The organism is Streptomyces sp. NPDC002580, assembly GCF_042889485.1.
Classification (GTDB): domain Bacteria; phylum Actinomycetota; class Actinomycetes; order Streptomycetales; family Streptomycetaceae; genus Streptomyces.
In genome coordinates this window covers 145,827-198,267 of the sequence record NZ_JBIAQZ010000003.1, presented here as the reverse complement: position 1 = coordinate 198,267, position 52,441 = coordinate 145,827, and the positions used below count along the sequence as shown (strand labels likewise).

At 70.1% G+C, this 52,441-nt stretch carries 47 protein-coding genes, 1 tRNA gene and 1 riboswitch (1 of these 49 running past the window's edge); of the genes, 24 read left to right on the top strand and 24 right to left on the bottom strand.

Annotated elements, in window-relative coordinates:
- Positions 1 to 131: 131 nt before the first annotated feature.
- Positions 132 to 698, bottom strand: coding sequence for a dihydrofolate reductase family protein (locus ACFYW7_RS11835; RefSeq protein WP_389500761.1), 567 nt, complete (start codon positions 696 to 698; stop codon positions 132 to 134).
- Between the two features lie 337 nt (positions 699 to 1,035).
- Between ACFYW7_RS11835 and ACFYW7_RS11830 the strand changes: the two genes are divergently transcribed.
- Entirely contained in the window at positions 1,036 to 2,421 is a 1,386-nt protein-coding gene (locus ACFYW7_RS11830) for a serine hydrolase domain-containing protein (RefSeq protein WP_389500759.1), read from the top strand.
- A gap of 153 nt (positions 2,422 to 2,574) precedes the next feature.
- On the opposite strand, the gene ACFYW7_RS11825 is transcribed toward ACFYW7_RS11830, so the two are convergent.
- Positions 2,575 to 3,027 carry a GNAT family N-acetyltransferase gene (locus ACFYW7_RS11825; protein WP_389500756.1) on the bottom strand — a complete coding sequence of 151 codons (453 nt, stop codon included), beginning with the start codon at positions 3,025 to 3,027 and terminating at the stop codon, positions 2,575 to 2,577.
- 9 nt (positions 3,028 to 3,036) lie between these two features.
- The gene (locus tag ACFYW7_RS11820) at positions 3,037 to 3,525 is read right to left on the bottom strand and encodes a MarR family winged helix-turn-helix transcriptional regulator (protein ID WP_389500752.1); all 489 of its coding nucleotides are present in this window, start codon (positions 3,523 to 3,525) and stop codon (positions 3,037 to 3,039) included.
- A gap of 140 nt (positions 3,526 to 3,665) precedes the next feature.
- Here ACFYW7_RS11820 and ACFYW7_RS11815 point away from each other — a divergent pair, with 140 nt between their 5' ends.
- Complete coding sequence (locus ACFYW7_RS11815; protein ID WP_389500749.1) at positions 3,666 to 4,874, top strand: MFS transporter; 1,209 nt, start codon at positions 3,666 to 3,668, stop codon at positions 4,872 to 4,874.
- 102 nt (positions 4,875 to 4,976) lie between these two features.
- The gene (locus ACFYW7_RS11810; protein ID WP_389500747.1) at positions 4,977 to 5,399 is read left to right on the top strand and encodes a heme-binding protein; all 423 of its coding nucleotides are present in this window, start codon (positions 4,977 to 4,979) and stop codon (positions 5,397 to 5,399) included.
- Positions 5,400 to 5,503: 104 nt separating this feature from the next.
- On the opposite strand, the gene ACFYW7_RS11805 is transcribed toward ACFYW7_RS11810, so the two are convergent.
- A complete protein-coding gene (locus ACFYW7_RS11805; RefSeq protein WP_389500745.1) occupies positions 5,504 to 6,370 on the bottom strand; it encodes a GNAT family N-acetyltransferase in 867 nt (288 codons plus the stop codon).
- A gap of 156 nt (positions 6,371 to 6,526) precedes the next feature.
- Here ACFYW7_RS11805 and ACFYW7_RS11800 point away from each other — a divergent pair, with 156 nt between their 5' ends.
- Both ACFYW7_RS11800 and ACFYW7_RS11795 read left to right on the top strand, forming a co-directional pair.
- A complete protein-coding gene (locus ACFYW7_RS11800; protein ID WP_389500743.1) occupies positions 6,527 to 7,159 on the top strand; it encodes an HAD family hydrolase in 633 nt (210 codons plus the stop codon).
- 408 nt (positions 7,160 to 7,567) lie between these two features.
- Positions 7,568 to 9,331 (top strand): globin domain-containing protein, encoded by a 1,764-nt coding sequence (locus ACFYW7_RS11795; protein WP_389500741.1) that lies wholly within the window; start codon positions 7,568 to 7,570, stop codon positions 9,329 to 9,331.
- Between the two features lie 22 nt (positions 9,332 to 9,353).
- On the opposite strand, the gene ACFYW7_RS11790 is transcribed toward ACFYW7_RS11795, so the two are convergent.
- The 5 genes from ACFYW7_RS11790 to ACFYW7_RS11770 all read right to left on the bottom strand — a co-directional run bounded on the left by ACFYW7_RS11790 (position 9,354) and on the right by ACFYW7_RS11770 (position 13,222).
- Positions 9,354 to 9,836: an NUDIX domain-containing protein gene (locus ACFYW7_RS11790; RefSeq protein WP_389500739.1), complete on the bottom strand. Its 483-nt coding sequence runs from the start codon at positions 9,834 to 9,836 to the stop codon at positions 9,354 to 9,356.
- A 184-nt stretch (positions 9,837 to 10,020) separates the two neighbouring features.
- Positions 10,021 to 10,926, bottom strand: coding sequence for a LysR family transcriptional regulator (locus tag ACFYW7_RS11785; protein ID WP_389500737.1), 906 nt, complete (start codon positions 10,924 to 10,926; stop codon positions 10,021 to 10,023).
- 215 nt (positions 10,927 to 11,141) lie between these two features.
- The gene (locus tag ACFYW7_RS11780) at positions 11,142 to 12,341 is read right to left on the bottom strand and encodes a cystathionine gamma-lyase (RefSeq protein WP_389500734.1); all 1,200 of its coding nucleotides are present in this window, start codon (positions 12,339 to 12,341) and stop codon (positions 11,142 to 11,144) included.
- The gene (locus ACFYW7_RS11775; protein ID WP_389500731.1) at positions 12,338 to 12,829 is read right to left on the bottom strand and encodes a low molecular weight protein-tyrosine-phosphatase; all 492 of its coding nucleotides are present in this window, start codon (positions 12,827 to 12,829) and stop codon (positions 12,338 to 12,340) included. Before ACFYW7_RS11775 ends, ACFYW7_RS11780 begins: the two co-directional genes overlap by 4 nt.
- Before the next feature lie 9 nt (positions 12,830 to 12,838).
- Positions 12,839 to 13,222 carry a phage holin family protein gene (locus tag ACFYW7_RS11770; protein ID WP_389500729.1) on the bottom strand — a complete coding sequence of 128 codons (384 nt, stop codon included), beginning with the start codon at positions 13,220 to 13,222 and terminating at the stop codon, positions 12,839 to 12,841.
- An 82-nt stretch (positions 13,223 to 13,304) separates the two neighbouring features.
- On the opposite strand from ACFYW7_RS11770, the gene ACFYW7_RS11765 reads away from it, so the two are divergent.
- From ACFYW7_RS11765 to ACFYW7_RS11750, 4 genes are all read left to right on the top strand, one after another.
- Entirely contained in the window at positions 13,305 to 13,622 is a 318-nt protein-coding gene (locus ACFYW7_RS11765; protein WP_389501628.1) for a cupin domain-containing protein, read from the top strand.
- Positions 13,623 to 13,786: 164 nt separating this feature from the next.
- Positions 13,787 to 13,999 (top strand): DUF5326 family protein, encoded by a 213-nt coding sequence (locus tag ACFYW7_RS11760; protein ID WP_389500727.1) that lies wholly within the window; start codon positions 13,787 to 13,789, stop codon positions 13,997 to 13,999.
- Between the two features lie 534 nt (positions 14,000 to 14,533).
- Positions 14,534 to 15,292 (top strand): IclR family transcriptional regulator, encoded by a 759-nt coding sequence (locus ACFYW7_RS11755; RefSeq protein ID WP_389501625.1) that lies wholly within the window; start codon positions 14,534 to 14,536, stop codon positions 15,290 to 15,292.
- A 100-nt stretch (positions 15,293 to 15,392) separates the two neighbouring features.
- Positions 15,393 to 15,830 (top strand): SsgA family sporulation/cell division regulator, encoded by a 438-nt coding sequence (locus tag ACFYW7_RS11750; protein ID WP_389500725.1) that lies wholly within the window; start codon positions 15,393 to 15,395, stop codon positions 15,828 to 15,830.
- Between the two features lie 81 nt (positions 15,831 to 15,911).
- Here the strand turns inward: ACFYW7_RS11750 and ACFYW7_RS11745 are convergent, their stop codons facing one another.
- Entirely contained in the window at positions 15,912 to 17,360 is a 1,449-nt protein-coding gene (locus tag ACFYW7_RS11745; protein WP_389500723.1) for a YibE/F family protein, read from the bottom strand.
- A 71-nt stretch (positions 17,361 to 17,431) separates the two neighbouring features.
- Positions 17,432 to 17,588, top strand: a riboswitch (TPP riboswitch).
- Here ACFYW7_RS11745 and thiC point away from each other — a divergent pair.
- Positions 17,581 to 19,401 carry a phosphomethylpyrimidine synthase ThiC gene (gene thiC, locus ACFYW7_RS11740; RefSeq protein ID WP_389500721.1) on the top strand — a complete coding sequence of 607 codons (1,821 nt, stop codon included), beginning with the start codon at positions 17,581 to 17,583 and terminating at the stop codon, positions 19,399 to 19,401. (Overlaps the previous riboswitch by 8 nt.)
- Before the next feature lie 90 nt (positions 19,402 to 19,491).
- On the opposite strand, the gene ACFYW7_RS11735 is transcribed toward thiC, so the two are convergent.
- Both ACFYW7_RS11735 and ACFYW7_RS11730 read right to left on the bottom strand, forming a co-directional pair.
- Entirely contained in the window at positions 19,492 to 19,887 is a 396-nt protein-coding gene (locus ACFYW7_RS11735) for a VOC family protein (protein WP_389500719.1), read from the bottom strand.
- On the bottom strand, positions 19,884 to 20,246 hold the full coding sequence (locus ACFYW7_RS11730; RefSeq protein ID WP_389500717.1) for a DUF1801 domain-containing protein: 363 nt from the start codon (positions 20,244 to 20,246) through the stop codon (positions 19,884 to 19,886). The genes ACFYW7_RS11735 and ACFYW7_RS11730 overlap by 4 nt, the downstream gene beginning before the upstream one ends.
- Positions 20,247 to 20,449: 203 nt before the next feature.
- Here ACFYW7_RS11730 and ACFYW7_RS11725 point away from each other — a divergent pair, with 203 nt between their 5' ends.
- Both ACFYW7_RS11725 and ACFYW7_RS11720 read left to right on the top strand, forming a co-directional pair.
- Positions 20,450 to 21,340 (top strand): LysR family transcriptional regulator, encoded by an 891-nt coding sequence (locus ACFYW7_RS11725; protein ID WP_389500715.1) that lies wholly within the window; start codon positions 20,450 to 20,452, stop codon positions 21,338 to 21,340.
- Positions 21,341 to 21,597: 257 nt separating this feature from the next.
- Positions 21,598 to 23,142 (top strand): VWA domain-containing protein, encoded by a 1,545-nt coding sequence (locus tag ACFYW7_RS11720; RefSeq protein ID WP_389500713.1) that lies wholly within the window; start codon positions 21,598 to 21,600, stop codon positions 23,140 to 23,142.
- Positions 23,143 to 23,421: 279 nt separating this feature from the next.
- Here ACFYW7_RS11720 and ACFYW7_RS11715 read toward each other — a convergent pair whose 3' ends face one another.
- From ACFYW7_RS11715 to ACFYW7_RS11705, 3 genes are all read right to left on the bottom strand, one after another.
- The gene (locus ACFYW7_RS11715) at positions 23,422 to 24,285 is read right to left on the bottom strand and encodes a hypothetical protein (protein WP_389500711.1); all 864 of its coding nucleotides are present in this window, start codon (positions 24,283 to 24,285) and stop codon (positions 23,422 to 23,424) included.
- 180 nt (positions 24,286 to 24,465) lie between these two features.
- A complete protein-coding gene (locus ACFYW7_RS11710) occupies positions 24,466 to 25,608 on the bottom strand; it encodes a metallophosphoesterase (RefSeq protein ID WP_389500709.1) in 1,143 nt (380 codons plus the stop codon).
- A gap of 201 nt (positions 25,609 to 25,809) precedes the next feature.
- The gene (locus tag ACFYW7_RS11705) at positions 25,810 to 26,922 is read right to left on the bottom strand and encodes a LacI family DNA-binding transcriptional regulator (RefSeq protein ID WP_389500707.1); all 1,113 of its coding nucleotides are present in this window, start codon (positions 26,920 to 26,922) and stop codon (positions 25,810 to 25,812) included.
- Positions 26,923 to 27,391: 469 nt separating this feature from the next.
- Between ACFYW7_RS11705 and hisC the strand changes: the two genes are divergently transcribed.
- The 6 genes from hisC to ACFYW7_RS11675 all read left to right on the top strand — a co-directional run bounded on the left by hisC (position 27,392) and on the right by ACFYW7_RS11675 (position 38,067).
- A complete protein-coding gene (gene hisC, locus ACFYW7_RS11700) occupies positions 27,392 to 28,468 on the top strand; it encodes a histidinol-phosphate transaminase (protein WP_389500705.1) in 1,077 nt (358 codons plus the stop codon).
- A 307-nt stretch (positions 28,469 to 28,775) separates the two neighbouring features.
- On the top strand, positions 28,776 to 30,284 hold the full coding sequence (locus ACFYW7_RS11695) for a cytochrome ubiquinol oxidase subunit I (RefSeq protein ID WP_389500703.1): 1,509 nt from the start codon (positions 28,776 to 28,778) through the stop codon (positions 30,282 to 30,284).
- A 20-nt stretch (positions 30,285 to 30,304) separates the two neighbouring features.
- Entirely contained in the window at positions 30,305 to 31,312 is a 1,008-nt protein-coding gene (cydB, locus tag ACFYW7_RS11690; protein WP_389500701.1) for a cytochrome d ubiquinol oxidase subunit II, read from the top strand.
- Between the two features lie 60 nt (positions 31,313 to 31,372).
- Positions 31,373 to 34,906: a thiol reductant ABC exporter subunit CydD gene (cydD, locus tag ACFYW7_RS11685; protein ID WP_389500699.1), complete on the top strand. Its 3,534-nt coding sequence runs from the start codon at positions 31,373 to 31,375 to the stop codon at positions 34,904 to 34,906.
- Positions 34,907 to 35,050: 144 nt separating this feature from the next.
- Positions 35,051 to 36,769 carry a GAF domain-containing protein gene (locus tag ACFYW7_RS11680; protein WP_389500697.1) on the top strand — a complete coding sequence of 573 codons (1,719 nt, stop codon included), beginning with the start codon at positions 35,051 to 35,053 and terminating at the stop codon, positions 36,767 to 36,769.
- A gap of 254 nt (positions 36,770 to 37,023) precedes the next feature.
- Entirely contained in the window at positions 37,024 to 38,067 is a 1,044-nt protein-coding gene (locus tag ACFYW7_RS11675) for a M23 family metallopeptidase (RefSeq protein ID WP_389500695.1), read from the top strand.
- 232 nt (positions 38,068 to 38,299) lie between these two features.
- On the opposite strand, the gene ACFYW7_RS11670 is transcribed toward ACFYW7_RS11675, so the two are convergent.
- The 6 genes from ACFYW7_RS11670 to ACFYW7_RS11645 all read right to left on the bottom strand — a co-directional run bounded on the left by ACFYW7_RS11670 (position 38,300) and on the right by ACFYW7_RS11645 (position 44,761).
- Entirely contained in the window at positions 38,300 to 39,187 is an 888-nt protein-coding gene (locus ACFYW7_RS11670; protein ID WP_389500693.1) for a Cof-type HAD-IIB family hydrolase, read from the bottom strand.
- Between the two features lie 95 nt (positions 39,188 to 39,282).
- Complete coding sequence (locus ACFYW7_RS11665; protein WP_389500691.1) at positions 39,283 to 40,185, bottom strand: LLM class flavin-dependent oxidoreductase; 903 nt, start codon at positions 40,183 to 40,185, stop codon at positions 39,283 to 39,285.
- A 72-nt stretch (positions 40,186 to 40,257) separates the two neighbouring features.
- Positions 40,258 to 40,806, bottom strand: a complete 549-nt coding sequence (locus tag ACFYW7_RS11660; protein WP_389500689.1) for an RNA 2'-phosphotransferase — start codon at positions 40,804 to 40,806, stop codon at positions 40,258 to 40,260.
- 266 nt (positions 40,807 to 41,072) lie between these two features.
- Positions 41,073 to 42,017 carry a MerR family transcriptional regulator gene (locus tag ACFYW7_RS11655; protein ID WP_389500687.1) on the bottom strand — a complete coding sequence of 315 codons (945 nt, stop codon included), beginning with the start codon at positions 42,015 to 42,017 and terminating at the stop codon, positions 41,073 to 41,075.
- A gap of 24 nt (positions 42,018 to 42,041) precedes the next feature.
- Positions 42,042 to 42,947 carry a metal-dependent hydrolase gene (locus tag ACFYW7_RS11650; RefSeq protein ID WP_389501623.1) on the bottom strand — a complete coding sequence of 302 codons (906 nt, stop codon included), beginning with the start codon at positions 42,945 to 42,947 and terminating at the stop codon, positions 42,042 to 42,044.
- Positions 42,948 to 42,991: 44 nt separating this feature from the next.
- Positions 42,992 to 44,761 carry an SDR family oxidoreductase gene (locus ACFYW7_RS11645; RefSeq protein ID WP_389500685.1) on the bottom strand — a complete coding sequence of 590 codons (1,770 nt, stop codon included), beginning with the start codon at positions 44,759 to 44,761 and terminating at the stop codon, positions 42,992 to 42,994.
- 402 nt (positions 44,762 to 45,163) lie between these two features.
- Between ACFYW7_RS11645 and ACFYW7_RS11640 the strand changes: the two genes are divergently transcribed.
- From ACFYW7_RS11640 to ACFYW7_RS11615, 6 genes are all read left to right on the top strand, one after another.
- The gene (locus ACFYW7_RS11640) at positions 45,164 to 46,180 is read left to right on the top strand and encodes an ABC transporter ATP-binding protein (RefSeq protein WP_389501621.1); all 1,017 of its coding nucleotides are present in this window, start codon (positions 45,164 to 45,166) and stop codon (positions 46,178 to 46,180) included.
- Positions 46,170 to 47,075 carry an ABC transporter permease subunit gene (locus tag ACFYW7_RS11635; protein WP_389500683.1) on the top strand — a complete coding sequence of 302 codons (906 nt, stop codon included), beginning with the start codon at positions 46,170 to 46,172 and terminating at the stop codon, positions 47,073 to 47,075. Before ACFYW7_RS11640 ends, ACFYW7_RS11635 begins: the two co-directional genes overlap by 11 nt.
- Positions 47,072 to 47,983 carry an ABC transporter ATP-binding protein gene (locus ACFYW7_RS11630; protein ID WP_389500680.1) on the top strand — a complete coding sequence of 304 codons (912 nt, stop codon included), beginning with the start codon at positions 47,072 to 47,074 and terminating at the stop codon, positions 47,981 to 47,983. The genes ACFYW7_RS11635 and ACFYW7_RS11630 overlap by 4 nt, the downstream gene beginning before the upstream one ends.
- A gap of 10 nt (positions 47,984 to 47,993) precedes the next feature.
- On the top strand, positions 47,994 to 48,713 hold the full coding sequence (locus ACFYW7_RS11625; RefSeq protein ID WP_389500678.1) for an ABC transporter permease: 720 nt from the start codon (positions 47,994 to 47,996) through the stop codon (positions 48,711 to 48,713).
- Between the two features lie 130 nt (positions 48,714 to 48,843).
- Positions 48,844 to 49,119: a hypothetical protein gene (locus ACFYW7_RS11620; RefSeq protein WP_389500676.1), complete on the top strand. Its 276-nt coding sequence runs from the start codon at positions 48,844 to 48,846 to the stop codon at positions 49,117 to 49,119.
- A 262-nt stretch (positions 49,120 to 49,381) separates the two neighbouring features.
- Positions 49,382 to 49,468: transfer RNA gene (locus tag ACFYW7_RS11615), tRNA-Ser, on the top strand.
- 76 nt (positions 49,469 to 49,544) lie between these two features.
- On the opposite strand, the gene ACFYW7_RS11610 is transcribed toward ACFYW7_RS11615, so the two are convergent.
- The 3 genes from ACFYW7_RS11610 to pheA all read right to left on the bottom strand — a co-directional run.
- Positions 49,545 to 50,399, bottom strand: coding sequence for an HAD family hydrolase (locus tag ACFYW7_RS11610; RefSeq protein ID WP_389500674.1), 855 nt, complete (start codon positions 50,397 to 50,399; stop codon positions 49,545 to 49,547).
- The gene (gene serS / locus ACFYW7_RS11605) at positions 50,396 to 51,673 is read right to left on the bottom strand and encodes a serine--tRNA ligase (protein WP_389500672.1); all 1,278 of its coding nucleotides are present in this window, start codon (positions 51,671 to 51,673) and stop codon (positions 50,396 to 50,398) included. Before serS ends, ACFYW7_RS11610 begins: the two co-directional genes overlap by 4 nt.
- A gap of 569 nt (positions 51,674 to 52,242) precedes the next feature.
- Positions 52,243 to 52,441, bottom strand: partial view of a prephenate dehydratase gene (pheA, locus tag ACFYW7_RS11600; RefSeq protein WP_389500669.1) — the final stretch only. The gene runs 749 nt beyond the window's last position; the window shows 199 of its 948 coding nt (coding positions 750–948); the start codon falls outside the window, past its right edge — the gene reads right to left on this strand; it ends in the stop codon at positions 52,243 to 52,245.

The following is a 52,441-nucleotide window of genomic DNA, read 5'->3' as shown; positions in this document are numbered from 1 at the left end:
CGTCTTTTTTTGGATTCTCACCGCGGCGTTTCCCGCCCCCCCCCCCCCCCCCCCCCCGGGGGGGGGGGGGCGGCGGGCCCCCCCGCTTCGTTGCCGAATCCTACGAACGGCCAGTGGGTGGGTGCCGCTGCTCAGTGCCTCGTCTCGTACCTGGTCAGGACCACGCCGCCGGGGAACGTCCGCGTCTCCACCAGCTTCAGGTTCACCCAGCTGTCCAGCGCCGTGAAGAACGGCGTGCCGCCGCCCACCAGGACCGGACAGGTGACGATCGCGTACTCGTCGATCAGCCCGGCGCGCATGGCCGTCCCGGCGAGCGTCGCGCCGCCGATGTTCATCGGGCCGCCGTCCTCGGCCTTGAGCCGGGTGATCTCGGCGATCGCGTCGCCGGTGACCAGCCGGGTGTTCCAGTCGACCTTGTCGATCGTCGAGGAGAACACCACCTTCGGCGTGTCCCGCCAGTTCCGCGCGAACTCGATCCGCGCCGGGGTGGCGTCGGGCTGCTGGTCGCCGGTCGGCCAGTAGGAACTCATCGCCTCCCACAGCTTGCGCCCGTACAGCGACAGGGCACTCTTCCGCTCGTGGTCGAGCCACCACTGGAACAGCTCGTCGCTCGGCACTCCGCTCCAGCCGATGTCGTCGCCGGCCGCGGCGATGTAGCCGTCCAGGGTCAGGTTCATGCTGTAGATCAGTTTCCGCATGGTCCAGCCTTCCGTCCGTGGGGGCCCGGCGTATGGACCAGCGCGGCGCGGAAAACTCATCGGTGCGCGATCTGGGCTCGCCGGTGGTCCTCGTGCTCGGGGCTCAGCGTGGGGGACTCGGCCGGCTCGGGCAAGTCGCCTGCTCTCGGCCTCGCCCGCGCGAGGAAATGCCACGGATTCGAGACCGATCGTGGGTGACAAGGCCGTGAGACGGCCAAGAACGCCCCGGTCACGCAAGATCTACATCTCTCGAGCGGCGAGATCCTCCAGCCGCCCCGCGGGGCGGCTTCGGTCTATTCCGTTCGACGTTCGCGGGCCGGACCGGTGGACTGGTGTCATGACGACACCCCATGATGACCTGCTTCCCGGTACGCGCCGAGCTCTGCTGCACCGCATCGCCGTCGCGCAGAGCGAGGGGCGGACGCCGTCGCTCGTCGCGACGGTGGTCCGAGGCGGAAGGGCGGTCTGGAACGGAGCACGCACCTCGGTGGAGGGCCACGGCCCCGACGAGAACGTGCAGTACCGCATCGGCTCCATCACCAAGACCTTCACCGCCGTTCTCGTCCTGCGACTGCGTGACGAGGGGGTCCTGGACCTCGGTGACCCGCTGGAGAAGCATGTGCCGGGCACCGGCGCGGGGGAGGTCACCATCTCCCAACTGCTCGCACACACCGGCGGGTTGGCCGCCGAGTCGCCCGCGCCCTGGTGGGAGCGCACACCCGGTTCGCTGCGTCCCGAACTGGCGGACGTGCTGGGCGCGCAGCCCTTCCGGCATCCGGTCGGCCGGCGGCACCACTATTCGAATCCTGGCTACACACTGCTCGGGGCGCTGGTCGAGGAACTGCGGGGTGCTCCCTGGGAGGAAGTGCTGCGCCGCGAGGTTCTGGAACCGCTCGGACTGCACCGGACGAGTGGCCGCCCGCAGGCACCGCACGCGGGGGGATGGGCGGTCCATCCCTGGGCCGACGCGATGATGCCCGAGCCTGTGGAAGACCTCGGCCGGATGGCTCCGGCCGGACAACTTTGGTCAACCACCGGAGACTTGGCGCGCTTCGCCGTCTTCCTCGCCCAGGGTGACGAGCGGGTGCTGAGCGCGGAGTCCGTGAGAGAGATGCGTGCGCCTGCCGCGCCGCCCGAGCCCGCGGAGCAGGCCGCGGGGTCCGCCTACGGGCTCGGTCTGCAGATCGTGCGCCGTGACGGCCGAACCCTCGTAGGACACTCGGGTTCGCTGCCGGGCTTCCTCGCCGGGCTGGTGATCAGCGTGGAGGACGACGTGTCGGCCGTCGTGCTGTCCAACTGCACTTCCGGACCACCGGTGTTCACCGTGGCCGCCGATCTGCTGCGCATCGTGGCGGAAGCGGAGCCGCGGGTCCCCGAACCATGGCGCCCACTGGCCGAAGTCGAACACGACGTGCTGGAGTTGGCAGGGCAGTGGTACTGGGGGACTCAAGCCTTCGGCCTGCGGTTGCCGGCCGACGGAGGGCTTGTGCTGGGCCCGCTCTCGGGCGCCGGCCGGGGTGCTCGCTTCCGGGCGAACGGCGACGGGACATGGACGGGACTCGACGGCTATTACGCGGGCGAGCTTCTGCGGCCCGTACGGCGGCCCGACGGATCCGTGAGCCACCTGGACCTCGGGTCGTTCGTGTTCACGCGTCAGCCGTACGAGGAGGGAGCCTCCGTGCCGGGTGGAGTGGCCCCTGAAGGCTGGCGAGGAGTTCAGTAGGCGATGAGCGGCTGGAGGCGGTGTGTTTCACGTGGAACACACCGCCTCCAGCCGTACGGCGAAGCGCCGCACGGGGAACGGTGTCCCTTGGAAGCTGTTGAAGTGTGTCGTGCGCCGAGGGAGGCGACGACAGGTGGCTCGGTTCGGCCCGCGTCAGAGCGGAAGCTTGAAGCCGATGTGTGAGGACTTGAAGCCGAGCCGTTCGTAGAAGCGATGGGCGTCGGTGCGGGAGGCGTCAGAGGTCAGCTGGACCAGCTGGCAGTCCTGACGGCGGGATTCCTGGATCGCCCACTCGATGAGCTCCGTCCCGAGTCCACTGCCGCGTTCGTCGGTGTGGACGCGCACGGCCTCGATGACGGAGCGGGTCGCGCCCTTGCGGGACAGTCCGGGGATGACCGTGAGCTGCAGGGTGCCGACGACGGTCTCCTCGCGGACCGCGACGACCAGGTGCTGGTTCGGGTCGCGCCTCAGACGTTCCAGGGCGCTGAGGTACGGGGCCAGGTCGTCAGGAGATTCCCGTTGGGCGCCCAGTGGGTCGTCGGCGAGCATCGCGACAATGGCCGGCACGTCGTCGGCGACCGCGGCTCGTATCTCAAGATCTGCCATGAGCCCACCCTACGAGGGCACGCCCGCGGGGGGCATGGGATGCGCGGGGGCGCTCGCCGACTCCACGACCCGGACCAGGGGAGCCAGTTGAGGATTCTGGGCCGCGGCGTCGAGGGCCTCGCGCAGAGCGGCGTCATTCGTGGGCCGCGCCTCGGCGAGGAGTTTCAGTCCGGCCTCGCTGACATTCGTGTAGATCCCGCGACGGTCGGTCGGGCAGAGGTAGCGGGCGAGCAGCCCCCGGTCCTCGAGGCGGGTGACCAGCCGAGTGGTGGCGCTCTGGCTGAGCACGACCGCGTCCGCCACCTGCTTCATCTGGAGATGACCGCCTTCGCCGTCGTGCTGTCGGCTGAGGACGTCGAGCAGGGAGTACTCGCGCACGCTGAGTTCGTGCCCGGCCTGCAGGGCCCGCTCGATATGGGCCTCGATCCTCCCGTGCAGCAAGGAGAGGGCGCACCAGCCCTGAGAGAGGGCGGTGAGAGCGGGGTCCGTGGCTGTCATGACGTTTCCTCCGTCCCGGAGCGGCAGAAGCCAGGATAGAGCACGGGCGCAATAGACCGCTGTTGCATGTAACCCGCGTCTGCAACTATTGTTGGCGCAGGCAAAGCGCCCGTGCAATTTTCTGGAAGGTGTACCCCACCATGCCTCTCGCGCTTCTGGCCCTCGCGATCGGGGCCTTCGGAATCGGAACGACCGAGTTCGTGATCATGGGCATCCTGCCCGAGGTCGCCGGAGACTTCGGTGTCTCCATCCCCACCGCCGGACTGCTGGTGACCGGCTACGCCCTGGGCGTGGTGGTCGGTGCGCCGATCATGACCGCGCTCGGCACGAAGGTGTCCCGCAAACGGATGCTCATGGTGCTGATGGGGCTGTTCGTCCTCGGCAACCTGATCTCCGCTGTGGCTCCGGTGTTCTGGCTGATGTTCGTGGGCCGGGTGGTCGCCTCTCTGGCGCACGGTGCCTTCTTCGGCATCGGATCGGTCGCCGCCGCCGAACTGGTCGCACCGGACAAGAAGGCCGGCGCCATCGCGATGATGTTCAGCGGGCTCACGATCGCCAATGTCGTCGGCGTCCCGCTGGGCACGCTGATCGGACAGTCCGCCGGATGGCGGGTCACGTTCGCGGGGGTCGCCGCACTCGGTGTCATCGGGCTCCTCGGCATCGCCAGGCTGGTGCCGGAAATGCCGAAGCCCGAGGGTGTGCACCTGCGGCACGAGCTGGCCGCCTTCAGGAACGTCCAGGTCCTGCTCGCCATGGCGATGACGGTGCTCGGATTCGGCGGTGTCTTCGCCGCCATCACCTACATCGCGCCGATGATGACGCACGTCGCGGGCTTCGCCGACGGATCCGTCACCTGGCTGCTGGTCCTCTTCGGACTCGGCATGGTCGGCGGGAACCTGGTCGGCGGCAAGTTCGCCGACCGCGCGCTGATGCCGATGTTGTACGTGTCGCTGGGCGGCCTCGCCGTCGTGCTCGCCCTCTTCACGGTCACCGCGCACAACAAGATCCTGGCGGCTGTCACGATCGCCCTGATCGGCGCTCTGGGCTTCGCGACCGTGCCTCCGCTGCAGAAGCGCGTTCTCGACCAGGCACACGGCGCGCCGACCCTGGCCTCGGCCGTGAACATCGGCGCCTTCAACCTCGGCAACGCCCTCTCGGCCTGGCTCGGCGGCCTAGTCATCGCCGCGGGTCTCGGCTACACCGCGCCCAACTGGGTCGGCGCGGTTCTCGCCGCGAGCGCGCTCGTCCTGGCCGTTCTCTCGGCCGTTCTGGAGCGCCGTGCGGCACTCCCCAGCGCCGTGTTCGCCGGTGGCACCCCGGCCGAACAGCGCACAGCCGTCCACCACTGAACGGAACCGGGTCCGCCGCGGAGACAGCCCGTCCCCGCCGCGTCCTGGCCCGCAGCACCTCACCGACTCGGAACACCACATCCCGCAAGGAGAACACCCCTGATGAGCACCACCGTCGCCGTCGCCCCCCTGACCATCGAGGACGCGGAGCACCTCGTCACCGCGGCTCGTCGTGCCGCCGAAGCCGCCGGCGTTCGGATCAGCGCCACCGTCCTCGACGCGGGCGGTCACCTGCTCGCTTTCCGGCGGGACGACCAAGCTGTGCTGATCTCGGGAGAGACCAGCACGCGCAAGGCCTACACGGCACTTCAGCTGAACTCGGCCACTGCCGACCTGGTCGACGCGGTCCAGCCCGGCGGCCTCTTCCACACGCTGCCCACCGCGCTCGACCGTCCTCTGCTGTTCATCGCGGGCGGTGTACCGGTCCACCGTGACGGTCGTCTGATCGGTGCGATCGGAATCGGGGGCGGCATGCCCGACCAGGACCACGGCTTCGCCGTCGCGGCCGCCGAATCGCTCGTCTGACGCTCACCGGTCGCGGCCTCCGCCCGGCGTACGTCAGTCCGGAAGTGTCGCCGGTCCCCGGACTGTCCGGGGACCGGTCCTTCGTCCGAGGCGGGAGCGGAGCCCTAGCCGGCCGCGACCGTCAGTGGTGCGAAACGGCGCGTCCAGTCGCCGGGCAGTTCCGGAATCCCGTACGTCATGACCGTATTGAAGGCGACGGAGGCGAGTCCGCGCTCCTTCAGCCACGACAGCAGCTCCTGGTGCCGCACATCGACATCGGTGCGCAGCGGGCGGTCGGTGTGGGCGGCGAGCGAGGAGACCAGTGCTTTCGCCGTCTCCGTGTCGCGGGCGATCAACGGGCCGACGACATGGTCGTTCATGTTGGGCCAGGCGGCCGCGTAGCCGATGATCCGGCCGTTCTCCTCGGCCACGCGCAGCTGGTCCGCGAAGGAGGGCAACCGCGTGATCACGTGAGTGCGGTCGCTGCCGAAGATCTCTTCATCCAGCCGGAGGATGACGGGGAGGTCCCCCGCGGTCGCCGGGCGGGTGAAGACCGCGGACCCAGGGGCATCAGGGGTGAACACCCCACGGACCATCTCGGCCCTGCCGGTGGCCTCGAACCCCAAGCCCTCGTACAGCGGGCGCCCTGACACGGTCGCGTGCAAGGTCAGCGGGGTGGCGCCCAGCTCCTTGACGACGTGCCGCATCAGGCGACGGCCGATCCCTTTCCGGGAGTGCCGTTCGGCGACGAGAACCATGCCGATCGCACCCAACTCGGCGCGCTCGGGTGGTCCGTATTCGGTCACCACGCACGCGGTGACGAGACCACCGGCGGGATCGTCGATGCCGTATCCGGTTCCCGCCGTGAGCAGCAGCCCCCACTTGTGTTCCTCACGGGGCCACCCCCGGTTCTCGGACAGGTCGGCGCAGGCGAAGAGGTCGCGAGGCGTCAGACGGCGAACGGGCAGATCAGTGGAGAAGGGTGTCGACACACGGGCCAGGCTCTCTGACATGAGTCACTGCCGTCCACCGTTTTCCCGGTCGTGCCACCCGCATCCGGCCATGCCCTGGGCGGCCGAGCCGCGGGCATCTGTTTCACGTGAAACCTCGGCCGCCGCGTGGCCGGCGCTCCAGTAGCCTCGGCTGACATGGCGAGACTGCATCTCTTCGACCTGGACGGGACTTTGCTCCACGGCAGCACCGCGCCCTTGGAGATCTCCCGGCAGCTGGGGCTGGAAGCCGAGACCATGGAGCTCGAAAGGGCCATTTCCGCAGGGGCCATCGGACCTCCGGAGTACGCGGCGCACGTGCGCGCCCTGTGGACGGAACTCACCGAAGCGCATGTGGCGGCGGCATTCGACGGCGCTCCGTGGATGTCGGGAATCGAGGATGTCTGGAGGGAGATCCGGGGGAACGGCGATTACTGCGCCGTCGTCTCTCTGTCACCCTCGTTCTTTGTGGAGCGACTGTTGTCCTGGGGCGCCCACGCGGCGCATGGCTCACGTTTTCCCGCCGTCCCGTTCGTGGAACCGGTGGACCCGGCGGGCGTACTCAACGCAGCGGCCAAGGTGGAGATAGCGGATCGGCTCTGCGATGAGTTCGGGGTGGGGCGAAGCGACTGTGTCGCTTATGGCGACTCCCTCTCGGACAAGGATCTGTTCGGCGTCGTGCCGGTATCCGTCGCGGTCAACGCGGATCGGCATGTGAGCGGCCTCGCCAGTCACGCCTACGTGGGACTGGACCTGCGCGACGCCTACCAATTGGTGCGCGAGGCAAGGTAATCGAGGCGACCGGTACGCCGGTCCCGTGTCTGTTCGGCCCGGTGGAAGTGGCCCCATTGCGCCGAGAACCGCCGGCGATACGACCGACTCCGGTTCAGGTCGTCGTGATGCGCACACGCCTGGGCGAAACGGACGACCGGCAACAGAGGTCAGGAAGCCTAACCGGATCGAAAGATCGAAAACCCGCATTTTCCGTAATGCGGTCGGGTGTCGATCCGGAGTGGGATGCTCGGTCAGAGCACTGCGGCCAATGTCCCGTTCTCTCCTTGCTCATCCGTGAAGGGTGGAAAATCCCGGCTCCGAAGTGGCCGCGTCGGGCCGGCAGGAACCGAACCGGGAAAGAGGGCAAGCCGTCCGCGGGGGAAGCACGCGTCTTCCGGCTGCGGGTGTGCGCAGACCGAGCGAAAGATGTTCGAGGCGAGGCAGACCATGGACGCTCCGACCACCGCGTCGGCCGACAACGGCACCTCAAGCGGCAACGGCGGGAGCGGTTGGTTCACACCGCACAAGGAGACGCCGACCTCCAGCGGTGACCAGGGACCGTCGGGCGGCCGCCGACTGGCCGCGATGCGCCCGGTCGGCCGGTCCACGGTGGCGAGTGAGGAACCGGGCCCGGGCGTCCCTGAGCAAGGGGCGCCCGGGCAGGAACGAATATCCCCGGTCGTAGACGTGACCACGATGCCGCCGGGAACGGCACCGGTCTTCCTCGGGCCGGCCCCCGCGGAGATGCAGGATCACGGGACTCCGCTCCCGCAGCTACGCCCGCACGAGGCCGCACCCGCCGGAATGTGGCCTACCGCGGCCGAGCCGGTACCGCTCCAGGCGCGGTCCCATCCGCCCGTACGGTCCGAGGCGCGCCACCTCGAGCCCGAACCCGCTCACGAAGCCCTCCGAGCGCGGTCCGGCTCCGGAGACCGGCCGGAGTTCGGTTCCTCACGGCCCTTGCGGTCCTCCGCGCCCGAGTACGGGTCCGTGCAGCCTCACCGCGGCTCTCCGGGGTCTGACGGTGGCCCAGGCGCGCCTGTGACGGCAGGGTGGCTCCCGTCCGCGCCCCAGGCGTCCCCCGACGCCGTGCTGATCCGCCGGACCATGGCCGCGGTGGGCGAGATCGCCGACAAGGTCACCTCCTACTTCTACGCACTGCTCTTCGTGCGCCATCCGGAACTGCGCTCGCTGTTCCCCGCCGCGATGGACACCCAGCGGGACCGGCTCCTCAAGGCGTTGCTCACCGCCGCCGAGCACGTCGACAACACCGAGGTCCTCGTCGCGTATCTGCAGAACCTCGGCCGTGGACACCGGAAGTACGGAACCCGGCCCGAGCACTACCCGGCCGTCGGGGAGTGCCTCCTCGGCTCGCTCAGCCGCTACGCCTCCGCGGTCTGGGACGCCGAGACGGAGGCGGCCTGGGTCCGCACGTACACGACGATCTCCCAGGTCATGATCGACGCGGCGGCCGCCGACGAGCTGTGCGCTCCGGCCTGGTGGCACGCCGAGGTGGTGTCCCACGATCTCAGGACGACGGACGTCGCGGTCATCACGGTCCGGCCCGACCAGCCGTACCCGTTCCTCGCGGGGCAGTACACGAGCCTGGAGACACCGTGGTGGCCACGGATCTGGCGGCACTACTCGTTCGCCTCGGCGTCCCGCGCGGACGGGCTGCTGACGTTCCATGTGAAGGCGGTTCCGGCGGGCTGGGTCTCCAACGCGCTGGTGCACCGTGCGCGGCCCGGTGATGTCATCCGGCTCGGGCCGCCGTCCGGCTCGATGACCGTCGATCACACCACGGACAGCGGCCTGCTCTGTCTGGGGGGCGGCACCGGCATCGCCCCCATCAAGGCTCTGGTGGAGGATGTCGCCGAACACGGAGCGCGCCGCCCGGTGGAGGTCTTCTACGGGGCTCGCACCGATCACGACCTCTACGACATCGACACCATGCTGCGTCTCCAGCAGAGCCATCCCTGGCTTGCGGTGCGGCCTGTCGTCGACCGCCGAGCCCATCTCCAGCTGCCGGACGTCGTACGCGAGTACGGGCCCTGGAACGAGTACGACGCCTATCTCTCGGGCCCGCCCGGCATGATCCGCAGCGGTTTCGACACGCTCACGGACCTGGGTATCCCGTCGGACCGCATCCGTCACGACTCGGTGGAGGAACTCGTCGCGGCAGGTGACTGACCGACGGCGACGCTTGTCCGGGTCAGCCCAGGTCGGGTGCGTGCATGGCTCGTACGCCCTCGATGTTGCCGTCGAGGTAGTGCCTCAGCGAGAGCGGGACGAGGTGGACAGAGGCGATCCCGACCCGGGTGAACGGGACACGGACGATCTCGTACTCACCGCAGGGCTCGTCCATCTCAGGCCCATGGCGCAGAGCAGGGTCCATGGACTCCAGCCGGCAGACGAAGAAGTGCTGGACCTTCACGCCGGTCGCACCACCGTCGTCACCGATGTGCTCGACGGTGTCGACGAAGCAGGGCACCACATCGATGATCTTGGCGCCGAGCTCCTCGTGCACCTCGCGATGCAGGGCCTCGACGACAGTCGTGTCCTCGGGTTCGACTCCGCCACCCGGTGTGAGCCAGTAGGGATCGACGCCGGGCTTCGTGCGCTTGATCAAGATCAGGTCGTCACCATCGAGCAGAACGGCACGGGCGGTGCGCTTGACCACGGGTCGGACGGTCATGGGAGAAATGTGGCCCGGTTGGTTCCACGTGAAACATCACGCGACGGCGATTCCGTGTGAGGCGCCCTGGAGCCCTTCCAGGAGAACGGGGGAATCGGGCGACCGTGTTGCCCGAACGGCCGCCCGTGTTCCCTCGGCGGCAGGGGGCGCCGCCCTGTCCCCCGGCTCCGTCCCTGGGCCGGTCTCAGCTCCAGCGGGCGGCCGCCCGAAGCAGCCACTCGTGCGCCCGGGCGATGTGCGGCATCGCGAGTGTCCCGGTCCGGACCACGAGGAAGTACGTGCGCAGCGGGGGCACCGCAGGGTCCATGAGCGCCACGACGTCTCCGCGTTCGATGGCATCGGAGCACAGGTACTTGGGCAGGACGGCGAGGCCCGCGCCCGCGGACGCGCAGGCGAGCACGGCCCGCAGATCCGGTACGACGACCGTGCCGGAGGCGGCCGGGCGGCAGTCGAAGACGGAAGCCCAGTAGCGGGCGACGAGCGGCAACGACTCGTGGACCTCGACGATGGGGAGGTCCTTGAGCGCGTGAGCGCCTCTGCGGCGGAGTTTGCCCGGGCCGACTTCGGCCGCCCAGCGGGGAGCGGCGACCAGGACGTGCTCTTCGTCGCAGAGCGGAGTCGCCGTGAGGAGCGCACCGCGGGGGCGGGCCGTCGTCATGGCCAGATCATGATGTCCGGCGGCGAGTCCTTCCAGCGTCTCCTCGGCGTTGCCGAAGGACGCGCGTAGCGCGAAAGCCTGGCCGTCGTCGCCGGTCAGCTCCGTGAGAGCCGGCAGGGCGCGCTCCGCGGTGAACTCCGGCGGACCCGCGAGGTGCAGCGTACGAAGGGTGGAGTCCTCTTCGAGACCGGTCTCGGCTATCTCCACGAGGGCGTCGAGATGCGGAGCCGCCTTGTGGGCGAGTTCGTCGCCGATGGTCGTGGGGGTCACCCCGCGCGCCTGGCGCAGAAACAGGGGCCGCCCCAATTGCCGTTCCAGTGTGCGGATCTGTGAGGTGACGGCCGGCTGCGAGAGCCCGAGCAACGCGGCGGCGCGAGTGAAGGAACCGGACCGGTGCACCGTCACGAACGTGCGCAGCAAGGCCAAGTCCATGGTGCCCCTCCCCTTTCAGCGCCCTGCGCGAGCCCCAACTATAAATAAGTCGATAGGTCTCTGTCGCTACGGTGATTGGACACTGACACAGAGTCAACTAGCCTTGTTCGCGCGGTTCTTCGCGCGCGGAACCGGGGCGGTCCGAGCCACGAGGGGGGAGGCTCGGACCGTCCGTTGTGCGTAGCGGGGGCGCTGATCCCGCCCCCACCGCCCCTTCACTCCGCGGATGCGTCGAGGGCCCCCAGCACGTCCGCCACCAGGTCCTCCGGGTCTTCCGCGCCGGCGGAGAAGCGGATGAAGCCTTCCGGGACCGCGTCCCCGCCCCACCGGCCGCGCCGCTCGGCCGTGGACCGCACCCCGCCGAAGCTGGTGGCGTCGTCCACCAGGCGCAGGGCGTCGAGGAACCGCTCCGCACGCTCGCGCGTGGGCAGGGTGAAGGACACCACGCATCCGAAGCGACGCATCTGCTGCGACGCGATCTTGTGCGAGGGGTCGTCGGGCAGCCCCGGGTAGCGGAGTCCCGCCACCTCGGGCCGATCCCGCAGGGCCTCGGCGATCGTCCTGGCGTTCGCGGTCTGCCGGTCGGCCCTCAACTGGAGCGTGGCGAGCGAGCGGTGGGCGAGCCAGGCCTCCATCGGACCGGGGATCGCGCCGACGACCTTGCGCCAGCGTCGTACGGGAGCCATCAGCGCGGCGTCCCGCCCGGTGACGTACCCGAGGAGGATGTCGCCGTGTCCGGTGAGCATCTTGGTACCGCTGGCCACGGAGAAGTCGGCGCCCAGCTCGAGCGGGCGCTGTCCGAGCGGGGTGGCCAGGGTGTTGTCGACGGCCACGAGCGTGCCCTGCGCGTGCGCGGCGGCGACGAGGCGTCGCAGATCGCAGACGTCGAGACCCGGGTTGGACGGCGTCTCGATCCACAGCAGCTTCGCGCCGTCGAGCACCTCCAGCTGGGCATCGCCCGCGGTGGGTGCCGTACGCACCTCGACGCCGAACGCGGTCAGCTGCTCACGCACGAGCGGAAGCACCTGATAGCCGTCGTCGGGCAGGACGACGACGTCGCCGGCGCGCACCTGGGAGAACAGCACCGCGGAGACGGCGGCCATGCCCGAGGGGAAGGAGAGCGTCTCGGCGGAGTCCTGCCCCGGCGCCTCCAACTCGCCGATGGCGCGCTCCAGGAGCGTCCAGGTCGGGTTCTCGTCGCGGCCGTAGGTGTACGGGCCGGTGGGTTCACCCGGCAGATGGAAGTGGGCGGCGAAGACCGGTCCGGGAAGAGTGGGCTCGTACTTGACGGGCTCGGGAAGCCCGGCGCGCACCGCGCGCGTGCCGTCCCCCCGCTCGGCCGCGCGCGCGCCCTCGCTCTGTCCCGTCGGGCCCGCGCCCTCATGGCTCGCCGTGCCGAATTCCCGTGACGTCATACCGCTCGTCCCTCCACTTGCTCCCGTACCGCGGCGAGCAGTCCGGGGCTCGCCGCCTCCACCATCTCAAGACATGTGTCGAAGCCGTCCATTTGTCCGTAATACGGATCGGGGACGTCCAGTTCGTCGCCCGCGGCGGGATCGTACGAGCGCAGCAGCCGGACCTTGCCCGCGTCCTCGGCGGTCGTCGCGAGGTGCCGCAGAGCCTTGAGATGGCTGGCGTCGAGGGCGATCACGAGGTCGAGACGGGAGAACCACGAAGCCCGGAACCGCCGGGCCGCGTGGTCGCTCTCGTAGCCGCCCGCCTCCAGTACCGCGACGGTGCGCCGATCGGCGCCGTCGCCCTCGTGCCAGCCGTCCGTACCCGCGCTGTCGACCTCCACCAGCTCGTCGAGCCCCGCTTCCGCCACGTGGGCGCGGAAGACGGACTCGGCCATCGGGGAGCGGCAGATGTTGCCCGTGCAGACGAAGCAGACGCGGTAGGGCATGGAACTCCCTCAGTCGTTGTCGCCGTCGGGCAGGACGACATTGAGCGCCCAGGAGACGACGGAGATGATCAGGCCGCCCAGGACGGCGGTCCAGAAGCCGTCCACGTGGAAGCTCAGGTCGAGCTTGTCCGCGAGCCACGAGGTCAGCAGCAGCATCAAGGCGTTCACCACAAGGGTGATCAGGCCGAGGCTGAGGACGAAGAGCGGGAAGGTCAGTACCTTCACGATCGGCTTGACCAGGAAGTTGACCAGTCCGAAGACCAGTGCGACGACGAGGAGCGTGCCTATCTTCTTGCCCGTGCTGTCGCCCGTCAGGGTGATCTTGTCGAGCAGCCAGACGGCGACGGCCAGGGCCCCCGCGTTGGCGAGCGTCTTGACTACGAAATTCTTCATGTGTCTGATCGTGGCAGAAGAGATCGACTTCAAGACAGGGGCTGTGGACACGGCCTTGGGCGGACGAGAGCGGACGAGGGCGATGAAGGCATTCCGGCTGGACGAACTGGAGGCGGAACGCGCCGCCAACGATGGTGCCTACCTGCAGTTCCTGCGTGAGCGGAACATGTCGGTCGGCCTGTACGCGCTCGACGCGGGCGGGCTCGACCCGCAGAAGCCGCACGCCCAGGACGAGGTGTACTTCGTGGTGAGCGGGCGGGCGTCGATCACGGTGGGTCTGGAGACCACCCAGGTGGCGCGGGGCAGTGTCGTGTACGTACCCGCCGACGTCGCCCACAAGTTCCACCACATCACGGAGGATCTGCGGGTCCTGGTGATGTTCTCTCCGCCCGAGAGCTGACCCCCGTCTCAGGGTTCCCTAGGGGGACGGTCAGGGGAGGACAAGGGATGCGGGGTCACCGCACGGCACCCTGTCCGCCATAGCATCGGATACGAGACATCAGAGAACCCGGAATCAGTGTCCCGGTGTCGGGACCACGGGCGATGAGAGGTAAGGACAGGGCGATGCAGGAGATCTTCAACGGTATGCCGTGGTGGGTGAAGTGGGTCGCGGTGCCGGTCATCGCCCTGGTGGTGTTCGGGGGCCTCATAGCGAGCGTCGTCGGCTTCGTCATCGGTCTGCTCTTCAAGCTGCTCGTCTTCGTCGCGCTGGTCGGTGGGCTCATCTACATCGTCCGGAAGTTCATGTCGAGTTCGTCCTCGCGCAGCGACTGGTGAGGCGCGAGAGGGTGCGCGAGAGGTAACGGCGAAAGGGGAAAGGGAACCCAAGGTTCCCTCGGCCGAGGGAAGTTTTCCGGTGAGGCCGTCTGCCGGCGGCGGGCGACGGTTAAAGTCCGGAATTCGACGCGGGGCCGACCCCCGCGGGCAGCGCACAGCCCCCTCCCGTGTTTCCCCGCACGGGTGGTCCTCCTCGCGCTTCGGGAGTGCCCCTTGGCCACGGTTGACACCGCACCCGCACCATCCGTCGCTCCACCCTTCCGACGCTCGGGCACGCCCGCGTCGGCACGCGTTCCACCGGTCCAGCCACGTTCCTCGCCGGGTGAGCCGCCGCTTCCACGTACCGCGCCGGTTTCGCCCGGGGAACCGACACCGCCGCGCACTCCGACCGCGCAGGCTCCCGCCCGCCGCGGCCTGCCGGCGGCCGGGCTCACCGGACGCGCGGAGCCGTCGGTGGCCCGCGGTCAACGCTCCACGGTCCCCGGAGCCGCACGGCTCGTCCGCGCCTCTCCGGCGGAGCCCGAGGCGGCCTCCCTGGATGCTCACCCCACCACGCTGATCGGCTCGGTGCAGCGCGCGATGCGACTGCTGGAGGCCGTCGCCTCACGGGAGCAGGGCGCACCGGCCAAGCAGCTCGCCCGGGAGGCCGGGCTCGCGCTGCCGACCGCGTACCACCTGCTGCGCACCCTCGTCCACGAGGGCTACCTGCGCCGTGACCGGGGCCTGTTCTTCCTCGGCGAGGCCGCCGAGCGGCTCAGCAGCAGCGGAGCCCGGCAAAAACGTCGCAGCACGGTGAGCGACATGCTCGGGCAGTGGCGCGACGCGATCGGGGCCCCCGTGTACTACGCGATCTACCGTGAGGGCGAGATCGAGGTCATGTGCGTCGCCGACTCCCCGGCGAACCCCGCGGTCGTGGAATGGGCCGACTTCCGTGAGACCGGGCACGCCCATGCGATCGGCCAGTGCCTGCTGTCCCAGCTGGACGAGAAGTCCCGGCGCGAGCACCTCGACCGCTACCCGGTGAAGTCGATCACCCCTTACACGGTGCGTGACAAGGACCGACTTCTGAGACGTCTGGAACGGACGGGGCGGATGGAACCGGTGGTCGAGCGCCAGGAGTACGCGCTCGGTACGGTCTGTGCCGCGATCCCGATCACAGCGGGCAGCACGGCCGCGACGATGGCCTTCTCCCTGCCCTCCCACCAGGTCGACCGACTGCTCCCCGCGGCGCGGAAGTTGCAGACCGAGATCGGCAGGCTGCTAGGGACACTCGCCATCTCTATCAGTATCTGAAAACTCACTCCTTGTGATCTGGTGTGCACGTTGAGCAAGATTTCCAGCAGTGTCAGGGGGATGATTCCTGGCCAGTAGAGGGCAAACGACGGGGTAGGCGATGCGCGAGTCGGTGCAGGCAGAGGTCATGATGAGCTTCCTCGTGTCCGAGGAGCTGTCTTTCCGCATTCCGGTGGAGCTGCGATACGAGACCTGTGATCCGTACGCCGTGCGGTTGACCTTCCACTTGCCCGGAGACGCGCCCGTGACCTGGGCGTTCGGGCGGGAACTGCTGATCGACGGGGTGGGCAGGCCCTGCGGCGACGGCGATGTCCACATCGCTCCGGCCGATCCGGAGACGTTCGGTGAGGTGCTGATCCGGCTTCAGGTCGGTGGAGACCATGCGCTGTTCAGGTCCGGTGCCGCGCCGCTCGTCGCGTTCCTCGACCGTACGGACAAGTTGGTGCCGCTCGGCCAGGAGCGCTCCCTCGCGGGTTTCGACACATCCCTCGACGAAGCGCTCGACCGCATCCTGGCGGAGGAGCAGAGCGCGGGATGAAACCCCGCCGTCCCCGAGCGGAGTAACGCTTCCTCACCGCGGCCTGAGCGCCGGACGGGTTCGGCGCTCCTGGTGGACGGTTCAGCGCTTGCGGCGGCGGCCCTTCCCGCTCCGCGCGGGAGTACCGGCTCCGACCGGCTCGACCGGACCGGCGACGGACCCCTCGCGGTCCGCGGCGACCACGAGGGCGGCCAGCGCGGTCGTCACCGGCACCGCGGCGACCAGGCCGATCGAGCCGACCAGGGTGCGCACGATCTCCTCCGCGACCAGTTCGCTGTTCGCGACGGTGCCCACGCTGCTCTGAGCGATCGAGAACAGCAGAAGCAGGGGCAGCGCGGCGCCGGCGTAGGCCAGGACGAGCGTGTTCACGACCGACGCGATGTGGTCGCGGCCGATACGGATGCCCGCGCGGTACAGGCCGCGCCGGCCCATAGTGGGATTGGCCTCGTGCAGTTCCCAGACCGCGGAGGTCTGGGTGACCGTCACATCGTCCAGCACGCCGAGCGAACCGATGATGACTCCGGCCAGCAGAAGACCGCTCATGTCGATGGACGGGTAGAGACCGTGGATCAGGCCGGTGCTGTCGTCGGTGTTGCCGGTCAGCACGGCCCAGTCGATGAAGACCGAGCCGAGGATGCCGATCAGCACGAGCGAGAGCAGGGTGCCGACCACCGCCACGGAGGTCCGGGCCGACAGGCCGTGACACATGTAGAGCGCGATCAGCATGATCGCGCTGGACCCGACGACGGCGACGATCAACGGGTTCGAGCCCTGCAGGATCGCGGGCAGGATGAAGAAGTTGAGGATCATGAAGCTGATGGCCAGGGCGATCAGCGCCATGACGCCGCGCATCCGGCCGACCACTACGACGACCACGGCGAAGATCCCCGCCAGCAGGGTCAGGGGCAGCTTCCGGTTCGCGTCCGTGACCGAGTACTGGAGGTCCTTGGGGGCGGAGGGCTCGTACGCGACGACGACCTTCTCGCCCTGTTCCAACTGCCGTGTCTGGTCCGGCTGAACGATCTCGGTGAACGTGCGGCCCTCGTCCTTGCCGGTGTCGATCCGGACCGTGGCCTTCTTGCAGTCACTCTTCGCCCGCTGTCGGGCGGAGGAACCCTCGGCGGTGGACGTGTCGCCCGCCGGGGCCTGCCCCGAGGCGTTCACCGACTTGCAGTCCACCTTGTCGATCTTTGTGACCGTCGCCTGCTGGGTCTGCCGGTCGAAGCCGACACCGGTCCGCTCGTGAGCGGGGGTTCCACCGGGCCAGAGCACCACGAGACCCACCGCGACCGCGGCCGCGAAGGGGATCAGTACCGCGGCGATGACCTTGCGCAGACGTTTGGAGACCGGCGCGGCGGGACCGTGACTGTGGCTGTGCCCGTGTCCACCGCCGGGAGCGGGGCTGTGCCCGTGACCGTCGCCCGCGTCCGGCCCGCGCCCCTCGCCGGAGCCATGTCCATGGCCGTCGTCGGAGCCACGCCGACGTGGCGGCTCGGAGGGGGGGAACGAGGGCTGCTGGGTTGTCGTCACCGAGCGATCATCGCAAGGAGGTCAAGGGCCCTCTGTTCACCGCGCCAGCCCGGAGGCTAGCGTAGAGCCACCTTTGCACACGCGGGAGCTCGGAGCACCGGGCTGAGAGGACGCTGACCTCCGTCTTCGCGATGTTTCACATGAAACATCGACGAACGGAATCCGCTGCGTCGACCGCTGAACCTGTTACCGGGTAATGCCGGCGTAGGGAGTAGGTCTCATGACCAACAAAGACATGCGCACGCCTGCCTCCAGTCAGACGGACGGAGCATCGTCACCGCCGCCCGGCGGGGAGACGGGGAGGTCCATCGGCTGGCACAAGGCGTACGTCGGGGGCACGCGCCCCGATCTGCGGGTGCCGGTCCGTCAGGTGCACCTCACCAACGGGCGCTCCGTGACGCTGTACGACACCTCCGGCCCGTACACCGATCCGGCCGTCGACACCGATGTACGCAGGGGCCTGATGCCGCTGCGTGAGAACTGGATCATCGCCCGCGGGGACACCGAGGAGTACGCGGGCCGTCCCGCCCGTCCCGAGGACGACGGGATCAAGCACACGGCCCCGCGCGGGGGACTGCGCAACCTCGACGCGGTGTTTCCCGGAAGGCCCCGCCAGCCGCGCCGGGGGCGCGCCGGGACGGCGGTCACCCAGCTCGCCTACGCGCGGCGTGGTGAGATCACTCCCGAGATGGAGTTCGTCGCGGTCCGGGAGAACGTGGACCCCGAAGTCGTGCGCCAGGAGATCGCCGCGGGCCGCGCGGTACTGCCCGCGAACGTCAATCACCCCGAGATCGAGCCGATGATCATCGGTAAACGGTTCCTGGTGAAGGTCAACGCCAACATCGGCAATTCCGCGGTCACCTCCTCCATCGAGGAGGAGGTCGACAAGATGGCGTGGGCCACCCGCTGGGGCGCCGACACGGTCATGGACCTGTCGACCGGCCGCAACATCCACACCACGCGCGAATGGGTGCTGCGCAACTCCCCGGTTCCCATCGGCACGGTGCCGCTCTACCAGGCGCTGGAGAAGGTCGACGGCCGAGCCGAGGAGCTGACCTGGGAGATCTACAAGGACACGGTCGTCGAGCAGGCCGAGCAGGGCGTGGACTACATGACGGTCCACGCGGGCGTGCGCCTGGCGTACGTGCCGCTCACGGCGAACCGCAAGACCGGCATCGTCTCGCGCGGTGGCTCGATCATGGCGGCCTGGTGCCTCGCGCATCACCAGGAGTCGTTCCTGTACGAGAACTTCGAGGAACTCTGCGAGATCCTCGCCGCGTACGACGTCACCTACTCGCTCGGCGACGGGCTGCGGCCGGGCTCCATCGCCGACGCTAACGACCCCGCACAGTTCGCTGAGTTGAGGACGCTCGGGGAACTCAACAAGGTCGCGAAGCGTTTTCACGTACAGACGATGATCGAAGGCCCGGGACATGTCCCGATGCACAAGATCAAGGAGAACATCGACCTTCAGCAGGAGATCTGTGATGAAGCTCCGTTCTATACGCTCGGTCCGCTGACGACGGACATCGCGCCGGCGTACGACCACATCACCTCCGGCATCGGTGCCGCGATGATCGCCTGGTGGGGCACGGCGATGCTCTGCTACGTCACGCCCAAGGAGCACCTGGGCCTCCCCGATCGTGACGACGTCAAGACCGGCGTCATCACCTACAAGATCGCCGCCCACGCGGCCGACCTCGCGAAGGGGCACCCAGGCGCGCAGGACTGGGACGACGCGCTGTCCGACGCCCGCTTCGAGTTCCGGTGGGAGGACCAGTTCAACCTGGCCCTCGATCCGGACACGGCACGGGAGTTCCACGACGAGACGCTGCCGGCCGAGCCCGCCAAGACGGCCCACTTCTGCTCCATGTGCGGGCCGAAGTTCTGCTCGATGAAGATCAGCCAGAGCATCAACGAGCGGTTCGGCGGTGACGCGGCCGAGGGTGCCTCCGCGGAGGAGATCTCCGAGGGCATGCTGCGGAAGTCCCGGGAGTTCGCGGAGGCGGGCAACCGCGTGTACCTGCCGTTGGCCGACTGAACCACTCCGCAGGGCGCGGTCCGGGTGCTGATCCTCCCGGACCGCCGCCCTCGGTCGGGCCATGGCCGGTCACGCCCCGGCCATGCCCGGTCAGGTACGGATGTCCTGCGGGTACCAGCGCAGTTCCACCGTGTTGCCGTCGGGATCCTGGACGTAGACCGAAGTGGCGGTGCCCCGTGCGCCGAAGCGTTCGACCGGGCCCTCGAGCACGGTGAAGGATCCCGACGCGATGACCTCGTCCCAGTCCAGCGGCTCCACGGTGAGACAGATGTGGTCCACGTTGGACTCTCCCCGGGCACTGCCCACCAGGTCGATGATGGTTTCCTCGGTGACCCTCACCGAGGGGAAGGGCGCCCGGCCGGCCCGCCACTCGGCAAGGCGTACGGGGGCCAGGCCGAGCGGTCCGGTGTAGAAGGCCACGGACCGCTCGACGTCCTCGACGTTGAGGACCAGGTGGTCGAAGGCCTTCACGCGCAGCGCGGTCATTTCGCCTCCAGGGCGACGGCGTGCCGGAGCCACTCGCTGAACAGCGCGGGATCGACGTCTTCGGAACGGCCGAGCTTCACGGAGGCCATCTGCCGGGCTCCGGCGACCAGTCGGCCCGATGGATCGGCCACCTCCTGGCCGCGCCAGAGGCCGAAGGTGACATGGGACGTGTAGGCCTTGAGCAGACAGACCGGGGTCCGACCGGGCCGGTCGCCGAGGCTCCAGGTGGGATGGCCGTGCCAGATCGCGCCGGAGCCGTCGGGGAGTACCGAGTCGATGACGGGCCGGAGCCTCTCGCCGATGTCGTGCGGCGGGCCGTCGAGCCCGTTCAGGTAGGAGGTGATGTCCACGGCGCTCATGTGGGTTCCGTTCGGGAGGTGGAGGGGCGATCGGCACCGAGCGCCGCAGTGCCGGGGCGTTCCGCGCGCTCGCGTGTACGAGGGGTTCGTCGATGTGGTGCCGAGGGGCCGGCCGGTCGCTTCCCACGATCCGCTGCGGGACGGTCGCCATCAAGACAGGATCGGGAGACGACCGTTGAGCCAGATTTAACGCCGGAGGTTTCATGCTGGAGAGACTGGAGATCGAGACGTTCCTGACGCTGGCCGAGGAATTGCATTTCGGCAGGACCGCCGAGCGGTTGCTGGTCACGACCGGGCGGGTCAGCCAGGTGATCAAGAAGCTCGAACGTACGGTGGGCAGTCCGCTGTTCGAACGTAACAGCCGTTCCGTCCGGCTCACCCGGATCGGCCGTGACCTGGCGGACGACCTGATACCGCTGGTCGCCGCGATGGAGACGGCGCTGCGGCGGGCGGTCGACGCGGGTCGCGGAGTCACAGGAGAGCTGCGGGTCGCCTTCCTCGGCGAGTGGACGGCACCGGCACTGCTCAGGGCGGTCGGACTGTTCGGCGAGCGGCACCCCGACTGCCGGGTCGACGTGCGGGAGGTACAGCTGTCCAACTCCCGGGCGAGTCTGGTGGACGGTTCGGTCGACATCCTCCTCGCCTCGTTCCCGTTCGACGGAATGGCCTGCGGGCCCGCGCTGCTGACGGAGAGACGGGTCCTGGCCGTGGCGGCCGGTCATCCGCTGGCCGGCGCGGACCGGGTGTCCGTCGAAGTGCTCGCGGAACACCCCGTGGTGCAGTACCCGGAGGTGACCTCGGTGGGTTTCAAGAAAGACCGCACTCCGGACCGCACGCCTTCGGGCAGGCCCGTTCCCAGGGGCCCGGTCGGCGGGTCGTTCTCCGAGATGCTGACCCTGGTCGCGATGGGCAAGGGCGTCCTCCCGGTCGGGGAGCACTCCCGGCGCTACTACCCCCGTCCCGACGTCGCCTACGTGCCCCTTCACGACGCGCGCCCGATCGAACGGGGACTGGTCTGGAAGGAGGGCAACACCACCGAGCGGGTTCGCGAGTTCGTGCGCGCCGCGACGGACGCGGCCTCGGACTTCCCTTGATGCCGCTGACGTCCTTGAGGCCTTCGAGGTCCTTGAGGATCTGAGCTTCGAGCAGGGTGTTGGATCCGGGAGCGCGGACCAGGCTTCCGGGAAACCAGCCAGGCCCACGGATCCGGCAGCCAGCCCCGGGGCCCGTGCTCGGACTGCTCGCAGGGGCGGTCGGTCCGACGTGGACGAGTGGGGACCGAGCGCCGCCCGACGGGGGTGTACGCGTCTCGGACGGTCCCTGCGCCGGGTTCTCTGGGCAGACTGGGCGTATGACAGCGACATCGATGAGCAAGGGCGCCAACCTTCCCGTCGCCGCGGAGGAGGTGCAGGTCGTGCTCGGCTGGTCCGGGGGTTCCGGTGCGCCGGACGCCGACGCCTCGGCTCTGCTGCTCCGTGCCGACGGACGGGTGCGGAACGACGGTGACTTCGTCTTCTACAACCAGCCGCGGCATGCCTCGGGTGCCGTGCGGCACCTGGGGAAGCGGACGGACGGCGGAGGGACGACGGACACCGTCGGAGTGGATCTGCGTGCGCTGGAACCGGACATCGAGCGGGTCGTCCTGGGCGCCTCCGCCGACGGCGGCACCTTCGGCCAGCTCTCGGGGCTGCGGCTGACGCTGCTCGACGCCGGGACCGGAAAAGAGCTGGCGCTCTTCGAGATGGAGGCCACGACGGAGACGGCGTTCATCGGGGGTGAGCTCTACCTGCGAGGCGGCGTGTGGAAGTTCCGCGCGGTGGGCCAGGGGTACGACTCAGGACTGGCGGGCCTCGCCACCGACTTCGGGATCAGTGTGGACGAGGAGCCGGGTGCCTCCGGAAGCACGGCCCCCGGCACGGTCCCCGGGGGCGCGGTGCCCGCGGCGGGTACCTTCGGAAGCGTCTCGTCCGGGGCGGCGGCCCCAGTACCGGCGCCCCCTGTTCCGCCCGCGCCCGTCGTTCCGCCGCCGCCCGCGATGACGCCTTGGCCGGCCCCGACGCCTCCGTCCGCCCCCACGTCCCCTTACGCACCGGTCCCCCCGTCGGTTCCGCCCGTCGGCTCCGCCCCCCGCCTCGTCAAGGGCGAGGACCGGTTGCCCGTGGACATGCGCAAGCGGCTCTCCCTGCGCAAGGAGCAGGTGGCCGTCAGTCTGCGCAAGCACGGGGCGGTGGATCTCACCGCCCGGGTCGTCCTGGTCCTGGACGCCTCCGGATCGATGTCGTTCCTGTACTCGAAGGGCGTGGTGGCCGATGTCGTGGAGCGGATGACCGCGGTGGCCGCCCAGCTGGACGACGACGGGGAGATGCAGGCGTGGACCTTCGCGTCGAACCCCGCCCGGCTGCCGGACCTCGCCGTGGGAGACCTGCCGGAGTGGCTGGAGCGTCATGTCCGAGTCGGTGAACTGACCCTGTTCCGGCGGAGCAGGAAGCCGCGGAAGGGGATGCTGCCGGGCCAGGTGGACATGCGGGCGGTCGGCATCCAGAACGAGGAGCAGAAGGTGATCGCCGAGGTCCGGGCGTACGTCCGCGAGCGACCGGCCGCCGATCCCACGCTGGTGCTCTTCTTCTCCGACGGTGGTGTCTACCGCAACAAGGAGATCGAGAAGGAGCTGATGGAGGCGGTGGACGAACCGATCTTCTGGCAGTTCGTGGGCCTGGGCCGTTCCAACTACGGCGTGCTGGAGCGGTTCGACACGCTGCCGGGCAGGCGCGTCGACAACGTCGGTTTCTTCGCGGTCGACGACATCGGCGACGTACCGGATCCGGAGCTCTACGACCGGCTGCTGTCCGAGTTCCCGTCGTGGGTGCGCGAGGCACGTCGGTCGGGCATCCTCTGAAACGCCGTCACCAGGGCAGGGACGCCGCCGCGAGGCCACGGACGGCGTCGGGGTCGGGGCACCCCGAGGCGGCACCCAGGGGCCCCTTCCCGGCCGTGCGGACCGTACGTGGCCCGTCACCGGCCCGTACCGGCTCAACTCCCGCAGCCGACTGCCCGGACGCGTGGCCACAGGACGTTCAGCCGCACAGACGCGTTGCCACACGGCGGAACGGCGGAACGGCCGTGCGGGCCCGCACGGTGGCGCGGGCCCCCGGACCCGGCGGTCGGTCCGACCGGGTCACTCGGGCTGGTGTTCCGGCCCCCCGAAGTCCGGGCTGGTGAAGTCGGGGCTGGAGAAGCTCGGCCGCGGGCCGGCGGCGGGTCCGCCGTCGGGGCTGGTGAACCCGGGCCGGTCGTATCCGAGATGGGGGATGCGGCTGGGCGCGGGTGCGGTCCGGCCCAGTGCGGCCGAGCCCGGATCGGCCAGGGCCTCCTGGAAGAACGGCAGAATGCCGCGCTCCAGCAGGGCATCGCGCCAGGCCTCCCTGGCCCGGGTGACCTGTTCGGACAGTTCGCCGCTCGTTCCGGCCTGGAGCGAGGAGGCGCCGTTGCGCAACGCGGTCAGCAGCAGTCCGGCCGCGGCGACCAGGATCGCGGCCGCCGTGACCGCGCCGAAGACCCATCCGGTGGTCAGAAGGGTCTGGGCGATGGCCGGCTCGGGGTCGAGCATCTTCAGGGCGTAGCCCACGAGCAGGAATATCGCCGCGGCCGTCCCGGCGAGGACGGGGGCGAGCACCGCGACGACGGCGACCGCGCCCGCCCCGGCTGTCTCGGTGACCTCCCCGACGGTGGTGGCGAGCCCCATCGCGGTCGTACCCGACTCCGCCGAGCCGACGTCCTCGTTCACGACCTGCGCGGACCGCGCCGGGCGGCGCAGTTCCTCGCGGGCCTTCACATAGCGCGCGTACTCGTCCGCCGCGGCCGTCGTGATGAGGACCGTGGCGCTGAGCGCCATGGTGCGCAGCTGTTCGAGGTTGAGCCGCTGACCGACAGCGGCGAGTTCCGGGCGGTGTGGTGCGGAGCGCAGCGCCTCATCGAGGATCCGCTCGTAATCCTGGCGGTCCTCGTTCAGCAGGTGCTGCGGAACGCTGTTCATCTGCATCCCCCGATGCTCCGTAGGGCTGGTGGCTCGCACGCTGACGAGCCGTCGGGCAGAAACGGAGGGGAGCCTGCTACGGATAAGCCGATGGTAGAGCGGCGACGGCACGCCGTGACAGGGGCTTTCCAGAAATTGCCCCCGGGCCGACGGGGTCGGCCCGGGGGACACCTGCCCGGCGAACGATCAGATATCCAGCGGAAGTTGTTGCACCAGCAGCTTTCCGGCCATGGTCACTCCGCCGTCCATGGCGATGGCCAGCCCGTCGGCGTAGAGGTGCGGCCCTTCGACCACCGGCCCCGCGCTGTCCTCGCCCTCCTCCGCGCCGACCTCGCCCAGCAGATACGGAATGGGGCTGTGACCATGGACGACGCGCGAACCGCCGTACACGCCGAGCAGTTCGTGGACGGCCTCCGCGCCGTCGTCGCGGAAGGCGAAGCGCTTGGTGAACTTGCGGAAGAGGTCCCAGCACTCGTCCGCGTCGTTGCGCGTGAGGGTTTCGCGGACGGTGTCGTTGACCGCCTCGATGGAGTCGCCGTAGTCGAGGTAGGCGGTGGTGTCGGAGTGCACCAGAAGGTGTCCGTCGACCAGCTCCATGGCGTCCAGGCGGGCCATCCACTGGAGATGGTGGTCCTGGAGACGGTCCATGTCGGTCTTCTGGCCGCCGTTGAGCAGCCAGGCGGCCTGGAAGGTGGCGGTGCCGGCGCCGGAGCTGACGGGGGTGTCGGAGAACCGTCTGGCGCCCAGCAGCAGCAGCTCGTGGTTGCCCATCAGCGCCTTGCAGTAGCCGCCGGCCGCGGCGGCCTCGGCGGACAGGCGCATCACGAGGTCGATCACGCCGATGCCGTCCGGGCCGCGGTCGGTGAAGTCGCCGAGGAACCACAGGCGTGACGTACCCGCCGACCAACTGCCCGCGGCGTCGATCAGGCCCTTCTCCTGGAGCGCGGCGACGAGCTGGTCGAGGTAGCCGTGCACGTCGCCGACGACGAACAGCGGACCGGGACCCGCGCCGGGCGCCGTGGCGGCCGCGAGGGCCGGGTCGACGACGACCTGCAGGGTGTCACCCCGATTGATGACCGGCAGATCGCGCTGCGTGGGGGTGTACCCCTCGGGATACTCCCCCGGGAACTTCTCCGGGGAGTCCATCGACGCGTACGGCGGGGACTCTCCCACCGCGTACCGGGCACTCTCCCCGACCGGTCCGGCGCTCTCGCCGTGAGGCGGGTTCTGCGCATACGGACCGGTCTCGTGGACGTACCCGGGAACCCGGAAGTCGCGCAACGTCGCCGTCCGCACCGCCTCGGGTCCCTGACCGGCCCCCTGAGTCATCGACCCCTCCACCACCATCGCGCCGCATCTGCACCGGTTCGGACTGCCTGGTCGCAGCGGCCCGCGGTGTCGTCCGCCCATCATAGGAATGCGGATCGCGCCATGTGATGACCCAGGGGTGGTGAATCGGAACAGGAGCCCGGTTCACCGAGGTTTTCGCCCGAATTGGGCGGGGCTCGCCCCGCTCCGTGGCTACGGGCGTCAACCCGATTCGGGCGATCGGGGCGGACTGACCGTCGTACGGGACGGGCGGCGCTGCGACGAGGTCCGCACGATCAGCTCCGTCGGTATCACCTGCTCGACCGGTTGGTCCGATTCGACCCCTTCGATCGCGTCGATCAGCAGCTGGACCACGGCCGTGCCGATTCTGCGCGGTTTGAGGGAGAGCGTCGTGACGGGCGGCTCGGTGTTGGCGTAGACCATGGACTCGCTGCAGCAGACGAGCAGCAGGTCCTCGGGTACGCGCAGACCGTAGCGGCGGGCCGCGGCCAGCAGGTCTGTGCCGTTCGGGTCGAAGAGGCCGTAGACGGCGTCCGGGCGGTCGGGCCGGGCGAGGAGCCGGTCGGCGGCGACGGCGCCCGCGCAGGGATCGTGCGCCGGATAGGCCTCGTACACCGGATCCTGGCCCACGCGTTCGCACCAGCGCAGGTAGGCGGTGGTGGAGAGGTGGGTGTACGTGTCCGTGGTGGTGCCGGTGAGGAGGCCGATGCGGCGCGCGCCCGCGGCGGCCAGGTGGTCGAGGATGCCGAGGACGGCGGCCTCGTGGTCGTTGTCCACCCAGGCGGTGACCGGGAGCGATCCCGCGGGGCGGCCGTCGGAGACCACCGGCAGCCCCTGGCGGACCAGTTCGCTGACGACCGGGTCGTGGTCGGACGGGTCGATGACCACCGTTCCGTCCAGGGCCACGTTCGACCACACGTCGTGGCGGGAGGTCGCGGGGAGGATGACGAGGGCGTATCCCCGGGCGAGCGCGGCCGAGGTCGCGGCTCTGGCCATCTCCGCGAAGTACGCGAACTCGGTGAAGGTGAAAGGTTCATCCCCGTACGTGGTCACGGTCAGGCCGATCAGGCCCGATCTGCCGGTACGGAGGGTTCTGGCCGCGGCCGACGGGCGATAGCCCAGCCGGTCGGCGACTTCGCGGACATGGCGTCGGGTGGCGTCCGGGAGCCGGCCCTTGCCGTTGAGGGCGTCGGACACGGTTGTGATGGAGACCCCTGCTGCCGCGGCCACGTCTCTGATGCCCGCCCGGCCCGGCCGACCGCCTCGGCGGGAGGTCTCCGCCCGGCTCACCTGGTGCTTCCCTGCTGCTGTCATGGCGAGCCGATAGTAGGGCTCATGCGGTGGGGTAGCGCGGACGCATATGCACACGTTGACAGGCACGTTTCTGCATGATCGAAACATGCTAACTTCCTTTGAAGTGAAGGTAGTTGAGCGATCCAATGCCAGGACGTGACTTGTCGACGCGCATGGGCCTGCCAAGTGGGCCATGTTTCGAAGAGGTCTCAACTCACCTGTACGGGGGATGCGCGCCACGGCGTGAGCCACCGGCGCATGTGGTGGCGGTCGCCGCGCCCCCCATTTCGTACGACTTCGTACGAGGGCGACCACGGGTCACGCGACACCGGGGGCCGGGACCAGGGTGCGGAAATGATCACCTGGCCGGACACGAGGTTGCGGTCCGTTGTCCACAGGCCATTCGCAGCGGCGCCGAATCCTCATAAGGTGAGGAGTATTGGTAGCCGGTGGTGGTCATGAGCCGCTGGTGGTCACGAGGAGGACTGCGGTGAGCGAGACCAACCCCAAGCTGCGTGCGGAGCTGGCGGGTATTCCCACCTACAAGCCCGGCAAGCCCGCCGCGGCCGGTGCGGTGGCGTACAAGCTGTCCTCCAATGAGAACCCGTATCCGCCGCTGCCCGGGGTCATCGAGAGCGTGACCGCGGCGACCGGTTCGTTCAACCGATACCCGGACATGGCGTGCACCGGGTTGATGAACGAGCTGGCGGACCGGTTCGGCGTCCCGGTGTCCCACCTGGCGACCGGCACCGGCTCGGTCGGCGTGGCGCAGTCGTTGCTGCAGGCCACGAGCGGCCCCGGCGACGAGGTCATCTACGCCTGGCGGTCCTTCGAGGCCTACCCGATCATCACGCAGATCAGCGGGGCGACCTCGGTGCGGGTGCCGCTGACCCAGGGCGAGGTGCACGACCTGGACGCGATGGCCGACGCCATCACCGACCGGACCCGGCTGATTTTCGTCTGTAACCCGAACAACCCCACCGGCACCGTGGTGCGCCGTGCGGAGCTGGAACGGTTCCTGGACCGCGTGCCGAGCGATGTGCTGGTCGTCCTGGACGAGGCGTACCGCGAGTTCATCCGTGACGTCGAGGTGCCGGACGGTGTGTCGATCTACCGCGACCGGCCCAACGTCTGTGTGCTGCGCACCTTCTCCAAGGCGTACGGACTCGCCGGCCTGCGGGTCGGTTTCGCGATCGCTCACGAGCCGGTGGCGGCGGCGCTGCGCAAGACGGCGGTGCCGTTCGGCGTGAGCCAGCTGGCCCAGGACGCCGCCGTGGCGAGCCTGCGCGCCGAGGACGCACTGCTCGGCCGTGTCGGCTCGCTGGTCTCCGAGCGCACCCGGGTGGTCGACACGCTGCGCGGTCAGGGCTGGACGGTGCCCGAGACGCAGGCCAACTTCGTGTGGCTGCGGCTGGGGGAGCGCACCCTCGACTTCGCCGCGCACTGCGAGCAGGCCGGTGTCGTCGTGCGTCCGTTCGCCGACGAGGGCGTTCGCGTCACCATCGGTGAGACCGAGGCGAACGACATCTTCCTGAAGGCGACCGAGGTGTTCCGCGAGGAGCTGTAGCCGTCCCGCCGAACGCCGGGCCCGGTTCTTCGGGACCGCGTCCGCCGAGCCGGGAAGGGCCCCCTGCACGTCCCACGTGCAGGGGGCCCTTCAGCGTGTGCGGCGGACGCCGCGGGGTCGACCGGTTCGAGGTCGGGGGCGGTGTGGCTGGATCGGACCCCCCACCCCTCACGCCTCGAACGGGCATGCGTCATAATTGCTTGTGAATGTGAACGCGTTCACAAGCGTGTCCTATTGCTCCCGTGATGTCTGTGACCAAGCGGGCAAACTGCCACTGTTACCACGGCGATGTAAGGAGACTGACGACGTGGAATTGGCTTTGGCGCCGGAGACATTGGCGCGATGGCAGTTCGGCATTATCACCGTCTACCACTTCTTCTTCGTCCCTCTGACCATCTCGCTCGCCGCGCTCGTCGCCGGCCTGCAGACGGCCTGGGTGCGAACGGAGAAACAGAAGTACCTCAAAGCCACCAAGTTCTGGGGCAAGCTCTTCCTGATCAACATCGCGATGGGCGTCGTCACCGGAATCGTGCAGGAGTTCCAGTTCGGTATGAACTGGTCCGCCTACTCCCGCTTCGTCGGTGACATCTTCGGCGCCCCGCTCGCCTTCGAGGCTCTGATCGCCTTCTTCTTCGAGTCCACCTTCATCGGGCTGTGGATCTTCGGCTGGGACAGGCTGCCCAAGAAGATCCACCTGGCCTGCATCTGGATGGTCTCCATCGGCACGATCCTGTCGGCGTACTTCATCCTCGCGGCCAACTCGTGGATGCAGCACCCCGTCGGCTACCGGATCAACAAGGCGAGGGGGCGCGCCGAACTCACCGACTTCTGGCACGTCCTGACGCAGAACACCGCGCTCGCCCAGGCGTTCCACACCCTCACGGCGGCCTTCCTGACGGGCGGCGCCTTCATGGTGGGCATCGCCGGGATTCATCTGGTCCGCAAGCGGCACGTGGCCGTCATGAAGACCTCGCTGCGGCTCGGCCTGGTCACGGTCGTCATCGCCGGCCTGCTCACGGCGATCAGCGGCGACACCCTCGGCAAGATCATGTTCAAGCAGCAGCCGATGAAGATGGCCGCCGCCGAGGCACTGTGGGACGGTCAGGAGGCCGCGCCGTTCTCGATCTTCGCGTACGGGGACGTCAGCAAGGGCCACAACACCGTGGAGCTGTCCATCCCCGGGATACTGTCCTTCCTCGCCGACGACGACTTCAACTCGTACGTTCCCGGCATCAACGACACCAACAAGGCCGAGCAGGAGAAGTACGGTCCCGGCGACTACCGCCCCATCATCCCGGTCACCTTCTGGGCGTTCCGCTGGATGATCGGCTTCGGGATGGCGTCCTTCCTGATCGGCATCGTCGGGCTCTGGCTGACCCGCAAGAAGTTCTTCCTGCCGCAGCATCTGAGGGTCGGTGAGGACGAGCCCCCGCATCTGGTCCTCTTCAAGAACAAGGCTCTCGGCCCGAAGCTCACCAAGTGGGGCTGGCGCATCGCCATCTGGACCCTGGCCTTCCCGCTGATCGCCAACTCCTGGGGCTGGATCTTCACCGAGATGGGCCGTCAGCCATGGGTCGTGTACGGCGTTCTGCAGACCCGGTTCGCGGTCTCGCCCACCGTCTCGCAGGGCGAGGTCATCACGTCGATGACCGTCTACTCGACGCTCTACGCGATCCTCGCCGTCGTCGAGGTCAAACTGCTCGCGAAGTACGTCAAGGCCGGACCCCCGGAACTCACCGAGTCCGACCTCAATCCGCCCACCAAGATCGGCGGCGACCCCGGCGACGCCGACAAGCCGATGGCCTTCTCCTACTAGGCTCAGGGAGCTGCTGAGTCATGGAACTTCACGACGTCTGGTTCGTCCTCATCGCGGTCCTCTGGATCGGCTACTTCTTTCTGGAGGGCTTCGATTTCGGAGTCGGCATCCTGACCAAGCTGCTGGCCCGCGACCGCACCGAGAAGCGGGTGCTGATCAACACGATCGGCCCCGTGTGGGACGGCAACGAGGTGTGGCTGCTCACGGCGGGCGGTGCCACGTTCGCGGCCTTCCCCGAGTGGTACGCCACGCTCTTCTCGGGCTTCTACCTGCCACTCCTGATCATCCTCGTCTGCCTGATCGTGCGCGGTGTCGCCTTCGAGTACCGGGCGAAGCGGCCCGAGGAGAACTGGCAGCGCAACTGGGAGACGGCGATCTTCTGGACCTCCCTGATCCCGGCCTTCCTGTGGGGTGTGGCCTTCGGCAACATCGTGCGCGGGGTGAAGATCGACCGGGACTTCGAGTACGTGGGCGACTTCTGGGACCTGCTCAACCCGTACGCGCTGCTCGGCGGTCTGGTCACGCTGACGCTGTTCACGTTCCACGGGGCGGTGTTCGTCGGGCTCAAGACGGTCGGCGACATCCGTGAGAGGGCACGCAAGCAGGCGCTGTGGATCGGCCTGGCGACGGCCGTGCTGGCGCTGATCTTCCTGTTCTGGACCCAGGTCGAGAACGGTGACGGCGCGTCGCTGGTCGCCCTGGTGGTGGCCGTGGCGGCTCTCGTCATGGCACTGGTGGCCGTCAACGGCGGGCGCGAGGGCTGGGCCTTCATCCTCTCGGGGATCACCATCGTGGCTGCCGTCGCGATGCTCTTCCTGGCTCTCTTCCCGGACGTCATGCCGTCCTCGCTCAACGAGGACTGGAGCCTCACGGTCTCCAACGCCTCGTCGAGTCAGTACACCCTGAAGATCATGACCTGGTGCGCGGTGGTCGCCACGCCGATCGTCCTGCTTTACCAGAGCTGGACCTATTGGGTGTTCAGCAAGCGCATCGGTACGCACCACATCGCCGTGGACGTGTCGCACTGAGTCCGAGATAGCGGCATGTTTCACGTGGAACGTGCCTGATGAGCCAGGGGTGTGTTTCACGTGAAACCAATCGATCCGCGTCTGCTCCGGTACGCCCGAGCCACTCGCTTCTTCCTCGGGGCGGTCGTGGGGCTCGGCGTCGCCGGAGCGGCGCTCATCATCGCCCAGGCGATGCTCATCGCCGAAGTGGTGGTCGGCGCCTTCCAGCACGGGCTCTCCGTCGCCGAACTCCGTACGCCTCTGGTGCTGCTGGCCGTCGTGGCGATCGGGCGGGCGACGGTGGCCTGGCTCACCGAACTCGCCGCGCACCGGGCGAGTGCGGCGGTCAAGTCGGAGCTGAGGGGGCGACTGCTGGAGCGGGCCGCGTCTCTCGGGCCCGGGTGGCTCGGCGGCCAGCGGACCGGCTCGCTGGTCACCCTCGCGACGCGGGGAGTCGACGCGCTCGACGACTACTTCTCGCGCTACCTGCCACAGCTGGGGCTCGCCGTGGTGGTTCCGACGGCGGTGCTGGCGCGGATCGTCACCGAGGACTGGGTGTCGGCGGCGATCATCGTCGGAACGCTCCCCCTGATCCCCCTGTTCATGATCCTGATCGGCTGGGCCACCCGCACCCATATGGACCGCCAGTGGCGGATGCTGTCCCGTCTGTCCGGGCATTTCCTGGACGTGGTGGCGGGACTGCCGACCCTCAAGGTGTTCGGCCGGGCCAAGGCCCAGGCGGAGTCGATCCGGAAGATCACCGGGCAGTACCGGCAGGCGACCATGCGGACGCTGCGGATCGCGTTCCTCTCGTCCTTCGCCCTGGAACTGCTCGCCACCATCTCGGTCGCCCTGGTCGCGGTGACCATCGGAATGCGGCTCGTCCACGGTGAGATGGACCTGTACGTCGGTCTCGTCATCCTCGTGCTGGCCCCCGAGGCCTATCTGCCGCTGCGACAGGTGGGAGCCCAGTACCACGCCGCCGCCGAAGGCCTCGCGGCCGCCGAGGAGATCTTCTCGGTGCTGGAGACCCCGGCCCCGAGGTCCGGTTCGCGGCAGGTGCCCGAGGGGGAGATCGCCTTCGAGGGAGTGACCGTGCGCTACCCGGGGCGTTCCACGGACGCGGTCCGGGACGTCTCCCTCACGGTCGGCCCCGGCGAGACGGTCGCCCTGGTCGGACCCAGCGGCACGGGCAAGTCGACGCTGCTGAACGTCCTGCTCGGGTTCGTCGAGCCCACCTCCGGCCGGGTCCTGGCCGGGGGCGTCGATCTCGCCGAAGCGGAACTCGCGCAGTGGCGTTCACGGATCGCCTGGGTGCCGCAGCGACCGCACCTGTACGCCGGAACGATCGCCGAGAACGTTCGACTGGCCCGCCCGGACGCCGACGACGCGGCGCTGCGCCGGGCCCTGGCCGACGCGGGCGCGGCCGGATTCGTCGACGCGCTGCCGGAGGGGGCCGACACGGTCCTCGGCGAGGACGGCGCCGGGCTGTCGGCCGGCCAGCGTCAACGCCTGGCCCTCGCCCGGGCGTTCCTCGCGGACCGCCCGGTGCTGCTTCTCGACGAGCCGACGGCCTCGCTCGACGGGGCGACCGAGGCCGAGGTCGTGGCGGCGGTGCGCCGGCTCGCGGTGGGCCGGACCGTCCTGCTGGTCGTGCACCGGCCGGCCCTGCTGGAGGTGGCGGACCGGGTGGTGCGCCTGGACACGGCCGTGTCGGCCGAGCCGCGGCCGGAGCCCGCGGGCCTCGTCGGTCATCCCGGGCTCCCGGAAGCCGTCCGTTCGGCGCCGGCCAGGGAAGTCGAGCCGGAAGGCGCGGCCCCGGCCGACGGCGAAGGACGTGTCCCGGCGCCCCGGAACCGGACCGACGTACTCGCCCGTATCCGTGCCATGGCGGTCCCCCGGCGCAGGCCGCTCGCGCTCGCCCTGCTCCTCGGCAGCCTCGCGCTCGGCAGCGCGGTCGGCCTGATGGCCACCTCGGGATGGCTCATCTCGCGGGCCTCCGAGCAGCCGCCGGTGTTCTATCTGATGGTCGCCGTGACGGCCACCAGGACGTTCGGCATCGGGCGCGCGGTGTTCCGGTACGCGGAGCGGCTCGTGTCGCACGACGCGGTGCTGCGGATGCTGGCCGACACGAGGGTGGCCGTGTACCGGCGACTGGAGCGGCTCGCACCCGCCGGACTGCGGGCCACCCGGCGCGGCGACCTGCTGTCGCGGCTCGTCGCCGACGTGGACGCGTTGCAGGACTACTGGCTCCGATGGCTGCTGCCGGCCGGGGCGGGCGCCCTGGTGTCCGCCGCCTCCGTCGGATTCACCGCCTGGCTGCTGCCCGAGGCCGGTGCCGTTCTCGCCGCCGGTCTGCTCGCGGCCGGTGTCGGTGTTCCGGCGCTGACCGGTGCCGTGGCGCGCCGGGCGGAGCGACGGCTGGCGCCCGCACGCGGTCTGCTGGCCACCCAGACGGCCGATCTGCTCACGGGGACCGCGGAGTTGGCTGTCGCGGGTGCGCTGCCCGCCCGTATCGCGCGGACGCGGCGAGCCGACACCGTCCTCACCCGCATCGCCTCGCGGGCCGCGACCGCGACCGCCCTCGGTGACGGGCTCACGGCACTCGTGTCCGGGCTCACCGTGGCGGTCACCGCTCTCGTGGGCGCCCAGGCGGTCCTCGCCGGGCGTCTGGACGGTGTGGCGATGGCGGTTGTCGTCCTCACCCCGCTCGCCGCGTTCGAGGCGGTCATGGGACTCCCGCTCGCCGTCCGGTACCGCCAGCGGGTGCGCAGGAGCGGGGAGCGCGTGTACGAGGTGCTGGACGCCGCCGATCCCGTACGGGAACCCGAACCGTCACGGCCGGCGCCCGCGTCGCCGTTCCCGCTCCGGGTGGAGGGGCTCCGGGCTCGTCACGCGGGACAGGACCGGGACGCGCTGGCCGGCGTCGACCTGACCCTCGAGGAGGGCCGCAGGATCGCCGTGGTGGGTACGTCCGGCGCGGGCAAGACGACGCTCGCACAGGTGCTGCTGCGGTTCCTGGACGCGGAAGCGGGTTCGTACACGCTGGGAGGCGTGGACGCGTGCGCGATGGACGGGGACGCCGTGCGACGACTGGTCGGGCTGTGTGCCCAGGACGCGCACCTCTTCGACAGCACCGTGCGCGAGAACCTGCTGCTCGCCCGCCGGGGCGCGACCGAGGCCGAACTGCGCGACGCGCTCGGGCGGGCCCGGCTCCTCGACTGGGTGGACGGGCTGCCCGCCGGGTTCGACACTTTGATCGGCGAGCACGGAGCACGGCTGTCCGGGGGCCAGCGGCAGCGGCTCGCGCTGGCCCGCGCGCTGCTCGCCGACTTTCCCGTACTCGTTCTCGACGAGCCGGCGGAACACCTCGACCTGCCGACGGCCGACGTGCTCACCGCGGATCTCCTGGCCGCGACCGAGGGGCGTACGACCGTTCTGATCACTCACCGGCTGGCCGGCCTGGAGACGGTGGACGAGGTGATCGTGCTCGCGGAGGGACGGGTGGTCCAGCGCGGGGCGTTCGCGGAGCTGTCGGTGGTGGAGGGTCCGCTGCGGGAGATGGTGGAACGCGAGACCGCGGGAGACCTGCTGGTGGGCGCGGTGCAGGGCTGAGCACGGTGCGGGGTGGGGCGTGCGTGCGACGCTGAGCGCGGTGCGGTGCGGTGAGGTACGGGGCGTGGTGATGGGCGGGGCGCGACCTCCGGCCACTCCTGATCTCGACTTTCCCGTACAAAGCCGACTTATTAGGCTCAAGGCATGTCAGCAGCTTTGGACTCCCCCGGCGCGGACGCGAGCAGGAGTGCGGCGGCCCGGGAGGGCCGTGGCCCGGGCGGGCTGTCCGCCGAGCTGACCGAACGGGTGACGCGGCTGCTGGAGGCGGTGCGGTCGGTCGGTTCGGGGCTGGAGCTGCATTCCACGCTGGACCGGATCTGCGAGACCGCCGCCGAGCTCACGGACGCGCGCTACGCGGCCATCGGGGTCGTGGCCGAGAAGGGGGAAGGCCTCGCGGACTTCGTCCATCACGGCGTGGACGAGCGGACCGCCCGACGGATCGGGCGATTGCCCGACGGCCGTAAAGGGCTGCTGGGGGCGCTCGCCCACGGTCCGGAGCCGGTGCGGCTCGCCGACCTGGCCGAGGACCCGCGCTCCTGCGGGTTCCCGCCGGGGCATCCGCCGATGCGCAGCTTCCTCGGAGTGCCGATCCGGGTGCAGGGGGAGATCTTCGGGAACCTGTACCTCACGGAGAAGCGCGGCGGCGGTGCCTTCGGCGACGACGACCTCGGCATGGTCCGGGTGCTGGCCACGGAGGCCGGCATCGCGATAGGCAACGCCCGGCTGTACGAGGCGGCGAAGCAGCGTGAGCGCTGGATCGACGGCTCGGTGGCCGTCACCACCGCGCTCCTCTCGGGCGGCGACGCCGAGGAGGCGTTGCAGGTCGTCGCCGAGCAGGCGCGCCGGCTCTCCGGTTCCGCCGCGGGGATCGTGCTGCTGCCCGCCGAGGAGGGCGGCCTGGAGATCGTCGCGGTCGCCTCGGAACAGCCCCCGAAGACCCTCGGCATGGTCTTCCCGCCGGAGAGCGAGCTGGTCGCCGAACTCCGCGCGGGAAGGCCCGTGTTCGTGGAGGACGCGGCGCTCGACCCGCGCATGCTCACGGACAGGGCCAGGGACTACGGGCCCGTCATGATGCTTCCCCTCCAGAGCGACGGGCGGGTCATCGGCGCCCTCGTCACCCCGCGGCCTCGCGGAGGACGCCCGTTCACGGCGAGTGAGCGGGACCTCGCCGCGCGGTTCGCCTCGCAGGCCGCGCTGGCGCTGATGACGGCCGAGACCCAGCGGGACCGGGAACGGCTCGTGGTCTACGAGGACCGCGACGAGATCGCCCGAGACCTGCACGACCTGGTCATCCAGCGGCTGTTCGCCACCGGGACGATGCTGGAGGGCGCGCAGCGCCGGTCGAACGTGCCCGAGGTGCGCCGGGGCATCGGCAGGGTGGTGGACGAACTCGACGTCACCATCCAGGAGATCCGTACCGCGATCTTCGCGCTCCAGCAGGCGCCCGCCGAAGTGCCGTCCGGGCTGCGGGCCCGCGTCCTGCGCGAGGTCAACATGGCCGCCGTACCTCTCGGTTTCACACCGGGACACCACTTCACCGGGCCCGTGGACACGCTGGTCGGCGATCTCACCGGCAAGAACCTCATAGCGGCGCTGCGAGAAGCACTGTCCAACGCCTTCCGGCACGCTGGGGCCTCCCGTATCGAGGTCTCCGTCGACGCCGGCGTCCGGCTGCCGGACGGCCGGCCCGGGGTGCGGCTCTCCGTCGCGGACGACGGGGTGGGCATCCCCGACGGCGGCAGGCGCAGCGGCCTGAAGAACCTGGAGCGACGCGCCGAGTCACTGGGCGGGGCCGGCTGGTACGGGCCGGGGATCGGCGAGAACGGCGGCGGTACGGAAGTGGTGTGGCAGGCGCCGTACTGAGAGCCCCGGAGCGGGAAGCCCCGATCCCCCTGTGTGGAGAGCCCGTTCGGCCGCTTCTCGCGTAGGCCCGGCGGGCGTCCCGAGCGGTGTTCCGCGTTCGGTGCACGTTCGGCACCCGCGGCGGCACCCGCGCCGCGGGCAGGCCACCGGTACGCGGCTGTCCGGCCCCCTCACTGAGCCATTCGTGACGTCCCGTCCCCCAGGTGTACGCCTTGAACGGGCCGAGTCCGAAGGCGCGGGCCACGATCGCTTGCATGCGCCCCTCTCGTCGCCGTTCCCTGTTCGTACCGGCGCTGTTGTGCGCGCTCGCGGTCCTCGCGCCCCGGCCGGCGGTGGCCGAGGGGGACGGCGCGGATCCCGGCGTCAGCGCTCAGGTGGCGCGGCTGTACGAGGACGCCTCCGTGGCGACGCGGCAGTTCGAGGACGGACGGCTGGATGCCGAGGCGCAGCGTGACCGGGCCGAGCGGTCCGAGCGGCTCCTGGCGCGGGAGCGGCGGGAGACCGAGGTGCTGCGCCGGGACCTGGGCCGTATCGCGCGGGCCCAGTACCGGCAGGGCGGCGGGCTGCCGTACACGGCCCAGATCCTGTTCGCGAAGGACCCTGGCGACCTGATGCGTGGTCAGCACGCCGTGTGGAGAGCCGAGGTGGCCGTCGCCAACGCCGTCGCCAAGAGCCGGCGCGCCGAGGGCCGGCTCGCGGCGGTCGACGCGGAGGCGCAGGCCGCGTGGCGGACGCTGGAGAAGCGGAACGGTGAACTCGCCGAGATGAAGCGGACCATCGATGCGAAGCTCGACGAGGCGCGGTCGGTGCTCCAGGGCCAGGCGGACGTCTCGGTGGCGGCGGGCGCCTGCCGGGGTGCCGTCCGCCTCGACCAGCCGCCGCTGGACTCCGCGCGCGCCTGGGTCGCGCCCGTGGAGACGTACGAACTCTCCGCGGGCTTCGGCAGCGGGGGCGAGCGCTGGGCGCACCGGCACACGGGGCAGGACTTCGCGGTGCCCATCGGCACGCCGGTGCGGGCGGTCGGCGCGGGCCGGGTGGTGAAGGTGTCCTGCGGCGGTGCCTTCGGCATCGAGATCGTGATCGAGCACCCCGGCGGCTACTACACGCAGTACGCGCACCTCGCGGCGGTCGCGGTCGACCAGGGGCAGCGGGTTCCGGCCGGGCAGTGGATCGGGCAGTCGGGCACGTCCGGCAACTCGACCGGCCCGCATCTGCACTTCGAGGTGCGGGTGACGCCGGAGCTGGGATCGTCGATCGACCCGGTGCCGTGGCTCGCGGAGCACGGCGTGGACGTGTAGGTCCGTCGGATCCGCGGGCCGGTCCTGCGGGGCGGTCGCCCCGGGACCGTCGTCCGGCCCCGGGGAAGCCCTTGTCTTGGCGCGATGCCGATGATGGACCCGGGGAGGCCTGCCGGCCACCCGCGGCGGTGCCGCGAAGCGACCGCCGCCGTGCCCGCGCGGCAGGTCCGCGCAGGCCCGGCGGTCGGACCACCGGGCCGCAGGACCTGTCGCGACAGGTCCTGCGGCGGTCCTACGTCCGGTCCGCCAGGATCCGCTCGATGACGACGGCCACCCCGTCCTCGTTGTTCGCGACCGTGCGCCCGGAGGCCGCGGCGATCACGGCGGGGTGGGCGTTGCCCATCGCGTAGGACCGGCCGGCCCAGCTGAGCATCTCGACGTCGTTCGGCATGTCACCGAAAGCGACGACCTCCTCGGGGGAGATGCCGCGCTCGGAGCAGCACAGCGCGAGGGTGCTGGCCTTGGAGACCCCGGGGCCGCTGATCTCGAGCAGGGCGCTGGGGCTCGACCGGGTCACGTTGGCCCGGTCGCCGATGGCCGGCCGGGCGACGGCGAGGAAGTCGTCCGGGTCCATGTCCGGGTGGAACGCGAGCACCTTCAGCACCGGCTGGTCGGCGTCCAGCGCGTCCTCGGCGAGGAGCTTCTCGGCCGGCAGGACGATCTCCGGGGGCTCCATGTGCATCAGGGGGTAGCCCGGTTCGAGGTGGAGGCCGAACGTCCGCTCGACGGCGCAGACGGTGCCGGGCGCGGCGGAGCGCAGGATCTGGATGACATCGAGGGCGATGTCGGGCGCCAGTTCGCGGATCTTGACGAAGCGGTGGGCGCCGGGGCCGCCGTGGAGGTCGACCACGGCGGCGCCGTTGCCGCAGATCGCCAGGCCGTGCCCGTGGACGTGGTCGCTGACGACGTCCATCCAGCGGGCGGGGCGGCCGGTGACGAAGAAGACCTCGATGCCGGCCTGTTCGGCGGCGGCGAGGACGGCGATCGTGCGGTCGGACACCGATTTGTCGTCACGCAACAAGGTGCCGTCGAGGTCCGTGGCGATCAGCCGGGGCGGGACGGTGGAGGCCGGAGTCTCGGGCCGGCGAGTCGCTGAGGTCACGTGCCCATTCTCCCGCATATGCGCGCACGGCCGTGCGGCGGTCCGCACAGTTGAGTGGTTACCGTCCTCGGCGGTGCGGCACGCCCTGTCCGGCCACGGCCCGGCGCCGGGTCTCAGGCCAGCTGGGCGACCGCCTCCGTCGCGATCCGCTCGAAGACCTTCTCGTCGGCCGCGAAGTCCGAGTCGGGGATCGGCCAGTGGATCACGATGTCGGTGAAGCCCAGCTCCTTGTGCCGGCCCGCGAAGTCGACGAACGCGTCGAGGGACTCCAGGGGGCGCCCCCGGTCGGGGGTGAAGCCGGTCAGCAGTACCTTGTCGAGCTCCGCGACGTCCCTGCCGATCTCGGCGCAGGCGTCGGCGAGCTTGGCGACCTGTCCGCGAATGGCTTGAACCGACTGCTCGGGGGTGCCCGTCTCGAACAGCTTCGGGTCGCCGGTCGTCACCCACGCCTGTCCGTGCCGGGCGGCGAGCCGCAGGCCGCGGGGACCGGTGGCGGCCACCGCGAACGGCAGCCGGGGACGCTGGACGCAGCCCGGGATGTTGCGTGCCTCGTGCGCGGAGTAGAAGTTGCCGCCGTACGAGACGGAGTCCTCGGTGAGGAGCCGGTCGAGCAGCGGCACGAACTCGCCGAAGCGGTCGGCGCGCTCCCGTGGGGTCCAGGGGTCCTGGCCGAGCGCGGTGGCGTCGAAACCGGTCCCGCCCGCCCCGATGCCCAGCGTGACCCGGCCGTTCGAGATGTCGTCCAGGGAGATCAGCTCTTTGGCGAGGGTCACCGGGTGCCGGAAGTTCGGCGAGGTCACGAGCGTGCCGAGGCGCAGCCGGTCGGTGACGGCGGCCGCCGCGGTGAGGGTCGGCACGGCTCCGAACCACGGGCCGTCGCGGAAGGTCCGCCACGACAGATGGTCGTAGGTGAACGCGGTGTGGAAGCCGAGCCGCTCAGCGCGCTGCCACGCGGAACGCCCGCCCTCGTGCCAGCGGACGTACGGCAGGATCACGGTGCTCAGGCGCAGACTCATGCATCGAGCGTAAGCGGAGCCGGGGCGTGGTCGTGGCCACCGCCGGGCCGTTCCCGTCCGCCGCACCCGGGATCAGTGAGCCCCGGGAAACCGCACGTACCGCGGAGGCACGGACGCCGCCAGCCAGACGCCGTTGGCACTGACCCGGAACTCGTGGCCGTCGCGGTGCATGGCGGCGGCGTCCACGGACAGCACGACCGGGCGGCCGCGGCGGGCGCCGACGCGGACGGCGGTCTCCCGGTCCGGTGAGAGGTGCACGTCGTGCCGGTTCATGGGCTTGAGGCCCTCGGCCCGGATCGCTTCCAGGTTGCGGGCCACGGTGCCGTGGTAGAGGTACGCAGGCGGGGTCGCCGGGGACAGGCCGAGGTCGATCTCGACGGAGTGGCCCTGGCTGGCCCGGATCCGGGTCCCCTCGACGGCGAATCGGCGCTTGTCGTTGTTGGCCACCACGTGGTCGAGCTCTTCGCGGGTGAACCGGAAGCCGTGCGCCGTCGCCGCTGCGATCAGGGTGTCGATCTCGACCCAGCCGCCCTCGCCGAGCGTGAGGCCGATGCGCTCGGGCTGGTGCCGCAGGTGCTTCGAGAGGTACTTCGACACCTTCACGGTGCGTCTGTCATCCATCGGTTCATCCGTCCGTCCGGAGGTCGGTCCGTCCGGCTGTCCGATCTTCCGGTCATCGGTTCGCTCATCGGATCGGTCCTCGTTCCGATCGCCCGCCTGTTCCTCCGCCTGTTCCGGCGCTTGTTCCTTCGTCTGATCGTTCATCCACCCAGCCTGCCTGGCGAGAGGTGTGTCACGCATTTGATTTTGATTCGGAGGTTTGATCCACAGCCAAGTTCGTTTATCCACAGGTGAATTGACGAATCTGTGGACAACGCGCATGCGCTTTAGGGTAGTTCGTCAACAGTTTCGGGATTGGCGGCATTTGCCGTGAGGCGGTCCAACGTGCGTGTCTGCAGCTCTCGTTCGGCGGCGGCCGCGACGAACGCGGCGGCGTGCTCGGCGCCAACGAGGTGTTCCACCGCGCGCATTGTCCCGCCCGGCATCTCCACCGTGCGCACGCCTTCCCGCTCCGGCAGGGGCGCTCCCGCCGAGAGGTGTCGGCTCAGGTGGCGTGTGGCGAAGATCCGTATGGCGCGGGCCAGTTCGGCGTCCACGGTCTGCTGCGCGAGCGGCCGCAGGCGTCGGACGAGTGCGGCCGCCTCGGCCGCCTCGGCGTCACTCGGCGGACGCTCTCCGAGATAGCGCGCGAAGACATGCTCCGTGGTGAACTCCAGGAAGCGGGAGGCGATGTGCTCGACCTGCCCCCTCAACTCCCGCAGATGAGCGGAGATCGCGGACAACGGGACGCCCGCCGCGTACAACTCGACCGCCGCGGCCAGCTCTTGGGGGCTCGGGACGAGGAAGGACTCCTCCTCGCCCGGAACCGGTTCGAGCACGCCGAGCTCCACGGCCTCGGCCACTGCGGCGTCGTCGGGGCGAGGGCCGAAGCGCTCGTCCAGCTCGGCCCGGGAGATCCGGGCGGGCTCCTCGTCGGTCCAGGGCCCGTCGACCTCCGCGACCAGACCGAGTATTCCGCCGAGGCCCCGGCCCGCGTCCCAGGCCTCCAGGAGCTCCTTGATCGAGGCCAGCGTGTAGCCGCGGTCGAGGAGATCGGCGATCTGCCGCAGCCGTGCCAGATGGGCGTCCGCGTACACGTTCGCGCGTCCGCGCCGCTCGGGACGGGGAAGCAGCCCGCGGTCCTGGTAGGCGCGGATCGTCCGGACCGTGGCTCCGCTGTGGTGTGCCAGGTCCTCGATGCGGTACGCGATCCCGCCCGGCTCCTCGCTCATCTCTTCCGCTCCCGCCCTTCCGGCCTACGAGGCCGCCGCCCGCCCGATCGCCCCCACCGCCGACCGCGCCGCGGGCGACTGCGCCAGGTACTCGAGGGCCCTGAGCAGCGAGCCCTCCTTCGACGGATGGTACGACCGGCGCAGATAGCGCGGAATCGCGGCGCCGAGCTCCTTCCAGGTGGGCAACAGCCCCTTGCGGACCGCCTTGTCGTGGCCGGCGAGCGAGTAGCGCAGCCGGCCGGCGAGCTGCGGGTCGTGGCGGATCAGATAGGCCGCCCCCCACACCCACATGTAGAGCATCATCGGCGCGGTGACGGCCATGCCCGCGATCCGCCGGGCGTACCGGGGCACGCCCTCGCCGCCGCAGTGCTGGTACAGGTCGAAGGCGACCGAGCGGTGCTCGACCTCCTCCGCACCGTGCCAGCGCAGCAGGTCGAGCATGACCTCGTCGGCGTCGGCGAGATCCAGGCCGTCCGCCGTCAGTACCCAGTCGCCCAGCACCGCCGTGAACTGCTCGATCGCCGCGACCATGGACAGCCGGAAACGCAGCCACTCGCGCGCCGGGACCGGCATGCCCAGGGGCGGTTCGTCGCCGAGGAGCCGCTCGAAGAGGAAGTCGACGTACCGGGTGAACGCGGTGGTGTCGAGCCGCTGGGCGGCGAGGTGGTCGAGGACGTACGCGTGCTGCACGCTGTGCGTGGCCTCCTGCCCCATGAACCCCTTGACGTCCTTGCGGAGTCCGGGGTCGCGGACCAGCGGCAGCGCCTCCTTGAGGACCTTCACGAACCACCGCTCCCCGGTCGGCAGCAGCAGGTGCAGCACGTTGATGACATGGGTGGCGACGGGCTCGTCCGGGATCCAGTGCAGCGGGGTGTTCTCCCAGTCGAAGGACACCCGTCTCGGCACGATCGCGTGCTGGTCACCGCTCACGGGGCCGTCGGCCGGTCCGTCCGTCGCGTCGCTGGGTCGTTCGGTCACGGCTTCGGCTCCATTCGGGCGAGGGCACGCAGCGCCCTGGGGGCGAAGCGGCGCATGAGGTGGGCGCCGCGTGCCTCCGGGGTGACCGGCACGAACGCCTCGTCGCGGACGACCGCGCGCAGGATCGCGTCGGCGACCTTCTCCGGCGGGTAGTCGCGCAGCTTGTACAGGCGCGCCGCCCTCTTGCGGCGGCGCTGCTCCTCGGCCTCGGCGACGCCGGCGAAGCGCGTGGCCGAGGGGATGCCGGTGTTGACGAAGCCGGGACAGATCGCCGAGACACCGATGCCCCGCCCGGCCAGCTCCGCGCGCAGACACTCGCTGAGCATCAGGACGGCCGCCTTGGAGGTGCTGTACGCGGGCAACGCCTTCGACGGCTGGTACGCGGCCGCCGACGCGATGTTGACGATGTGGCCGCCCTGGCCGCGTTCGGCCATCTGCCCGCCGAACAGCCGGCAGCCGTGGATCACGCCCCAGAGATTGACGTCGAGGACCTGCTTCCAGTCCTGCGGGGTCGTGTCGAGAAAGGAACCGGCCAGTCCGATCCCGGCGTTGTTCACCAGCACGTCCACCACGCCGTACTCGGTGGCGACCTTCTCGGCGAGCTTCTCCATGGCCTGCTCGTCGGAGACGTCGACCGTCTCGGCCCAGGCCGCGGGCGAACCGATCAACCGGCACATCCGCGCGGTGTGGACCGCCGTCTCCGCGTCCCGGTCGACGGCCACCACCCGGGCGCCCGACTCGGCGAAGGCGAGTGCCGTCGCCCGCCCGATGCCGCTGCCGGCGCCGGTCACCAGCACCAGCTGACCGCCGAAGCGGTGGGCGTACCTGCCGGTGGCCGCCGGTTCGGGTGCGGGCGTCCCGGCCTCGCGCCGTTCGTTGGCGGTCACGAACTCGGATACCCAAGCGGCCAGTTGGTCGGGGCGGGTGCGCGGAATCCAGTGCTTGGCCGGGAGGGTGCGCCGCACCAGCCGGGGAGCCCACCTCTCCAGGTCGTCGTAGAGGCTCTCGGAGAGGAAGGCGTCCCCGAGGGGGGTGACGAGCTGGACGGGCGCGTGCGCGTACGCGTCCTCGCGGGGGCGGCGGAGCCGGGGCCGTACGTTGTCGCGGTAGAGCCATGCGCCGTGCGCCGCGTCGGAGGGCAGCGACCCGGTCGGGTAGTCGCCCGCGGGAACCTTCTCCAGCCGCTGGAGGATCTTCGGCCACCGCCTGCCCAGCGGCCCGCGCCAGGCCAGCTCGGGCAGCACCGGCGTGTGCAGCAGGTACACGTACCAGGACTTCGCGCCCTGGCCGAGCAGTTGGCCCACCCTGCGCGGGGTGGGCCGGGTCGCCCGCCGCTTGATCCAGTGGCCGAAGTGGTCGAGGGACGGCCCGGACATCGACGTGAAGGAAGCGATCCGGCCCTTGGTGCGTGCGACCGTGACGAACTCCCACGCCTGCACCGAACCCCAGTCGTGGCCCACCAGATGCACCGGCTCACCGGGACTGACCGCGTCGACGACCGCGAGGAAGTCGTCGGTGAGCTTCTCCAGGGTGAACCCGCCGCGCAGTGGCCGCGGCGCGGTCGAACGACCGTGTCCCCGGACGTCGTACAGCACGACATGGAAGCGGTCGGCGAGGCGTACGGCGACCTCGGACCACACCTCCTTGGAGTCCGGATAGCCGTGGACGAGCACCACGGTCGGCTGTCTCCCGTCGCCCAGTTCGGCGACGCACAGCTCGATCCCGCCCGTCCGCACCCGCCGCTCGCGCGCGCCCTCGAGACTCACCTGTCCTCCTCCCGGCGCCGCGCGTGCGCCGCCTCGCGCTCGGTGACACCGGGCCCCGGCCGGGCTGCGACTGCTCCCGCGCGCGCGAGGCGCCCCACCTGTCCGAACCCGCTTGGTTCCACGGAGAGTTCGCCTGTCACTGCCGTCGTCATGCCACCGCCCACCCTGTCCCCATCGACCGCGGTACGTGCCCGAAACGTGACACTGGTGAATGTGACAGTTGTCGGAGGTCGCGTCAATGGGCCCGTGGGAGCCTGTGGACAACCGGTCGGAGCGGGACGGTTCCGGCTCGGGGTACCTGAGGGGGACCCCTACGGGCACGTACGACTGGAGGCTGACGCGCATCCCACTCCGTGGGTTGACGACCTCTGTGTCCCGCGCCACTACCTTCGAAACGTGACTGTGATCGCGACCGAAAGCCTGAGCAAGCGGTTCCCCCGGGTGACCGCGCTTGACCGGCTCTCCGTGGACGTCGGGCCCGGTGTGACCGGACTCGTCGGAGCCAATGGAGCCGGCAAGTCCACCCTGATCAAGATCCTGCTGGGTCTGTCCCCCGCCACCGAGGGCCGCGCCACCGTGCTCGGCCTCGACGTCGCCACCGAAGGCGGCGCCATTCGCGAGCGGGTCGGCTACATGCCCGAGCACGACTGCCTGCCGCCCGACGTGTCGGCCACCGAGTTCGTCGTCCACATGGCGCGGATGTCCGGGCTGCCGCCGGCCGCGGCCCGCGAGCGCACCGCGGACACCCTGCGCCACGTCGGTCTGTACGAGGAGCGGTACCGCCCCATCGGCGGCTACTCGACCGGCATGAAGCAGCGCGTCAAGCTCGCGCAGGCCCTCGTCCACGACCCCCAGCTGGTCTTCCTGGACGAACCGACCAACGGCCTGGACCCGGTCGGCCGCGACGACATGCTCGGACTCATCCGCCGCATCCACACGGACTTCGGCATCTCGGTCCTGGTCACCTCGCACCTCCTGGGCGAACTGGAGCGCACCTGCGACCACGTCGTGGTCGTCGACGGCGGCAAGCTGCTGCGCTCCAGCTCCACCACGGACTTCACCCAGACCACCACCACCCTCGCCATCGAGGTCACCGACACCGACGAGCACCCGGACGGCACGGCCGCCGTGCGCGAGGCGCTCCACAAGCGCGGGATCGAGACCCACGACGGCAGCGGGCTGCCGGGCGCCGGACACATCCTGCTGCTGACCACCGAGAGCGAGGACACCTACGACCTCGTCCGTGACGTGGTCGCCGACCTCGGCCTCGGCCTGGTCCGCATGGAGCAGCGCAGGCACCACATCGCCGAGGTCTTCAAAGACAGCGACGAGCAGCGGGCCAGGGAAGAGCGAGCGGCGAGCGGCGACCCGCGAGCCGAGGACGAGCAGCGGAAGGAGGCGGTCGGCCATGGCGGTTGAGCAGCCCCTCGCCCCGGCGGGCGAGCAGAGCCGGATCCACAACATCGGCTACCGCAACTACGACGGCCCGCGGCTCGGCCGCGCCTACGCGCGCCGCTCCCTCTACTCGCAGTCCCTGCGCGGCTCCTACGGACTCGGCCGTTCGGTCAAGTCCAAGGTCCTGCCGATGCTGCTCTTCGTGGTGATGTGCGTCCCCGCGCTGATCATGGTGGCCGTCGCGGTCGCCACCAAGGCGAAGGACCTGCCCGTCGACTACACGCGCTACGCGGTGATCATGCAGGCGGTCATCGGCCTGTACGTCGCCTCGCAGGGCCCCCAGGCGGTCTCCCGCGACCTGCGGTTCAAGACCGTGCCGCTGTACTTCTCGCGCCCCATAGAGACCGGCGACTACGTACGCGCCAAGTACGCGGCGCTGGCCTCGGCGCTCTTCATCCTCACCGCCGCCCCGCTGGTCGTGCTGTACGTGGGCGCGCTGCTGGCCAAGCTCGACTTCTCCGACCAGAGCAAGGGCTTCGGGCAGGGGCTCGTCTCCGTGACGCTGCTCTCGCTCCTGTTCGCCGGCATCGGCCTGGTCATCTCGGCGGTCACCCCGCGCCGCGGCTTCGGCATCGCGGCCGTCATCGCGGCCCTGACCATCTCCTACGGAGCGGTCTCCACCGTCCAGGCCATCGCCTACGAGCAGTCCAGCGGCTCAGCCGTCCCGTGGCTCGGGCTCTTCTCGCCGATCACCCTCATCGACGGAGTGCAGACGGCGTTCCTCGGTGCCTCCTCCGCCTTCCCCGGAGAGGTGGGCCCCTCGTCCGGACAGGGCGTCGTCTACCTCGTCGTCGTCCTGGGTCTCATCGCCGGCTGCTACGGACTCCTGGTGCGCCGCTACCGAAAGGTCGGGCTGTGACAACGCTCCACATCGACCACGTCTCACGCTGGTTCGGCAACGTGGTGGCGGTCAACGACATCACGATGACGATCGGCCCCGGCGTCACCGGCCTGCTCGGCCCGAACGGCGCCGGGAAGTCCACCCTCATCAACATGATGGGCGGCTTCCTCGCCCCCTCGACGGGCACGGTCACCCTCGACGGCCGGCCGACCTGGCGCAACGAGGACATCTACCGGCACATCGGCATCGTCCCCGAGCGCGAGGCGATGTACGACTTCCTCACCGGACGCGAATTCGTCGTCGCCAACGCCGAGTTGCACGGCCTCGGCGCGAAGGCCGCCGGGCGGGCCCTGGCCACCGTCGAGATGGAGTACGCGCAGGACCGCAAGATCTCCACGTACTCCAAGGGCATGCGGCAGCGCGTGAAGATGGCGTCCGCGCTGGTCCACGACCCGTCGCTGCTGCTGCTCGACGAGCCGTTCAACGGCATGGACCCGCGCCAGCGCATGCAGCTCATGGACCTGCTGCGCCGCATGGGCGACGAGGGCCGCACCGTGCTGTTCTCGTCCCACATCCTCGAAGAGGTGGAGCAGCTGGCCGCCCACATCGAGGTGATCGTCGCCGGACGGCACGCGGCGAGCGGTGACTTCCGGCGCATCCGCCGGCTGATGACCGACCGGCCGCACCGCTATCTGGTCCGCTCCAGCGACGACCGGGCGCTGGCCGCCGCGTTGATCGCCGACCCGTCGACGTCCGGCATCGAAGTCGATCTGGCCGAGGGCGCGTTGCGCATCCAGGCCGTCGACTTCGGCCGGTTCACCGTCCTGCTGCCGAAGGTCGCGCGTGAGCACGGCATCCGGCTGCTGACGGTGTCGCCGTCCGACGAGTCCCTGGAATCCGTCTTCTCGTATCTTGTCGCGGCGTAGGAGGCCGAAGATGTACGACCCCACAGTCGCCCGGCTCACCTATCGGGGCCTGCTCGGCCGCCGACGGGCCCTCATTCTCGGCGCCCTGCCCGTCCTGCTCATCGTGATCTCCGCGGCCGTCCGCGGCTTCTCGGGGACCGACGACCAGGTGGCCTCGGACCTGCTCGGCGGGTTCGCGCTCGCCACCATGGTGCCGATCATCGGCGTCATCGCCGGCACGGGAGCGATCGGACCCGAGATCGACGACGGCTCGGTGGTGTATCTGCTGGCCAAGCCCCTGAAGCGGCCGACGATCATCTTCACCAAGCTGATCGTCGCGATCGCCGTCACCATGGCGTTCTCGGCGGTCCCGACCTTCATCGCGGGCATGATCCTCAACGGCAACGGCCAGCAGATCGCCGTCGCCTACACCGTGGCCGCGCTGGTCGCCTCGATCGCCTACGCGGCGATGTTCCTGCTCCTGGGGACCGTCACCCGGCACGCCGTGGTCTTCGGACTCGTGTACGCGCTCGTCTGGGAGGCCCTGTTCGGGTCCCTGGTCTCCGGCGCGCGCACCCTCAGCGTCCAGCAGTGGGCGCTCGCGGTGGCCCACAAGGTGACCGGCGGTGACCTGGTCACCTCGGACGTGGGCCTCCCGACGGCGACGACCCTGCTGGTCGTGGTCACCGTCCTCGCCACCTGGTACGCGGGGCAGCGGCTGCGGTCGCTGACGCTGGCCGGCGAGGAGTGAGCCGGGGCTCTTCGCGCGGGCCGCCGATCGCCCGGCACCCGCGCGAGGAGCCCCTTCCCTTTCTTGACAGTGACTTCACTCCGGCCCGGGCACACTGGGCGAACGGGGACGCACGGCCAGGAGGACGGGGATGGCAGCCGAGGAACCACGGGGTGACGGTCGCGAAGAGGCCGGGGGCGCGTCCGGGGACGGGCTCGGAGACCCGGCCGGGGAGCCGTGGGACGACCTCGTCCTGGACGAGGACTTCGTACGGTCGGCGGAGACGACCGAGCCGTCGGCCCGGGCCCGTATGCTCGCCGCCCGCTGGCGCGAGGGAGGCCCCGACCCGCAGCCCTGGCGCTCGGACGAGCCGCCCGCGGGGTGGTTCTTCAGCAGGGCGCGCCGCCGCCGGTGGCGTCGCAGGTGAGGGCCGCCGCGAGCGGCGATTAATCAGTGGCGCCCAAGTCGGCGCGGGGGCACAGTAGTTCTGTCCGCGCCGCCGCACAGAGCAGGCGCCACGTTCTGGGAGAGGAGCGCGACGATGTTCATCAGGAGCAGTTCGTCGAGCTCCCGACAGGACAGCCCGCGGCGGGTTCCGGAGTAGTCACTACCTCCGTCGAACCCGCTCCGCACGGGGAGCTGTCCGGGGCGGCCGCTTCGAGCGCGCGTCACGCGCGGGCCGCCCACCCGGAGGATTGGCCGAGTGGAAAGGCAGCGGCTTGCTAAGCCGTCGTCGGGGGTGAGACCCCGCGCGCGTTCGATCCGCGCATCCTCCGCAAGACGTTCCGGCCCGGCCACCGATCAGCGGTGGTCGGGCTTTAGCCGCCCCGCCGCGGGGTGGAGCGGCGTCCGCTACGCCTGCGCCAGCAACCGCTCCAGCACCACCGCGATGCCGTCCTCCTCGTTCGAGGACGTCACCTCGTCCGCGATCGCCTTGAGGTCGTCGTGGGCGTTGGCCATGGCCACCCCGTGCGCCGCCCAGGCGAACATCGCGAGGTCGTTCGGCATGTCGCCGAAGGCGATCGTGTCCGAGGCCCTGACGCCGAGGCGCCGGGCCGCCAGCGACAGTCCCGTCGCCTTGGAGAGGCCGAGGGGGAGGAGTTCCACGATCCCCGCGCCGGCCATCGTCACACCGACGAGTCCGCCCGCGACCCGCAGCGCCACAGCCGCGAGCTCGTCGTCGGAGAGCGTCGGATGCTGGACGTACACCTTGTTCAGCGGGGCCGACCACAGGTCCGACGCGCCCCTGATCGGGACGACCGGGAGTGAGCCCTCCAGCCTGCGGTAGCCGGGGCCGACCAGCACCTCGCCGTCGAGCCCGTCGCGGCTCGCGGCCAGCAGCAGCGGGCCCACCTCCGCCTCGATCTTGGCGAGCGCGAGACCGGCCAGCTGCCGGTCCAGCGTCACCGAGGTGAGCAGGCGGTGCTCCCCCGCGTGGTAGACCTGCGCGCCCTGACCGCAGACCGCGAGTCCCTCGTAGCCGAGGTCGTCGAGGATGTGCCGCGTCCAGGGCACCGCGCGCCCGGTGACGATGATGTGGGCGGCGCCTGTCGCCGTCACGGCGGCGAGCGCCTCGCGCGTACGCGCCGAGACCGTCTCGTCGGAACGCAGCAGTGTTCCGTCGAGATCGGTCGCGACGAGCTGGTACGGGAAGGCCGCCGCCCTGCCGGCCCTGGAGGATCCCGTCGGCCCGGTGGCGCTGCTCACTTGGAGATCGGCTCCAGAAGTTCACGGCCGCCCAGGTAGGGGCGCAGCAGCTCGGGAACCCGTACCGAACCGTCGGCGAGCTGGTGGTTCTCCAGGATCGCGACGATGGTGCGCGGAACGGCGCACAGGGTGCCGTTCAGTGTGGCCAGCGGCTGGATCTTCTTGCCGTCGCGCATGCGGACGGAGAGCCGGCGGGCCTGGAAGCCGTCGCAGTTGGAGGCCGACGTCAGCTCGCGGTACTTGCCCTGGGTCGGGATCCACGCCTCGCAGTCGAACTTGCGTGAGGCCGAGGACCCCAGGTCACCGCTCGCCACGTCGATCACCTGGAAGGGCAGTTCGAGGGCGGTCAGCCACTGCTTCTCCCATTCGAGGAGCCGCTGGTGCTCGTTCTCGGCGTCCTCGGGGTCGACGTACGAGAACATCTCGACCTTGTCGAACTGGTGCACGCGGAAGATGCCGCGGGTGTCCTTGCCGTAGGTCCCGGCCTCGCGGCGGAAGCACGGGGAGAAACCGGCGTAGCGCATCGGCAGCTTGTCCGCGTCGAGGATCTCGTCCATGTGGTACGCGGCGAGGGGGACCTCGGAGGTGCCGACCAGGTAGTAGTCGTCCTTCTCCAGGTGGTACACGTTCTCCGCGGCCTGGCCGAGGAAGCCGGTGCCCTCCATCGCGCGCGGGCGGACCAGCGCGGGGGTCAGCATCGGCGTGAAGCCGGCCTCGGTGGCCTGCGCGATCGCCGCGTTGACGAGGGCGAGCTCCAGGAGCGCGCCGACGCCGGTCAGGTAGTAGAAGCGCGAGCCGGACACCTTGGCGCCCCGCTCGACGTCGATGGCGCCCAGCGCCTCGCCGAGCTCCAGGTGGTCCTTGGGCTCGAAGCCCTCGGCGGCGAAGTCGCGGATGGTGCCGTGCGTCTCCAGGACGACGAAGTCCTCTTCGCCGCCGACCGGGACGTCGGGGTGCACCAGGTTGCCGAGCCGGAGGAGGAGCCGCTTGGTCTCCTCGTCCGCCTCGTTCTGTTCGGCCTCGGCGGCCTTGACGTCGGTCTTGAGCTGCTCGGCCTTCTTCAGCAGCTCGGCGCGCTCATCAGGGGTGGCCTTGGGGATCAGCTTGCCGAGCGCCTTCTGTTCGGAGCGCAGCTCGTCGAAGCGGACGCCGGACGACCTGCGCCGTTCGTCGGCGGAGAGGAGGGAGTCGACGAGCGCGACGTCCTCTCCACGGGCGCGCTGGGAGGCGCGAACACGGTCGGGGTCCTCACGGAGCAGGCGAAGGTCAATCACCCCTCAAGGCTACCGGTGCGGGCTCGCGGCCAACGACCTCATATTCCGGAGCGTGAGGTCTGTGCCGTTATGGGTGAAATGTCGGACCGAATCCTTGATCGCCGAAAGCCGTCAAGGAAAAGCGTCCCGCCCCCTGGAAGGGGCGGTGGTGCCTCACCGGTTGACTGGATTTCCTTGCGGGGGAAGGGACTTGCGAGTCGGGTTGTCCACAGGAATCCACCCTCAGGGGTAGTTATCCACAGGCTGTGTGGAAGATCTGTGGATGCTGGAATTGATCATTCCGAGCGCCCCTCTGCGGCAGAGGAATTCCCGGTTCAAACCCTCTGTACGCCCACTTTCGGGTGTAAATGATTCGCCCTATAGGGTTGATCAATGGAAAAGGGTAGACGAAGGGTGTCGTACGAGGGTGTGGAAGGACTTGGGTCCAGTAACCGATTTGTCGATGATGTAGCGCTTCGTTGTCGACTTGTCCCCAGGTCGAGAAGCGTGCCTGTGGATAACCTCTGTGGATGAAGAAAATCAGCAGGTAGGACCGTGGGGACCTGCTCGGGCGGGTGTGGACCGGCCGTTCAGGGCCTCTCCTGGAACCGGCCGTCCTCGCAGCGGGCCAGCCAGTCCGACGCGGCGGAGAACTCGTCGTCCGAGGTCCCGGGCCGCAGGGGCCGCACGTCCCGCAGGGCGACACCGGCCCGCGGATAGGAACCGAGGAAACGCACCTGGGGGCAGATCCGCTTGAGGCCCATCAGCGCCTCGCCCATCCGGCGGTCG

Excerpts from the sequence above, each read along its gene's own strand:
- ACFYW7_RS11830 (WP_389500759.1), top strand. The coding sequence starts at position 1,036 with ATGACGACACCCCATGATGACCTGCTTCCCGGTACGCGCCGAGCTCTG.
- thiC (WP_389500721.1), top strand. The coding sequence starts at position 17,581 with ATGACCAACAAAGACATGCGCACGCCTGCCTCCAGTCAGACGGACGGA.
- ACFYW7_RS11665 (WP_389500691.1), bottom strand. The coding sequence starts at position 40,185 with ATGAGTCTGCGCCTGAGCACCGTGATCCTGCCGTACGTCCGCTGGCAC.
- ACFYW7_RS11625 (WP_389500678.1), top strand. The coding sequence starts at position 47,994 with ATGTACGACCCCACAGTCGCCCGGCTCACCTATCGGGGCCTGCTCGGC.
- ACFYW7_RS11770 (WP_389500729.1), bottom strand. The coding sequence starts at position 13,222 with ATGAAGAATTTCGTAGTCAAGACGCTCGCCAACGCGGGGGCCCTGGCC.
- ACFYW7_RS11765 (WP_389501628.1), top strand. The coding sequence starts at position 13,305 with ATGAAGGCATTCCGGCTGGACGAACTGGAGGCGGAACGCGCCGCCAAC.
- ACFYW7_RS11730 (WP_389500717.1), bottom strand. The coding sequence starts at position 20,246 with ATGAGCGCCGTGGACATCACCTCCTACCTGAACGGGCTCGACGGCCCG.
- ACFYW7_RS11675 (WP_389500695.1), top strand. The coding sequence starts at position 37,024 with ATGCGCCCCTCTCGTCGCCGTTCCCTGTTCGTACCGGCGCTGTTGTGC.
- ACFYW7_RS11810 (WP_389500747.1), top strand. The coding sequence starts at position 4,977 with ATGAGCACCACCGTCGCCGTCGCCCCCCTGACCATCGAGGACGCGGAG.
- ACFYW7_RS11670 (WP_389500693.1), bottom strand. The coding sequence starts at position 39,187 with ATGCGGGAGAATGGGCACGTGACCTCAGCGACTCGCCGGCCCGAGACT.
- ACFYW7_RS11760 (WP_389500727.1), top strand. The coding sequence starts at position 13,787 with ATGCAGGAGATCTTCAACGGTATGCCGTGGTGGGTGAAGTGGGTCGCG.
- ACFYW7_RS11725 (WP_389500715.1), top strand. The coding sequence starts at position 20,450 with ATGCTGGAGAGACTGGAGATCGAGACGTTCCTGACGCTGGCCGAGGAA.
- ACFYW7_RS11815 (WP_389500749.1), top strand. The coding sequence starts at position 3,666 with ATGCCTCTCGCGCTTCTGGCCCTCGCGATCGGGGCCTTCGGAATCGGA.
- ACFYW7_RS11680 (WP_389500697.1), top strand. The coding sequence starts at position 35,051 with ATGTCAGCAGCTTTGGACTCCCCCGGCGCGGACGCGAGCAGGAGTGCG.
- ACFYW7_RS11825 (WP_389500756.1), bottom strand. The coding sequence starts at position 3,027 with ATGGCAGATCTTGAGATACGAGCCGCGGTCGCCGACGACGTGCCGGCC.
- ACFYW7_RS11720 (WP_389500713.1), top strand. The coding sequence starts at position 21,598 with ATGACAGCGACATCGATGAGCAAGGGCGCCAACCTTCCCGTCGCCGCG.
- ACFYW7_RS11800 (WP_389500743.1), top strand. The coding sequence starts at position 6,527 with ATGGCGAGACTGCATCTCTTCGACCTGGACGGGACTTTGCTCCACGGC.
- ACFYW7_RS11635 (WP_389500683.1), top strand. The coding sequence starts at position 46,170 with ATGGCGGTTGAGCAGCCCCTCGCCCCGGCGGGCGAGCAGAGCCGGATC.
- ACFYW7_RS11735 (WP_389500719.1), bottom strand. The coding sequence starts at position 19,887 with ATGACCGCGCTGCGCGTGAAGGCCTTCGACCACCTGGTCCTCAACGTC.
- ACFYW7_RS11775 (WP_389500731.1), bottom strand. The coding sequence starts at position 12,829 with ATGCCCTACCGCGTCTGCTTCGTCTGCACGGGCAACATCTGCCGCTCC.
- cydB (WP_389500701.1), top strand. The coding sequence starts at position 30,305 with ATGGAACTTCACGACGTCTGGTTCGTCCTCATCGCGGTCCTCTGGATC.
- ACFYW7_RS11620 (WP_389500676.1), top strand. The coding sequence starts at position 48,844 with ATGGCAGCCGAGGAACCACGGGGTGACGGTCGCGAAGAGGCCGGGGGC.
- ACFYW7_RS11785 (WP_389500737.1), bottom strand. The coding sequence starts at position 10,926 with ATGGACTTGGCCTTGCTGCGCACGTTCGTGACGGTGCACCGGTCCGGT.
- ACFYW7_RS11790 (WP_389500739.1), bottom strand. The coding sequence starts at position 9,836 with ATGACCGTCCGACCCGTGGTCAAGCGCACCGCCCGTGCCGTTCTGCTC.
- ACFYW7_RS11660 (WP_389500689.1), bottom strand. The coding sequence starts at position 40,806 with ATGGATGACAGACGCACCGTGAAGGTGTCGAAGTACCTCTCGAAGCAC.
- ACFYW7_RS11655 (WP_389500687.1), bottom strand. The coding sequence starts at position 42,017 with ATGAGCGAGGAGCCGGGCGGGATCGCGTACCGCATCGAGGACCTGGCA.
- ACFYW7_RS11705 (WP_389500707.1), bottom strand. The coding sequence starts at position 26,922 with ATGACAGCAGCAGGGAAGCACCAGGTGAGCCGGGCGGAGACCTCCCGC.
- ACFYW7_RS11750 (WP_389500725.1), top strand. The coding sequence starts at position 15,393 with ATGCGCGAGTCGGTGCAGGCAGAGGTCATGATGAGCTTCCTCGTGTCC.
- ACFYW7_RS11835 (WP_389500761.1), bottom strand. The coding sequence starts at position 698 with ATGCGGAAACTGATCTACAGCATGAACCTGACCCTGGACGGCTACATC.
- ACFYW7_RS11780 (WP_389500734.1), bottom strand. The coding sequence starts at position 12,341 with ATGACGTCACGGGAATTCGGCACGGCGAGCCATGAGGGCGCGGGCCCG.
- ACFYW7_RS11715 (WP_389500711.1), bottom strand. The coding sequence starts at position 24,285 with ATGCAGATGAACAGCGTTCCGCAGCACCTGCTGAACGAGGACCGCCAG.
- ACFYW7_RS11820 (WP_389500752.1), bottom strand. The coding sequence starts at position 3,525 with ATGACAGCCACGGACCCCGCTCTCACCGCCCTCTCTCAGGGCTGGTGC.
- ACFYW7_RS11795 (WP_389500741.1), top strand. The coding sequence starts at position 7,568 with ATGTTCGAGGCGAGGCAGACCATGGACGCTCCGACCACCGCGTCGGCC.
- ACFYW7_RS11710 (WP_389500709.1), bottom strand. The coding sequence starts at position 25,608 with ATGACTCAGGGGGCCGGTCAGGGACCCGAGGCGGTGCGGACGGCGACG.